This is a genomic window from Helicobacter ganmani (assembly GCF_003364315.1).
Classification (GTDB): Bacteria; Campylobacterota; Campylobacteria; order Campylobacterales; family Helicobacteraceae; genus Helicobacter_D; species Helicobacter_D ganmani.
Genome location: NZ_NXLS01000006.1, coordinates 57672 through 115342 on the forward strand (window position 1 = coordinate 57672; position 57671 = coordinate 115342).

At 36.3% G+C, this 57671-nt stretch carries 60 protein-coding genes, 1 tRNA gene and 2 pseudogenes (2 of these 63 cut by a window edge); 34 read left to right on the plus strand and 29 right to left on the minus strand.

The features are described 5' to 3' along the window. Positions 1-910, minus strand: the 5' end (the start) of a protein-coding gene (locus CQA43_RS06460; protein WP_115551803.1) for an NADP-dependent isocitrate dehydrogenase. 1289 nt of this gene lie to the left of the window's left edge; the window shows 910 of its 2199 coding nt (coding positions 1-910); its start codon is at positions 908-910; its stop codon lies off the left edge, out of view. Between the two features lie 266 nt (positions 911-1176). Between CQA43_RS06460 and CQA43_RS06465 the strand changes: the two genes are divergently transcribed. Continuing rightward, positions 1177-3363, plus strand: a complete 2187-nt coding sequence (locus CQA43_RS06465; protein WP_115551804.1) for a WD40 repeat domain-containing protein — start codon at positions 1177-1179, stop codon at positions 3361-3363. Between the two features lie 6 nt (positions 3364-3369). Next, entirely contained in the window at positions 3370-4461 is a 1092-nt protein-coding gene (gene ispG, locus CQA43_RS06470; protein ID WP_115551805.1) for a flavodoxin-dependent (E)-4-hydroxy-3-methylbut-2-enyl-diphosphate synthase, read from the plus strand. Between the two features lie 33 nt (positions 4462-4494). Here ispG and CQA43_RS06475 read toward each other — a convergent pair whose 3' ends face one another. The 3 genes from CQA43_RS06475 to CQA43_RS06485 are packed head-to-tail and all read right to left on the minus strand — an operon-like array spanning position 4495 to position 7820. Further along, positions 4495-5697 (minus strand): type II secretion system F family protein, encoded by a 1203-nt coding sequence (locus CQA43_RS06475; RefSeq protein WP_115551806.1) that lies wholly within the window; start codon positions 5695-5697, stop codon positions 4495-4497. After that, complete coding sequence (locus tag CQA43_RS06480) at positions 5698-7131, minus strand: GspE/PulE family protein (RefSeq protein ID WP_245944250.1); 1434 nt, start codon at positions 7129-7131, stop codon at positions 5698-5700. Next, complete coding sequence (locus CQA43_RS06485; RefSeq protein WP_115551807.1) at positions 7128-7820, minus strand: hypothetical protein; 693 nt, start codon at positions 7818-7820, stop codon at positions 7128-7130. The genes CQA43_RS06480 and CQA43_RS06485 overlap by 4 nt, the downstream gene beginning before the upstream one ends. An 87-nt stretch (positions 7821-7907) precedes the next feature. Between CQA43_RS06485 and CQA43_RS06490 the strand changes: the two genes are divergently transcribed. From CQA43_RS06490 to CQA43_RS06510, 5 genes are all read left to right on the plus strand, one after another. Continuing rightward, positions 7908-8186, plus strand: coding sequence for a type II secretion system protein (locus CQA43_RS06490; protein WP_115551808.1), 279 nt, complete (start codon positions 7908-7910; stop codon positions 8184-8186). A 9-nt stretch (positions 8187-8195) separates the two neighbouring features. Continuing rightward, a complete protein-coding gene (locus CQA43_RS06495) occupies positions 8196-9038 on the plus strand; it encodes a type II secretion system protein (RefSeq protein ID WP_115551809.1) in 843 nt (280 codons plus the stop codon). After that, positions 9038-9448: a hypothetical protein gene (locus tag CQA43_RS06500; RefSeq protein WP_115551810.1), complete on the plus strand. Its 411-nt coding sequence runs from the start codon at positions 9038-9040 to the stop codon at positions 9446-9448. The genes CQA43_RS06495 and CQA43_RS06500 overlap by 1 nt, the downstream gene beginning before the upstream one ends. Before the next feature lie 125 nt (positions 9449-9573). Next, on the plus strand, positions 9574-10539 hold the full coding sequence (locus CQA43_RS06505) for a CNNM domain-containing protein (RefSeq protein WP_115551811.1): 966 nt from the start codon (positions 9574-9576) through the stop codon (positions 10537-10539). A gap of 8 nt (positions 10540-10547) precedes the next feature. Beyond that, positions 10548-11609: a CNNM domain-containing protein gene (locus CQA43_RS06510; RefSeq protein WP_115551812.1), complete on the plus strand. Its 1062-nt coding sequence runs from the start codon at positions 10548-10550 to the stop codon at positions 11607-11609. 85 nt (positions 11610-11694) lie between these two features. On the opposite strand, the gene CQA43_RS06515 is transcribed toward CQA43_RS06510, so the two are convergent. Continuing rightward, positions 11695-13443 carry a Na/Pi cotransporter family protein gene (locus CQA43_RS06515; RefSeq protein ID WP_115551813.1) on the minus strand — a complete coding sequence of 583 codons (1749 nt, stop codon included), beginning with the start codon at positions 13441-13443 and terminating at the stop codon, positions 11695-11697. Between the two features lie 439 nt (positions 13444-13882). On the opposite strand from CQA43_RS06515, the gene CQA43_RS09515 reads away from it, so the two are divergent. Together CQA43_RS09515 and CQA43_RS06520 are read left to right on the plus strand one after the other, a co-directional pair. After that, a complete protein-coding gene (locus tag CQA43_RS09515; RefSeq protein ID WP_181881651.1) occupies positions 13883-14059 on the plus strand; it encodes a hypothetical protein in 177 nt (58 codons plus the stop codon). After that, positions 14040-14483, plus strand: a complete 444-nt coding sequence (locus CQA43_RS06520; RefSeq protein ID WP_115551814.1) for a hypothetical protein — start codon at positions 14040-14042, stop codon at positions 14481-14483. Before CQA43_RS09515 ends, CQA43_RS06520 begins: the two co-directional genes overlap by 20 nt. Before the next feature lie 150 nt (positions 14484-14633). Here the strand turns inward: CQA43_RS06520 and CQA43_RS06525 are convergent, their stop codons facing one another. The 6 genes from CQA43_RS06525 to CQA43_RS06550 all read right to left on the minus strand — a co-directional run bounded on the left by CQA43_RS06525 (position 14634) and on the right by CQA43_RS06550 (position 19740). Beyond that, a complete protein-coding gene (locus CQA43_RS06525) occupies positions 14634-15137 on the minus strand; it encodes a GDYXXLXY domain-containing protein (RefSeq protein ID WP_115551815.1) in 504 nt (167 codons plus the stop codon). Next, entirely contained in the window at positions 15130-16266 is a 1137-nt protein-coding gene (locus tag CQA43_RS06530) for a DUF2157 domain-containing protein (protein WP_115551816.1), read from the minus strand. The genes CQA43_RS06525 and CQA43_RS06530 overlap by 8 nt, the downstream gene beginning before the upstream one ends. 115 nt (positions 16267-16381) lie before the next feature. After that, a complete protein-coding gene (ilvC, locus tag CQA43_RS06535) occupies positions 16382-17407 on the minus strand; it encodes a ketol-acid reductoisomerase (protein ID WP_115551817.1) in 1026 nt (341 codons plus the stop codon). 416 nt (positions 17408-17823) lie between these two features. Continuing rightward, positions 17824-18912, minus strand: coding sequence for a 23S rRNA (adenine(2503)-C(2))-methyltransferase RlmN (rlmN, locus tag CQA43_RS06540; protein ID WP_245944251.1), 1089 nt, complete (start codon positions 18910-18912; stop codon positions 17824-17826). Then, complete coding sequence (locus CQA43_RS06545; RefSeq protein ID WP_220271601.1) at positions 18909-19484, minus strand: phosphorylase family protein; 576 nt, start codon at positions 19482-19484, stop codon at positions 18909-18911. Before CQA43_RS06545 ends, rlmN begins: the two co-directional genes overlap by 4 nt. A 4-nt stretch (positions 19485-19488) precedes the next feature. Further along, positions 19489-19740: an RNA-binding S4 domain-containing protein gene (locus CQA43_RS06550; protein ID WP_115551819.1), complete on the minus strand. Its 252-nt coding sequence runs from the start codon at positions 19738-19740 to the stop codon at positions 19489-19491. Positions 19741-19824: 84 nt separating this feature from the next. Between CQA43_RS06550 and CQA43_RS06555 the strand changes: the two genes are divergently transcribed. Next, positions 19825-21039, plus strand: a complete 1215-nt coding sequence (locus tag CQA43_RS06555) for an argininosuccinate synthase (RefSeq protein ID WP_115551820.1) — start codon at positions 19825-19827, stop codon at positions 21037-21039. Between the two features lie 118 nt (positions 21040-21157). Here the strand turns inward: CQA43_RS06555 and CQA43_RS06560 are convergent, their stop codons facing one another. The 11 genes and pseudogenes from CQA43_RS06560 to panC form a co-directional block, all read right to left on the minus strand. After that, entirely contained in the window at positions 21158-24274 is a 3117-nt protein-coding gene (locus CQA43_RS06560) for an efflux RND transporter permease subunit (RefSeq protein ID WP_115551821.1), read from the minus strand. 85 nt (positions 24275-24359) lie between these two features. Next, positions 24360-25640 (minus strand): NTP/NDP exchange transporter, encoded by a 1281-nt coding sequence (locus tag CQA43_RS06565; protein ID WP_245944252.1) that lies wholly within the window; start codon positions 25638-25640, stop codon positions 24360-24362. A gap of 85 nt (positions 25641-25725) precedes the next feature. After that, on the minus strand, positions 25726-26349 hold the full coding sequence (locus tag CQA43_RS06570) for an HAD family hydrolase (protein WP_115551822.1): 624 nt from the start codon (positions 26347-26349) through the stop codon (positions 25726-25728). Positions 26350-26381: 32 nt separating this feature from the next. Further along, positions 26382-27362, minus strand: coding sequence for a methyltransferase regulatory domain-containing protein (locus CQA43_RS06575; protein ID WP_181881652.1), 981 nt, complete (start codon positions 27360-27362; stop codon positions 26382-26384). Next, entirely contained in the window at positions 27337-27846 is a 510-nt protein-coding gene (locus tag CQA43_RS06580; protein WP_115551824.1) for a class I SAM-dependent methyltransferase, read from the minus strand. The genes CQA43_RS06575 and CQA43_RS06580 overlap by 26 nt, the downstream gene beginning before the upstream one ends. A 9-nt stretch (positions 27847-27855) precedes the next feature. After that, positions 27856-29010, minus strand: a complete 1155-nt coding sequence (locus CQA43_RS06585) for a glycosyltransferase (protein ID WP_115551825.1) — start codon at positions 29008-29010, stop codon at positions 27856-27858. A 9-nt stretch (positions 29011-29019) separates the two neighbouring features. Beyond that, a complete protein-coding gene (locus CQA43_RS06590; protein ID WP_115551826.1) occupies positions 29020-30228 on the minus strand; it encodes a glycosyltransferase in 1209 nt (402 codons plus the stop codon). Between the two features lie 4 nt (positions 30229-30232). Continuing rightward, complete coding sequence (locus tag CQA43_RS06595) at positions 30233-31228, minus strand: glycosyltransferase family 2 protein (RefSeq protein ID WP_115551827.1); 996 nt, start codon at positions 31226-31228, stop codon at positions 30233-30235. Between the two features lie 278 nt (positions 31229-31506). Further along, a pseudogene (locus tag CQA43_RS09745) lies at positions 31507-31846 on the minus strand (molybdopterin-dependent oxidoreductase); the annotation flags it as partial. A 166-nt stretch (positions 31847-32012) separates the two neighbouring features. Beyond that, the gene (locus CQA43_RS06600; RefSeq protein WP_115551828.1) at positions 32013-33701 is read right to left on the minus strand and encodes an ABC transporter ATP-binding protein/permease; all 1689 of its coding nucleotides are present in this window, start codon (positions 33699-33701) and stop codon (positions 32013-32015) included. Positions 33702-33782: 81 nt separating this feature from the next. Then, positions 33783-34628: a pantoate--beta-alanine ligase gene (panC, locus tag CQA43_RS06605; protein WP_115551829.1), complete on the minus strand. Its 846-nt coding sequence runs from the start codon at positions 34626-34628 to the stop codon at positions 33783-33785. Positions 34629-34753: 125 nt separating this feature from the next. On the opposite strand from panC, the gene CQA43_RS06610 reads away from it, so the two are divergent. The 6 genes from CQA43_RS06610 (at position 34754) to CQA43_RS06640 (ending at position 38913) form a co-directional block, all read left to right on the plus strand. Beyond that, the gene (locus tag CQA43_RS06610) at positions 34754-35686 is read left to right on the plus strand and encodes a hypothetical protein (protein ID WP_115551830.1); all 933 of its coding nucleotides are present in this window, start codon (positions 34754-34756) and stop codon (positions 35684-35686) included. A gap of 99 nt (positions 35687-35785) precedes the next feature. Further along, positions 35786-35861 (plus strand) — tRNA-Phe (locus CQA43_RS06615). A gap of 578 nt (positions 35862-36439) precedes the next feature. Next, positions 36440-36913, plus strand: a complete 474-nt coding sequence (locus CQA43_RS06620; protein WP_115551831.1) for a hypothetical protein — start codon at positions 36440-36442, stop codon at positions 36911-36913. A gap of 315 nt (positions 36914-37228) precedes the next feature. After that, positions 37229-37861 (plus strand): S24 family peptidase, encoded by a 633-nt coding sequence (locus CQA43_RS06630; RefSeq protein ID WP_115551833.1) that lies wholly within the window; start codon positions 37229-37231, stop codon positions 37859-37861. Between the two features lie 80 nt (positions 37862-37941). Further along, positions 37942-38337: a hypothetical protein gene (locus CQA43_RS06635; protein ID WP_115551834.1), complete on the plus strand. Its 396-nt coding sequence runs from the start codon at positions 37942-37944 to the stop codon at positions 38335-38337. A 3-nt stretch (positions 38338-38340) separates the two neighbouring features. Next, complete coding sequence (locus CQA43_RS06640; protein ID WP_115551835.1) at positions 38341-38913, plus strand: ImmA/IrrE family metallo-endopeptidase; 573 nt, start codon at positions 38341-38343, stop codon at positions 38911-38913. 178 nt (positions 38914-39091) lie between these two features. Here CQA43_RS06640 and CQA43_RS06645 read toward each other — a convergent pair whose 3' ends face one another. The 3 genes from CQA43_RS06645 to CQA43_RS06655 form a co-directional block, all read right to left on the minus strand. Then, the gene (locus CQA43_RS06645) at positions 39092-39838 is read right to left on the minus strand and encodes a DNA adenine methylase (protein ID WP_115551836.1); all 747 of its coding nucleotides are present in this window, start codon (positions 39836-39838) and stop codon (positions 39092-39094) included. Positions 39839-39918: 80 nt separating this feature from the next. Beyond that, positions 39919-40422 carry a methylated-DNA--[protein]-cysteine S-methyltransferase gene (locus tag CQA43_RS06650; RefSeq protein WP_115551837.1) on the minus strand — a complete coding sequence of 168 codons (504 nt, stop codon included), beginning with the start codon at positions 40420-40422 and terminating at the stop codon, positions 39919-39921. Between the two features lie 46 nt (positions 40423-40468). Next, positions 40469-40933, minus strand: a complete 465-nt coding sequence (locus CQA43_RS06655) for a hypothetical protein (protein ID WP_115551838.1) — start codon at positions 40931-40933, stop codon at positions 40469-40471. Between the two features lie 329 nt (positions 40934-41262). Between CQA43_RS06655 and CQA43_RS06660 the strand changes: the two genes are divergently transcribed. After that, positions 41263-42579 carry an MATE family efflux transporter gene (locus CQA43_RS06660; protein ID WP_115551839.1) on the plus strand — a complete coding sequence of 439 codons (1317 nt, stop codon included), beginning with the start codon at positions 41263-41265 and terminating at the stop codon, positions 42577-42579. A 13-nt stretch (positions 42580-42592) separates the two neighbouring features. Here CQA43_RS06660 and CQA43_RS06665 read toward each other — a convergent pair whose 3' ends face one another. After that, positions 42593-43171 (minus strand): phosphoglycerate mutase family protein, encoded by a 579-nt coding sequence (locus CQA43_RS06665; RefSeq protein ID WP_115551840.1) that lies wholly within the window; start codon positions 43169-43171, stop codon positions 42593-42595. A gap of 196 nt (positions 43172-43367) precedes the next feature. Here CQA43_RS06665 and CQA43_RS06670 point away from each other — a divergent pair, with 196 nt between their 5' ends. The 12 genes and pseudogenes from CQA43_RS06670 to CQA43_RS06715 all read left to right on the plus strand — a co-directional run bounded on the left by CQA43_RS06670 (position 43368) and on the right by CQA43_RS06715 (position 52572). Continuing rightward, positions 43368-43646 (plus strand): alpha/beta hydrolase family protein, encoded by a 279-nt coding sequence (locus tag CQA43_RS06670; protein ID WP_115551841.1) that lies wholly within the window; start codon positions 43368-43370, stop codon positions 43644-43646. Between the two features lie 181 nt (positions 43647-43827). Continuing rightward, a complete protein-coding gene (locus CQA43_RS06675) occupies positions 43828-45294 on the plus strand; it encodes a hypothetical protein (RefSeq protein ID WP_115551842.1) in 1467 nt (488 codons plus the stop codon). After that, positions 45291-46208: a DNA adenine methylase gene (locus CQA43_RS06680; protein WP_115551843.1), complete on the plus strand. Its 918-nt coding sequence runs from the start codon at positions 45291-45293 to the stop codon at positions 46206-46208. Before CQA43_RS06675 ends, CQA43_RS06680 begins: the two co-directional genes overlap by 4 nt. Beyond that, positions 46208-47308: a DNA adenine methylase gene (locus tag CQA43_RS06685; RefSeq protein ID WP_115551844.1), complete on the plus strand. Its 1101-nt coding sequence runs from the start codon at positions 46208-46210 to the stop codon at positions 47306-47308. Before CQA43_RS06680 ends, CQA43_RS06685 begins: the two co-directional genes overlap by 1 nt. A 117-nt stretch (positions 47309-47425) precedes the next feature. Next, positions 47426-48580 (plus strand): MFS transporter, encoded by a 1155-nt coding sequence (locus tag CQA43_RS06690; RefSeq protein WP_115551845.1) that lies wholly within the window; start codon positions 47426-47428, stop codon positions 48578-48580. A gap of 160 nt (positions 48581-48740) precedes the next feature. Further along, positions 48741-49733: an alpha/beta hydrolase gene (locus CQA43_RS06695; RefSeq protein WP_245944257.1), complete on the plus strand. Its 993-nt coding sequence runs from the start codon at positions 48741-48743 to the stop codon at positions 49731-49733. Positions 49734-49749: 16 nt separating this feature from the next. Then, the gene (locus CQA43_RS06700; RefSeq protein WP_161594510.1) at positions 49750-50211 is read left to right on the plus strand and encodes a cyclophilin-like fold protein; all 462 of its coding nucleotides are present in this window, start codon (positions 49750-49752) and stop codon (positions 50209-50211) included. Between the two features lie 70 nt (positions 50212-50281). Continuing rightward, a complete protein-coding gene (locus CQA43_RS06705) occupies positions 50282-50926 on the plus strand; it encodes an SDR family NAD(P)-dependent oxidoreductase (RefSeq protein ID WP_115551847.1) in 645 nt (214 codons plus the stop codon). A gap of 258 nt (positions 50927-51184) precedes the next feature. Beyond that, positions 51185-51373, plus strand: coding sequence for a DNA adenine methylase (locus CQA43_RS09905; RefSeq protein WP_281270111.1), 189 nt, complete (start codon positions 51185-51187; stop codon positions 51371-51373). Positions 51374-51432: 59 nt separating this feature from the next. Beyond that, a complete protein-coding gene (locus CQA43_RS06710) occupies positions 51433-52059 on the plus strand; it encodes a DNA adenine methylase (RefSeq protein ID WP_281270112.1) in 627 nt (208 codons plus the stop codon). Continuing rightward, a pseudogene (locus tag CQA43_RS10030) lies at positions 52052-52117 on the plus strand (hypothetical protein); the annotation flags it as partial. The gene CQA43_RS06710 and the pseudogene CQA43_RS10030, both read left to right, overlap by 8 nt. Before the next feature lie 41 nt (positions 52118-52158). Then, complete coding sequence (locus tag CQA43_RS06715) at positions 52159-52572, plus strand: type II restriction enzyme (protein WP_115551848.1); 414 nt, start codon at positions 52159-52161, stop codon at positions 52570-52572. Positions 52573-52576: 4 nt separating this feature from the next. On the opposite strand, the gene CQA43_RS06720 is transcribed toward CQA43_RS06715, so the two are convergent. Continuing rightward, positions 52577-53380 (minus strand): TSUP family transporter, encoded by an 804-nt coding sequence (locus CQA43_RS06720; RefSeq protein ID WP_245944254.1) that lies wholly within the window; start codon positions 53378-53380, stop codon positions 52577-52579. Positions 53381-53563: 183 nt separating this feature from the next. On the opposite strand from CQA43_RS06720, the gene CQA43_RS06725 reads away from it, so the two are divergent. Further along, positions 53564-54514, plus strand: a complete 951-nt coding sequence (locus tag CQA43_RS06725; RefSeq protein ID WP_245944255.1) for an aldo/keto reductase — start codon at positions 53564-53566, stop codon at positions 54512-54514. 43 nt (positions 54515-54557) lie between these two features. Here CQA43_RS06725 and CQA43_RS06730 read toward each other — a convergent pair whose 3' ends face one another. Both CQA43_RS06730 and CQA43_RS06735 read right to left on the minus strand, forming a co-directional pair. Next, entirely contained in the window at positions 54558-55772 is a 1215-nt protein-coding gene (locus CQA43_RS06730) for an MFS transporter (protein WP_115551849.1), read from the minus strand. 9 nt (positions 55773-55781) lie between these two features. Beyond that, positions 55782-56207, minus strand: a complete 426-nt coding sequence (locus CQA43_RS06735; RefSeq protein WP_115551850.1) for a hypothetical protein — start codon at positions 56205-56207, stop codon at positions 55782-55784. 97 nt (positions 56208-56304) lie between these two features. On the opposite strand from CQA43_RS06735, the gene CQA43_RS09520 reads away from it, so the two are divergent. From CQA43_RS09520 to CQA43_RS06750, 4 genes are all read left to right on the plus strand, one after another. After that, the gene (locus CQA43_RS09520; protein ID WP_181881653.1) at positions 56305-56445 is read left to right on the plus strand and encodes a hypothetical protein; all 141 of its coding nucleotides are present in this window, start codon (positions 56305-56307) and stop codon (positions 56443-56445) included. A gap of 258 nt (positions 56446-56703) precedes the next feature. After that, positions 56704-57120: a DMT family transporter gene (locus CQA43_RS06740; RefSeq protein ID WP_115551851.1), complete on the plus strand. Its 417-nt coding sequence runs from the start codon at positions 56704-56706 to the stop codon at positions 57118-57120. 1 nt (position 57121) lies between these two features. After that, positions 57122-57505 (plus strand): DMT family transporter, encoded by a 384-nt coding sequence (locus CQA43_RS06745; RefSeq protein WP_115551852.1) that lies wholly within the window; start codon positions 57122-57124, stop codon positions 57503-57505. Between the two features lie 11 nt (positions 57506-57516). After that, positions 57517-57671 carry the 5' end (the start) of an SMR family transporter gene (locus CQA43_RS06750; protein ID WP_115551853.1) on the plus strand. The gene runs 160 nt beyond the window's last position, so 155 of the gene's 315 nt are visible here — the first part of the coding sequence; it begins with the start codon at positions 57517-57519; its stop codon lies off the right edge, out of view.

Genomic DNA, 57671 nt, shown 5'->3' on the forward strand with positions numbered 1-57671 from the left:
GGCTATTTTCTGCTTTGTTTAAAAGCTCACTAACGCCATTGTTGGGATTCACGCCAAGTTGTGTTAGTTCCTCTCCAAAAGAATCAAAAAGTTCTTTAAAATACACTTGCACTGCGTGTCCAAAAATCACGGGGTCGCTGACTTTCATCATTGTCGCTTTGAGGTGAAGAGAAAGCAAAATGTTTTCATTTTTGCACATTTCAATTTGTTTGGCATAAAATTCATCTAACGCCTTCGCACTCATAAAAGTTGCGTCCAAAATCTCATTTTTGTCTAACTTCAGATTGTCTTTTAGGATTTCTATGCCTGCTTTGCCGATAAATTCAATTTTAGCTTTAGTGGCTTCTGGAACTAAAATGGCTTTTTCATTGTCAAAGAAATCTCCCTTTGGCATATAAGAAACGCGTGTTTTAGAATTCTTGTGAAACTCTACGACACGATAGGGATTTTTTTGGGCATATTCTTTGACTGCTTTTGTGCAGCGGCGGTCGGAGTTGCCTTGTCTAAGCACCGGATTTACCGCAGAACCTAAAACCTTTTGGTATTTTTCTTTGATGGCTTTTTGCGCTTCGTTTTGAGGTTCATCAGGAAAATTTGGCACATCGTAACCTTTGGCTTGTAGCTCTTTGATTGTCGCTTTTAGTTGTGGAATAGAAGCGGAAATGTTGGGTGTCTTGATGAGGTTTGCGTCGGGTTGATTAACAAGTTCGCCCAAAATTGTAAGTGCATCTTTGACTCTTTGCGATTCCTTTAGGTTTTCTGGAAATTGCGCTAAAACGCGCGCAGAGAGAGAAATATCTGAAGTCTCTACAACAATGCCGACTTTTCCTAAAAATGCTTGAACAATAGGCAAAAAGGAGTAAGTCGCGAGGGCTGGGGATTCGTCTGTTAGGGTATAGGTGATTTTCATAAAGATTCCTTTAATGTAGAATTTGTCGTTTGAGTATAACAAAGAATTGCGCAAATTTTGCTAATTTTAGTCAAGATTCTTTTTACTTTCTTGATAAAATGTGAATTGTGTTGCACTTTGTAAAGTTTGTGGTAATAATTTCGTATTTACACACTTTGTTGAAATATCAAGAAAGTTATAAATTTAAAACGCAAATTTAAAGAGTTTAAAGTATAATAATAAATTATGATTTAGATTTGACAATTTTGTCAATTAAGGAGCACAGAATGTTTCCTGTAAAAAGCAGTTTAAAATTAGTCGGTAGCGTTCTTGGAGTCGCAACAGATAAGGATTCCATTATTTGTATGGATAATTTTTATAATATCTCTACTTTTTCCAAAGAAAATAAAGTAATTGATAAAGTATTGCAACTTTCCAAAGAAGTTGAACCTTTACATCATTTTAGTAAAGCAGTTGCTATTTCCTATACGACTTCCAAAATTGCTATGGGTTTTGTCAAGGCAACCAAAGGTGTAGTGGTTACTACTACACCAGAGATTGCGCCTATTGCACAGCTTACTTGGCAAAAACTTGCAATCTCTAAAGCTGCTTTTTCTCACGAAGATGATTATTTGGCAACAGGAGGTGAAGATGGGCGCGTGTTGCTGTATTCTGCCGACAATTATCAATTGGTTTTAAGTATGCCTCCTTTGCCTGATTACATTTCTTCTATTGCGTTTAGTCAAGACGAACGGCTAGTTTTTGCGGGTTGTTTTGGCAAAAGTGCAATGATTTTTGATGTGGTAAAAAATGATTTGGTTGCCACGATTAAGACGGAATCACTGATTGAAGACGCATTTTTTTATGCAGACAATACAAGATTGTTTTGCGTAACTAAAGAGGGGCAAACTTTGATTTATGATGTGTTGGAGCAAAAGTTTATCAAAGAAAATCTCTTAAAAGGAGCGTGGCTTACACGATGTCGCCCAATTGCAGGCGAGGAATTTGCTCTTGTGGGGGCAAAGGACAAACAATTGCGCATCATTGATTTAAGCGATAATACTTTAAGTGATTCTATTGCTCTTGAACATAGTGGAATCACAACAATGAGAGTGGAGGATAACTTGCTTTATCTTGGATTTTCTGATGGAACAATAGATATTGCAGACCTCAACGAAGCCAAAGAAGAAATGCTAGAATTACTCAATAATAATGACCTTAAAGGTGCATTGGGCTTGATTCAGTCTAAAAATATCTTTTTGCAAACCTTAAAAGAGTATCGCACAAAACTAGAAACTCTTTGGAAAGAAATGCTTGCAAAAGCTATTGATTTGCTTGCAAAAGACCAACTACAAGAAGCAACTGCGGTTGTAGAGCCATTTATGCTAGACCAACGCAAGAGAGAAGAGTTTGATTATTATTGGCAGCAAAAAGAAGCGGTGGCTAAATTTATGGACGCAATTGAGGCAAAAAACTATATGGAAGCTTATAAGTTAGTTGAACAAAATGCGTATCTAAAAGAAACAGTGGCTTATGCTAAGCTAGAAGAAACTTGGGAAAAATCTTTTGAAGTCTCTAAGAGATTGCTTTTCCAAGATCCTCAAGGCAATTTAGTCAAAGCGCAAGACTTGTTGCGTCCCTTTGTAACGGTTAAATCTAAAAAAGATGTGGCAATGACATTGCTTAGAAATAGCGATAAATTCGTGCAAGCCGATAAAGAATATAAGGCAAAAAATTTTGTAGAATATTTTAAACTATGCGATAGATTGCCTTTTTTGAAAGAAACTTTGATTTATAGAAGTGCAATGCTCATTGGAGACCAGATTGCACAACGTGTAAATGCTTGCGAGAATCAAAACGATTACACAAAAGCATTAGAGATTTGCAAACTGCTTGCTTCTATGTCACCCTTTAAAACGCTTGCAGACGAAAAGGCTAAGACGATTCAGATTAAACTAGATTTTGCACAAGCCTGCAAAGAGCGTAAATTAGCTGACGCATTTAAAATGGCGGAAACTTACTTTGAATTACGTTCTATGCCAGAATACAAAAAGCTTTATGATGACTTTAAAAGATATGAGAAGATTGCCTTTGGGTTTGCTGCAACAGGTAATGGAAAGGCAACTTTGGATAATTTAAAAGATTATCTTTATATTGAATATTGGCGCGATAAAATCGCTGCAATTTTAAAGATTGCTTATCTCTCCGAGTTTATGCTTAATGCGCCCGGCAAAGAGGGCGCACAACCAGACATTTGCTGGAAAGAGACTTTTCAATATTATATTGAAAGATATGGCAAAGATGAGGAGATTAAAAAGTTAGCAAATGAAATCGGATTGCAAGATGTGTTAGATAGCATTCCTTTTGATGGAAATCCCAAAGGCTATTTGACAACAATTGTAGCAGATTCCTTGTTGTGTATTGATAATCAACCTTTGCACCAACACGAAGAAAATGACAAAGAAGAACAATAGCCAAAAATGGAATCTCACACTTTAAAATCGCGCTACAAAACAAAACAAATTGCAGTAGGTGATGTCCTAGTGGGTGGAGATGCACCTATTTCTGTGCAGAGTATGACTTATAGTAAAACAGCCGATTTGCAAGCAACAAAGAAGCAAATTGATTGTTTGCAGCTTGCAGGGTGTGATATTGTGCGTGTGGCAGTGAGCGATGAAGAGGACGCAAAGGCATTAAAAGCACTTAAAAGTATGATTTCTATTCCTTTGGTTGCAGACATTCATTTTCGCTATAAATTCGCCCTTGTTGCGGCAGAATCGGTAGATTGTGTGCGCATTAATCCGGGAAATATTGGCTCAAAAGATAAAATCAAAGCAGTCGTCAATGCGTGTCAAGAGCATAGAATCCCGATTCGGATTGGTGTGAATGCGGGCAGTTTGGAAAAGCCCTTTGAAGTCAAATATGGCGCGACACCCAAAGGAATGGTAGAATCTGCATTATACAATATTAAGCTTTTGGAGGATTTTGGCTTTACAAATCTCAAAATTTCCCTTAAGGCAAGTGATGTAGAGCGCACAATGAGTGCATACCGTATGTTGCGTCCCTTGGTAGAATACCCTTTCCATTTGGGCGTTACAGAAGCAGGGGATTTGGAGTCTTCTATGATTAAAAGCTCCATAGCACTTGGTGGATTGCTTATGGAGGGGATTGGCGATACGATGCGCGTATCCATTACAGGCGAGCTAGAAAAAGAGATTGAAGTTGCGCGCGGAATTCTGCGTTATTGTGGGAGACAAAAAGAGGGAATTACTTATATTTCGTGTCCTACTTGTGGGCGTTTGCAGGCAGATTTAGTGCCGATTTTGAAAGAGTTAAAAGAGCGAATGCCCAAGATTAAAACGCCTATGCAAATTTCTGTTATGGGTTGTGCGGTCAATGCCTTAGGAGAGGCTAAACATGCAGATGTGGCGATTGCCTTTGGCAGTGGCGATGGATTGGTGATTAAGCACGGCGAAATTGTGGGCAAATATAAACAAGAAGAATTGATTGATGTTTTTATTAAAGAAGTAGTAGAGACAGAAAAAGAGATTGCTAGAGGTCTTGAACAATAAGATTCCTCGTCAAGCTTCTTTTGCGCATTGGATTTATAACGTTTGTATTTGCATAGGTAATTCCCAAAGAGGCAGGAAAATTGCAAGAGCTAACCACAAAACCAAAGCACCCAAAGCAAGGACCATAAGAGGCTCAATTAAGGCAAGCAAAGTTTCGCTATGTGTGGCGAGTTCTTCTTGATGTAGCTCAAGGAGAACTTCTAGGGATTCTAAAAACCCTTCTTCGTTTTGCGCTCCACAGAGTAATTGAACGCTTAGATTATCTAAAATACCACTTGCACTAAAGGCTTGTGCGATGGGGATTCCTCGCACAATCGCTTCAAAAATTCTTTCGGTTTTTTGCTTAATTTCTGCATTGCTAAGTGCTTTAGATGAAATGTCTAATGCAGTTTGTAAAGGCACTTTGCTCTTGTAAAGCCAAAAGAAACTAAGTAAAAATTGAGAAAGTTGATAATAATGCAATACCGCTCCTAAATAAGGAATCTTAAGCCATAGTTTATCCATAAAACATCTAAACTTTTGAGAGGTTTTGTAGAATCTGTAAGTAAAAAATGCGATTCCACAGAGGCTAAGGAGGCTAAAGTAGCCATAGTCTAGCACGAGTGTGCGCATAAAAAGCAGACTTTTGCTCACAAGCGGTAAAGGCGCGTTGATATTTGCAAACAAAACTTCAAATTGAGGCAAAACAAATAAGGTAATACCTAGAAATACAATTACCATTATGAAGCTAACCAAAAGCGGATAAAGCAAAATTTTGGTCAAAAGCTTGCGATTCTTGTGCGCATTTTTGAGTTCAATGAGAATAAATTCTATGGCTTGTCCTAACATATCGGCTTTTTGTCCGATTTCTAGCATAGAACAAATAAAATCTGAAAATCCTGCTTCTTTAAAGCTAAGCGAAAGGGATTTACCAGAATTAAGCGCAAAGAGTGCTTTGGCAAATTGCGCACTAAGAAAAGGATTTTTAGTATGCGTTTGGAGATTTTCTAAAAGCAAATTTAAAGGCAAATGCGCTTTAAGCCCGAGTTTAAGCTCGTAAAAAGCACTTAAAATTTCTTTTGTTTTAGGGGTTTGAAAGGCAAACAATTTGTCTTTTAGGCTAGATTGTGGCGTGATTTTGAGAACAAAAAGATGTTGTGATTGGAGTTTATTTTCTAATTCACTTTGCGTTTTGACATTGTAGATTTTTGTTTGAATCTTGCCTTTTTGTTTGTATTGGACTCGGAATTTTGGCATTTATTTAACCACACGATAAACTTCACGCATATCCGTGACTCCATTTGCAATTAATTGATGAGCCTTTTGTTCTAATGTGAAATTTGGTGTTTGTTTCTCAAGTCTTTTTAAAAATTCTAGTTTGCTTATCCGATGATGAATGAAATCTTCTAAATCCTTACTAGCAAGCACAATTTCAGCAATTGCGATTCTGCCTAAATATCCCGTGTGATTGCATAATTCGCAGCCTGATGTATCTTGTGGATTTAGCTTGGCGCACTTGCAGAGTTTGCGTAAAAGTCGCTGTGCGAGGATTCCACTAAGGGATTGTGCAATAAAATGCGGCTCTAATCCCATATCTTTTAGGCGCACAATTGTATCCAATGCGTCGTTTGTGTGTAGTGTAGCAAAAACCAAATGTCCTGTAAAAGCGGCTTGAATTGCGATTTGCAGACTTTCTTTGTCGCGCACTTCTCCTAGTATAATCACATCTGGGTCTTGGCGCAGGACATTGCGTAAGACATTTGCAAAGCTGACATTTTGGCTCATTGCCACTTGATTAATATGTGGCAAGCGATATTCCACAGGGTCTTCAAGTGTGATAATTTTGAGATTCCGCTCTTTTAAGATGTTTAGGATTCCATACATTGTGGTACTTTTGCCGCTACCCGTAGGTCCTGTAATGAGCACAAGCCCATAGGGTAAGTTAAAAAGTGATTGGATTTGTGTTAATTCTATCTCTCCAAAGCCTAAAGATTCTAAAGGCAAAAGAGTTTTGTGCTTATCTAAAATTCTAAGCACGATAGATTCTCCCTCAACTAAAGGCAAAGTAGAGACACGAAAGTCAAAGATACGAGGAAATCTATCAGAATGTAATAACTCTAGCTCAAATCGTCCATCTTGCGGGAGTTTGGATTCTGTCAAATTCAAGTGGGATAGCAGCTTAATGCTTGCGCTTAAAGGAGCAAAAAGCCATAACTCAAATGTGAAACATTCTACCAATACGCCATCAATTCGGAATCGTACGCGCATAGAGTCAAAATCGCGTTCAAAATGCACATCACTTGCGTTTTTGGATACTGCAATTTGTAGCATTAGTTGCACTAGGCTTTGAATGCTTGAATCTTTTTCTTTGGATTCTTGATAAATTTCTTGTTGGATTTTCTTAAGTAGTTTTTGGAGCTGTTCTTCTTGCTCTAGCCACGCAAGTGTTTTCTTGAAATCGTCCAAGCCAATTTCGCCAAACTCTAAAATATAATCTTGAAAAAGACTTTGAATGGTGTCTTTGTGAGGATTATTGGAGGGGTTTAGCAAAGCAATTTCTAATGTATTTGGAGGAATCTCTTGTGCAATAATTGCGTTAAAATGTCGCATTTGTTTCACGCTAAGACGCAGTGCGGAATCCCTATGAATTTCTTGAATGCTCCAATGTTTTTGCGAATTTTGAGTAATCAAATTTTTTGCCCTTGTTGCATTTGTTTTAAAAGATTTGTTAAATTTTCGTTATTGTTTTGCCGCAAAAAGTTTTGTAAAATCAAAATGGCTTCCTCTGGATTCCCCTCCAAATAAGTGCTTTTAGCAAAGATTTCCCAACTTTCAGAGTCTTTTGGATTTGCAAGGTTTGCGCGCAGGGCTAAATTTTTGGCACGTGTGTAGTTTTGACTATCCATTGCCGCTCTTGCCTGCATAATTGGGTTTTGCATAGATTTTTGATTTTGCGCAATGGAAACGGAATCTTTTGTCGTGCTAGTAAGCTTGAATTTCGGTTTGTTGGAGGCTTGATAGTTAGGAATCGCATTAGAATAATTTTGCAAAGCAAGCGTAGAATCTCGTGTATAATTTGGTTTTTTAGGCTCTAAATTCAAATATTTTGTGGCAACCCAACCCTCTTGAGTGTGCAAAAATCCATTATATGTTTCAAAATATTCACATATTTTAGAATTTTGTTGTAACTGATGAATAATTTTTGCTTCCAAACTCGGAGCATTGCGGACATTTAATGTGCTAGATTGCACAAAAAAGCATAATTTATTTTGTTTGCTTGGAGTGGTTCTTGAATCTTGTATGGCTTTAAATTCCCCAAAGCTTCCTACTAAGATAAGCATAATTCCTCCCAATGCGCACAATAAAGCAGTTTTTATCATCTTTGCTCCTTATATTTTAGAATTTATTGGATAAATGCTTGACTTTTGCTTGAATATGCAGTAATTTTTAGATAATTAAACTTAAAAATGTTTAAAAAATGGGGATTTGTTGGAATGTTTGCAATGGAATCACACACAAAAGCTTTTGCCTTGCTAGAGTTTTTAATTTTTATTTTGGTGTTAGGCATATTGGTGTCTGCAATGTTGGGGAGTTTGGCTGTTATTGGGTTAGAAAATTTTAGAATTGTGCAAGATGTGGATATTTATAATGTTCCAATTTGTAACAAGATAGTGGAGCATTGCGTTTTTCGTTCTTCTCTTTTGGATTCCACTCTTGTTTATGAGATGAATGCCACGATTCCTTAAAGGAGAACAATGCGACATGCATGGACTTTAATTGAGATGCTTTTTGCTTTAATTTTGTTAGGAATTTTAGGCGTTTTAGGTGGTTCAACCCTGCTTAGAATTTATCAGAATTATCATCATCAAAACGATAGCTTTATTCAAGAAATTCAAGTGCAAAATGCTTTATTGCAGATTAAACGCTTGCTTGAAAATTCTTATTTAGAAAGCCTTATGCTAAGTAGTGGCGAGGAGATTGGCTCAAACCCCTTGAGTCTTAAAGGTAAGAGTTTAATCTTTTATGAAAAAACGCAAGAATATGTGGTAATTGGAGATTATTCTCTACCTTGTCTGCACGGCTTTTTTGTGCCAGAGAGTGCCAAAATAAATAATGTTTTAACGCTAGAATTTTTGAGTATAGATTTGGGTTCTAATGGAGTCTTAAATAAAAAATGCTCTGTTTATCAAAAAGTAAATTTACCGCAAAAAGCACTTTTTGTTACTTCAGATTTCATTGCACCAAGAGATTTTTATAATTCTAAATTTCAAGGAAAGATTTTAGAGCTTAATGCCAATCAAATCACATTAGAGATTCCACATTTGTTTAAGACTTTTATGCAAGCAAAAGCTGCAATACCGATAATCCCTAAAATGTATTTTCTGTATTCTATTTCTTCCTTGTCCTTTGGGGATTCTATTTTTTTGGAATCCAAAAGCCAATTACAAGGCGTTGTGCGCAATACGCAAGAGATTATCCAAGAGATTGCGGATTTTAAGATTGCTAAAACCGCTTTGGGAATTGCGCTTGAGATTTGTGTTAATGATGCAAGAGGAAATCCACATTGCGCGAATACTCTTGTTGTTGAGGTTGAGTAATGCGTTGCTATAAACATTCAAGAGGAGTAGTTTTGTTGCCTTTGGCTTTACTTGTTTTTTTGGGGGCATTTGTCTTGATTTTAGGATTTAAAAATGAATCTTTTAAGAATGATTTAAAATCAATGAATCAGCAGATTTTATGGCTAGACTTGTACCTATTAAGCTTTAAAGAGCAGCTAAAAGTAGAACTTCAATCCACAAATCCACCCATTCAAGATTTTATGGTTTTTTCTAGGGTGATTGCGGAGGATTTTAATTATAAAGCAGTGGTAAAGAGGTTGGAGGGAGATAAAAAGAACCTGGAAGCATTTTATTTCGTGGATATTTTTGGGATTTATCGGGATAGCAGCAAAGAGTTTTTGCAAGAATTTTCTGTGAGGCGAACTTGGATTTTGAGGTTGCAAATTTGAATTATTTGGTTTGCAATAGCAAACATCATCGTATGACAAATTCGCTTCATTTTATCTTGCTTTTATGGTAATATTTAATTGCAAAATTATTTAAACTAAAAGGTTTTGGGAATTATGGAGATTCAATGTTTTCTCTAATTGGTTATTTTTTATTAGCAATCGTGATTTCTTTTTGTTGTTCCGTGCTAGAAGCAGCTTTGCTCTCTGTTACGCCACCTTTTATGGAAAGTTATGCAAAAACACACCCTAAAAGTGGCAAAATTTTAAAATATCTTAAGGCAAATATTGACAATGCTGTGGGGGCGATTTTGGTTGTCAATACTTTTGCTAACACCGTAGGCGCAGCAGGGGTTGGTGCGCAGGCAGTGGAGATTTTTGGGCAAGATTGGCAGGGATTTGTTGCTTTGTTTATGACATTGTGTATTTTATATCTTTCTGAAATTCTACCAAAAACGATTGGCGCAACTTATTGGAAAATGATTGTTTCCCCGATGTCTTATTGTATTTTTGCGCTTTATTGCATAACCTTTCCTTTTGTTTATATTTCACGTATTATTACGCATCTGTTCAAAAGAAAAGATGCAAACCAAATGAGTCGTGATGAGATTTTGGCGATTATGGATTTAGGGGAAAAAAGTGGCTCTATTAATGAATTAGAGGGAGATATTTTAGAACATTTGATTTTGCAAAAAACCCTGAAAGTCAAAAATATTATGATGCCAAAAGAGAAAATCTTTGCCTTACAAGAGGAAATGAGCATAGAGGAATCTTTGAATATTCCTAATGTTCATCGGTATTCTAGGATTCCTTTGTATGCTGATACGATAGACCAAATTCATTCTATCGTTTTTAAAAAGAGTATTTTACACGCTAGCCTTGAGAAAAGAGGGAAAGAGGCACTTAAGAAGATTGCAAAGAATATTACAAAGGTAGAATCCGAAATGGGGTTGCTAGATTTGCTAGAAAAATTTATTTTGCAGAAAGAGCATTTGTTTTTGGTTGTAGATAGTGAGCAAAATATTGTCGGCGTTGTCGCATTAGAAGATGTGATTAATGCTGCACTTGGTGTTGGTAATTTGCAGCATCGTTAGGAGATTGTATGATTCTTTTAATTATCTATTGTTTAATTGCGATTGTTTTTACTTTTTTGTGCTCTATTATGGAATCTGTTTTTTTATCTATCACTCCCTCTTTTGTTGCAAGTTTTGAAAAACAAAATCCAAAAGTAGGTGGTTATCTGAAATATCTTAAAGAAAATGTAGATGACGCGGAGGGGGCGATTTTGGTATTAAATACCTTTGCAACAACTGCGGCAGCAACAGGAGTTGGAATCCAAGTCGCAAGCCTTTATGGGCTGAACTATCAGGCATTAGGAGCAAGCATTTTAACTATCGTGCTGATTTATTTCTCTGAAATTCTACCAAAAACGATTGGCGCAACTTATTGGAAGATTTTAACACCTTATGTAACTCTAAGCATTCATTACCTTTTGAAAATCGTCTTTCCTTTTGTGATTGTGGCAAAACTGATTACGCGTTTTGTCAAAACGAGTTCAAGTTTATTTATTGGACGCGATGAGATTCTAGCAGCAAGCCAAATTGGGCATCAAAGTGGCTCAATTTCTAGACGTGAGGAATTTATTATAGAGAATCTCTTAAAGTTGAAAAATTATCAAGCCATTGATATTCTCACACCTCGCAGTGTAGTGGTTTCGTTGTGTTATAGCGACACAATACAAAAGGCGTTAAATACGCAAGATATTTATAACTATTCGCAGATTCCTGTCTATGGAGAAAATGTAGATTCTGTGATTGGTATCGTGCATACACAAGATATTTTGGAGGTGGGCTTAAATAAAGCACAAGAGAGTGTCAATCAACAAACGATTGGCGATTTAATGCGTCCGGTATATGTCGTATCTTTTAATGTTTCCGTGTTAAATTTGTTAAATCTTTTTATTGCCCAAAAAGAACAGCTCTTTGTCGTGCAAGATAGATATGGGCAATTTTATGGAGTTGTAACGCGTGAAGATGCGATTGAAACCTTGCTTGGTAAAGAAATTTTAGATGAATTTGACAAAGCGGCAGATATGCAGAAGGTAGCGCAAGAAAATATCAAAAAATATCGCTTGAAATATTCTGATAAAATTAAAAATATTTAAAGTTTTGTAAGTAGCCTTCATAAGTATAGGGTAATGTTTGCTTAAGCTTGCCGCAAAGATGGAATCGTAAGAGATTCCAAGAAGATTAATTTATGGGCGCGTATTGTTCGGTGTAAAGATGCTGTGTCATCACTAGTAAGTCTTTGCTGATTTTGTTTGCGGTGTCAATGTCGTTTAAGATAGAGGAAACATTTGTCGCATTGATTTTATTATCAAGAATCAGTTTTTCTACCTTATTGATTGCATTGTCATCGGTTTGGTCTAATTGCTGAGAAACCTTACGAATGCTCGCAAGAATTAATTGAATATTCTCATCGGAGCTTTTTTCAAGATTCTCAATACTGCGTAAAAGCTCGGCTAAATCAATACGTATTTCATTATAAAGCTCCATTAGCGCACCATTAGAAGTTTGTGTCGTGCTTTTTAGATTGCGATAAAGCATTTTGAGTTGATGCACGGATTCTACCGCACGACGCGCGGCATTTTTGATATGGACAATCTCATTCATCTGTTCTTTGTCGTGGATATGAGTTTGTGCAATCGTTGCAAAGTCAAACATTTTATCAAACAAATATTTGATATTTTTTTGATAAAAATTATCAAAATCTACATCACGCCGATAAAGTTTTTTCTTCGCAATAATTTCACGGAAAGGTGTGTTGGAATGAATCTCTTTGCGTGTAAATCCAAGCGCATAGGTAAGAACTAAGAAGCAGTTATCATAGAGATGTTCCATTTCATTGCGCAAGGCTTCAATCGCGGTGTCTGGGTATTCTACAATAGAATCGTTTAGGTAAATTGGTTCGTATTCTTTCGCTTTTTTATCCACGATAACTTTTTCAAGGAATTGCACCATTTTGCCAATAAATGGCATCATCAGCGCAATGCCGACGAGATTAAACAACGTGTGGAATGCGGTGAGTTGCAAGATGTAATCATTGCTTGCGATTCCAACTTCACTGCAAAAGAATCGCACGACAAAAATCATTTGGTGCAAGAAAATCACTGCCACAAGCGCAGTTACACTATTAAAAAGCAAATGCGCTGCTGCAAGTCGCTTGCCTGCAATCGTCGTGCCAATAGAGCCGATGATTGCCATTACGGTGCTACCTATATTTGAGCCAATCGCAAAACCAAGTGCATTTTCATAGCTCATTTGTCCGGCTGCTAGAATCGTAATGGCTACGAGCAAACTTGCATTGGAGCTTTGCATTACCACGGTTAAAATAATGCCCACAAGCACAAAAAGTGCTACCCCCTTAATGCCCGGTATTTGCCCATATTGCGCAATGTCTATAATGTCTTTTAAATCATTAAAGCCGCTTTTGACAAGCGAAATACCCAAAAAGAAAAAACCAATTCCACATAGGATAGAGCCAAATGCCCTTGCAGTTTTGGAGCTTTGGAAGTTTAGAATCACGCCAAAAACAAGCAAAGGCATAGTAATAGAGGAGATGTCAAATTTTACCCCAGCAATCGCAATCACCCAAGCGACAATTGTCGTGCCAACATTCGCACCAAAGATAATCCCAATTCCCTGCCCCAATGTAATAAATCCTGCAGAGAGAAAGGAAATAGCAAGTACGGAAACAAGTCCGCTACTTTGCATAATCATTGTGGAGATTGCACCAAAAATTAGGCTTTTTGAGGCAGTATTTGCCCATTTTTTTAACACTCTTTCAATAAAAGTGCTAAAGTTACTAAATCCATTTTTGAGACACATTACTCCAAATAAGAAAATTGCGATTCCAGAACTTGCACCCAAAAAAGAACTAGACTCATAGAATAAATACCCTAAAATACCAAAAACAAGAAGCAATATAATATTTCGCATAATCTTTCCTTGAAATTGTTTGCGTTTGAGAAAAAGTAAAAAGTTATTTTACGACGATTATTATTAAATTAATATAAGCTTAAATCTAAATAATAAAAAGAAATATAAAATGATTGTGTTATATGTTTTCTCTTGTAATTGCATTTCTTGTTGTGTCGTCGCAAGGAAACGTAGATGGTCAAAACAATCTATAATTTGTGGAATCCTCGTAATGTCTCATTGGGAGAGTTTGGAACGAAAAAATAATGGCTATCTTACTTTGGCATAAGATTCCTTGAAAAGCATATTTTTCAAGGAATGTATAGAATTTTCTTATGATTTCTAATTAGGAAATTATAGTATATACTTATAAAATAATAATTCCTTAGATTAATTTAATGTAAGTTTTATTCTCAAGTAATACAAAGAAAAAGTTTAGTTTTTCACAAAAGGAGTGAATATGCCTTATGAATTACTTAAAAATGTAAAAATTTGGTTGTTGGATTCATATTGTAAATCCAATAGTTTTCAGAATGAAAGCTTATTTAAGCCCTTTTGTGTAAAGTTTTGCGAGCAAGCGTTTGCGGCGAATCTTGAAGCGCAAAAAGGGCTTGGAATTGTTTCCAATGATGTTTGAGGAGAAAAACGCCTATGCGAGTATAGGTTATGCGTTGTATTCCCTGACGTCTTATGTTTTTAGCGAGAATCCTATCAAATATAAAACAAAAATTAAAGGAGAATCTGAAAAGCAGGATAAAATGGATTTTTGGTGTGCAGAAAAAGATTTTAAATTTGAAGCCTATATAGAATCCAAAAAACTATGGTTAAATATTGGTAATGTTAAATGGGAATTTGGTAAATCTTGTAACATTCTCATAAAAAAAGCATTTGAGCAAATCAAAAGGCTGAAAAGTGCAGGTGTGGATAAAAAGAGTAGCAAATACACAGAGGGTGCAGTTTTTAAAGTTGTTCTTTTTCAGATTCCAATCGTCTATCACCCTAAATTTAAACCAGAGGACGCGGATTTGGAATCTGCACCGAAGTATTTAGAAAATCTTTAATAATAGCGTCAGAAAGCATTTCAGGGGCAATATGGGCTTGCTCTTAAGCGTCTTGGATATGCGTCCTTTTGGTGTTTGAGAGGAAGAAGTAGAGTGCAATCCCTTTAATATTCTTGCTGCTGTGGTAATGCAATAATTATCAAGCGTTAATTATTGTTTGGATTCTACCTTTAAATCCACAATTCTTGCCTTGCCTCTGAAGACTTTCAAGGTTACAATCGCTTGATTGTTGGGTTTGGCAAGGAGATTTTGAATTTCTTGCGCCTTTTCTTTTGTAGTGAAGTATTTTTCTATGTTTCTTCCTAAAGAAAGGCGCGAAAAGTAACTTTTGGGGGCTTTTGTTTTGATATAAAGTTGATTTTTGGGTGGTTTAGTTAGAATCTCTTTAAAGATAAAATTTCCTTTATCTACTCTTTCAAGACATACGAAAACCTCTGCATTCAATGGAATCTCCGCATATATAGATTTTTTAAGCTTTACCCCATAATCTAGCCATACGAAATCTCCTGAAAGTAAATCTCTAGGGTCGTATCCTTTGGCAATGACTTTCACTTCTGTGCCAAAATAGATTGGCAAATAAGCAGAAACAAACATTGCTCCAATCAGAATAAATTGCAATGCACACGCAAGAAAAAGCCATTTTGTCCTAAGCATTTTTTCTCCTTGCAAAAAGAAGTAATCCCAATCCAAAGCACAAGAATACTACACTTGCACCAATATAATCTCCCAATAAATCTAAATAACGAATCACTATCAATAACGAAAAAGTAAGTAATCCCAAAATTTTATGATTTTCTTTGATGAAATGAATGCCTAATAAAAAAGTAAAGAATGAATAAAATCCTTTAAGAATTATTGCGTTTGTTGGATATAAATTGGAATAATTACCAATCAATAAAAGACTTATTGTCAAAATGCCTAAAAAATAGTGTTTGAAATACAGATTGATTGCACCCAATAAAATCAATAAGGCAGATAGAGAGATAGAGGAGATTGATAAGAATAAATGGTTTGCATCATAACTTAGAGCAATGAAGGTCAAAGCTAGGGCAAAAAAGGCGTAAGATTGGTAAGACTTGAGATGAAAACCTAAAATAATTAAAGAAAGCCACGCAAAGGTGGATAAATTTAAATTATTCCCCTGAAAGTTGTATAGATATAAGTTTAAAAACACAAAATTCAAAAAAGCAAGGAATCTTGCAGCATTTAAAGAAAGACAAAAGAGGATTCCGCTTTGCACTATAATCCCAAGCAAAATGAGACAAATAAATAAATGAATGGAGTGATTGTCAAAACTTAAAAAATACCATACGCTTGTCAATAGGTAGCCTGTGATAAAGACAGAAAAAGACTTTAAAATAAGGGCAAGAAACAAGACAACACAGCCAACGCTTAAAAAAGCTAATGCAGTATCCTCACCAAGATGATAGATTTGCGAAAGTAGAGCAATATTTGCAAGTAAAACAAAACCACTTAGGATTCCAAAACCTTGTTGGAATATGGAATTTTTGGAGTAAAATATTCCCAAATGCGTGGCAAAAAGTGTGGCAAGAAGCAAAAATGTCTTAAGAATATTTGGAATCTGTTCCCAATTATAAGCGACAAGCGTCAAAAGAGAAAGCCCTATGAATACAAACGCCAAAGTGATTAAAAGAGGAAAATCCGAATTTTCATCAAAATGATAAAAACCAAAAATTGCTTTTTCTTGCTCTTTGTTGATAAAACCCTCATTGGCAAGTTTAATGATTTCAGATTTTAGAAAAGATTTTTTGTTGAAAAACAATTTAAATCCTTAAGTATAATAATAAATCTTATTAAATGTTAAGAGTGAAATTATTAAAGATTTTCGTGGCATAAATTTTATGTTTGCAAAAAGTTGCAAACATAAAAAATATTGGTTAGTTTTTGGTTTTATCTACAAGTTTGCCAGCAGAAATCCAAGGCATCATTTCGCGAAGTCTTGTGCCGACTTTCTCAATTGGGTGATTTGCTAAATTTTTGCGCTCCGCATTCATTCTTGCATAACCTGCTTTGCGCTCTAGGATAAAGTCTTTTGCAAATTTACCTCCCTGAATATCTTTTAGAATCGCACGCATTGCCTTTTTGGATTCGTCATTGATAACGCGCGGACCGCTTACCATATCGCCATATTCAGCTGTGTTTGAAATAGAATAGCGCATATCCGCTAAACCGCCTTGATAGATTAAATCCACGATGAGTTTAAGTTCATGCAAGCATTCAAAATATGCCATTTCTTCAGGATATCCAGCCTCAACGAGTGTTTCAAATCCAGCTTGCACCAAGCTAGAGACTCCACCGCAAAGCACAGCTTGTTCGCCGAATAAGTCAGTTTCTGTTTCGTCTTTGAAAGTCGTTTCAATGATTCCACTGCGTCCGCCACCGATTGCACTTGCATAACTTAATGCGATTGCTTTTGCATCGCCTTTGCTTGTATCTTGTTCTACTGCAATCAAATCAGGGATTCCCCCACCTTTGACAAACTCACTGCGCACGGTGTGTCCGGGTGCTTTGGGTGCAATCATAATAACACCTACACCTTTTGGTGCTTTGATTTGTCCAAAATGCACATTAAATCCGTGTCCAAACGCAATAATTTGATCTTCATTTAAATTTGGTTCAATATCGCGCGTAAATATATCGGCTTGCAATTCATCGGGGATTAGAATCATTACCAAGTCTGCCCATTTTGTCGCTTCGCTTACTTCCAATACTTTAAAGTTTTTGGCTTCCGCTTTTGCCCAGCTTTTGCCGCCTTTATAAAGTCCGATTGCTACTTCTACGCCAGAATCACGCAAGTTTTCCGCGTGTGCGTGTCCTTGAGAGCCAAAGCCAATAATTGCAACTTTTTTCTTTTTGATAAGTCCTAAATCGCAGTCTTTGTCGTAATAAACTTTTAATGCCATTGTTTCCTCTTTTTAAGTGAAATGTAAGATTTGTGATTATATTGCATTTTTCCTTAGCAGATACTTTGCCGAGTAGAACTCATTGGCTTTGGTATAATATATATTTTAATAAATTTTTTTTATTATAATTATTTTTTGTATTTTATTTCATTTATTATTATGTCTATAATCCGTGGCGGAGAAAATGTTATAATCGCAAAATTATTTATAAAGGATTTAGAAGTGATGCTTTCTTTTTCTTTGTTTTTGGTGTTGCTTTTGATTTTGCTTTTGAAAGTATTTTATTGGTTTCGTTGAGGGTTTAAATCAAAAATTTACCATAATAAGTTATTTTTTGTAAGCATAATATAGAAATGCTCCCATTCCTATAACAAATACAATAACTAAAAATACAATCATTATAATGTCTAGTAGGCTCATATTTCCCCTTTTTGATTAATTTCGCGTTCTCGTAGTTGTCCGCACGCAGCACTAATATCTAAGCCTTTGGATTCCCTAATGGTGCAGAATAAACCCTTTTTGAGTAAAAATTCTCGGAATGCTTCTACTTTTTCTCGTTGTGGTCTTTGATATGGACTGCCTTCATGGGGATTAAAATAAATTAAATTAACTTTTGCTTTGATTTTATTCAAAAGCGCGACAAGTTTTTTTGCGTTTTCTAAACTATCGTTTATTCCATCTATCATTAGATATTCAAACATTATGCGTTTGCGACTATCTATCGGAAAAGCTGCTATTTCGTCAATAATTGCTTGGATATTATAGGCTTTGTTGATGGGTATTAGTTGTGTGCGCAACTCATCACTTACTGCGTGTAGAGAGATTGCAAGTTGCACTCCTAAATTGAGCATGCCTAGTTTTTTGATTTTTGGAGCAATTCCGCTTGTAGAAATTGTTTGCCTGCGCACAGAAATATTTAAGCCGTCTAATTCACTTAAAATATGGATACATTGCGTAACATTTGCCAGATTATCTAGCGGTTCTCCCATACCCATATATACGATATTGATTGCTTTATTGTTTGGCAAATTTTGGTCTTTTTTGATTGCAACAACTTGATAAACAATTTCCCCAGCTGTTAAATTTCGCACAAATCCTCCCTTTGCAGTCAAGCAAAAACTGCAACCAACTTTGCAACCGATTTGTGAAGAAAGGCAAAGAGTGAATTTATCTTCTTTCATTTTTAAAAATACTGCTTCATAAGTTAGATTGTCCTGTGTCGCAAAGAGGTATTTTATGCTTCCGTCTTGGCTCTGCTCTTTTTTATTTATGCTGATGTTTTGACTAGTAAAATATTCATTTAAATAAATTTTTAAGTCTTTTGGCAGATTATTCATTGCGTCAAAGTTGGTTTCATAATGTGTATAAAGCCAATGATAAATCTGTTTTGCGCGAAATTTTTGGAATCCTGCTTGTTCTAAATTTATGCCTAATTCTTCCAAAGTCAAATCAAAGATATTTTGTTTGCTTGTTTGAGCTGAAAGATTCATTGTGTTTTTAATCATTGATGAAAATTCTTTGATTTGGAATAAATGTAGGATTCTAGTCTTTTTATTGCTGCTTTGTGATTGGCAAAAAATTCTTTTTGTGCTTCCGAATGTGTATGATTTGTAACACAAAAGATTCCAATCACAGGGAGCTCAAATGCTTTCGCAACTTGTAAAATACTAAAAAATTCCATATTCTCATAAGTGATTCCAAGCTTTACCAAATGTTTAGCAAGCGTGGAATCCGTTGTAATATAATTGCTAGAATTAACAATTTTTAAATTTTGAGACAAAATATCATTGGAGTTTTTTATCATTGTTTCACATGAAACATTCGTTAAAAAATTATTTAAAGGAGTGTAACACTGTTTTTGCAAAAAAGACAATTCTATATTTGTAGCACTTTGTGTTTCAAAAATTTCAAGCAAAGGAATGGATTCCATATAAGCACCACAAGTGCCAACAAAAGTAATTTCCTCTGGTCTATCATATAAAATAGAACGTGTCAAATTAATTGCAGATTCTACTAGCCCCACACCAATACTTTTAGCAAAAGAAAAAGCTTCCATTTTGCCTGCGCAATAAATCATTGTCTTATTCCTGTATTTCTTTGTAGTATAAATGCGATTCATTCTTTTTAATCGTTTTTTGTTCTGGGATTTGAAGAACTTGATAGAATCGCGGCTTTTCCAAATAGTCTATTTCAATGACATCACCTGTTTTTATATTGCGGCTTGCTTTTATGGGAATTCCATCAATTTTGATAACACCGCTTGTGAGCATATCTTGTGCAATGGAGCGTTTTTTTGTAATATTCACTGCATTCAGAAATTTATCTATACGCATATTTTATCCTTAAAATTTGCAAAATTGTAGCCAAAAGAATATTAAATTGTTGCTATAATACCACAAAATTTTTAAGGAGTGAAAATGAATAAGAAAAATATCAAAAAAGTTGTGCTTGCTTATAGTGGCGGTTTGGATACAAGTGTGATTCTAAAATGGCTCGGGGATAATTATCATTGTGAAGTCATAACTTTTACAGCGGATATCGGGCAAGGTGAGGAGGTAGAGCCTGCACGAGCTAAGGCACAGAAGTTAGGAATCAAGCCCGAAAACATTTTTATCAAAGATTTGCGCGAAGAGTTTATCCGAGATTTTGTTTTCCCGATGTTTCGTGCAAACTCCATTTATGAGGGTGAATATTTGCTAGGGACAAGTATTGCTCGTCCCTTGATTGCAAAACATTTGGTAGAAATTGCAAAACAAGTTGGTGCAGACGCAATCTCACACGGAGCAACAGGCAAAGGTAATGATCAAGTGCGTTTTGAAATCGGTGCGTATGCTCTAAATCCAGACATTAAAGTTATTGCTCCTTGGAGAGAATGGGATTTAAATAGTCGTGAAAAATTATTAGAATACGCAGAATCTGCGGGGATTCAAATTGAAAAAAAGGCAAATAAATCTCCTTATTCTATGGACGCAAATTTGTTGCATATTAGTTATGAGGGACAGATTTTGGAAAATCCAAATGTCGCTCCTGAAGAAGATATGTGGCGTTGGAGCGTTTCCCCTAAAGATGCACCCAATGAATCAGAAGTGATTAGTATTGAGTTTAAAAATGGTGATGGAATCGCAATCAATGGAGAAAAGTTAAGCCCGGCAAATTTTTGGGTTAAATTGAATGAACTAGGTTGTCGTCATGGAATCGGGCGTTTGGATTTAGTAGAAAATCGTTATGTAGGAATGAAATCACGTGGTTGTTATGAAACTCCGGGGGGAACAATTTATCTCAAAGCTCATCGTGCAATGGAATCTCTCTGCCTTGATAGAGAAGAAGCGCACTTAAAAGATGAGATAATGCCAAAATACGCTAGCTTAATCTATAATGGTTATTGGTTTAGTCCAGAGCGCGAAGCATTGCAAGCGTTGATTGATAAAACACAGCAAAAAGTTGAGGGTATTGTGCGATTAGAGCTTTATAAAGGCAATGTGATTGTGCTAGGAAGAGAATCCAAAAATTCCCTCTTCAATGCCGCATATAGCACTTTTGAGGAAGATTCTGTCTATAACCAAAGTGATGCAGAGGGATTTATCAAACTCAATGCTCTACGATTCATTATTTCGGGTAAAACGCGTAAGTAATTACAGCAAAAGTGCTACTTGTGCGGTTTGAGTAAAATCTCACCGCACGCAAGAATCATAAAAAATTCATATAGTTAAAATTAAAATAATAAATAATATTGATTAAAATATTAATTTATCAATTGTTTTTATATTTTTTCTGTATCCATTCGCTAAAAGTTGCAAGATACATATAAAAGAGTGGAATAAAGAAAACTGCTAAAAAAGTCGCAGCAAGCATTCCACCAAGCACGCCAGTGGCGATGGAATGTCGGCTTAATGCCCCCGCTCCGCTACTTACTGCCAATGGTAAAACTCCCATACTAAAGGCGAGTGAGGTCATAACGATTGGGCGGAATCGCAATCTTGCTGCACCAATAGCGGCTTCTATAATGCTTTTCCCCTCGTGTTCTCTAAGCTGCATAGCAAATTCTACAATTAAGATTGCATTTTTTGCTGCAAGCGCGATAAGGACAAGCAATCCAACTTGAAAATAAATATCGTTTTCTAATCCTCTTAAAAAAGTTGCAAGAATTGCTCCAAAGAGCGCGAAAGGCACAGCACTAAGAACACATAGTGGCATAAGCCAACGTTCATACTGCGCAACAAGAATCAAAAAAACAAAGACAAGCCCAAAAATAAAAGCTGTTGCGCCACTAGATTGACTTGCCTTTTCTTGATAGGTTGAACCTGCGTAAGCAATGTCATAGCCTTGCGGAAGAATCTTTGCGGCAATTTCTTCTATCGCTGCTATGGTATCACCACTAGAATAACCTTCATTAGAATAACCAATCAGTTGGGCTGCAGGAAAAAGATTAAAGCGATTGACAATTTCCGCACCTGTGGTGTATTGGAAGCTTAAAAGCGTGCTCAAAGGGACAAAATTACCATCTTGCGATTTGACAAAAACACTACTCAAATCCTCTGGGGATTGCCGATAATCTTGTTCAGATTGTGCAATCACGCGAAATGTGCGATTGAAAAGCTCAAAGTTATTCACATAATAGCTTCCAAAAGTTACCTGCATTGTGCGAAAAATATCATAAATATTGACATTGAGTGCAGCTGCTTTTTCTCTATCTAAATACACAGAGACTTGAGGAGTATTCACAGCAATGCTAGTAAAGGCATTACGAATCTCTTTGCGTTTAAGTGCTTCTTGCACCATTAAATCAGTGTATTTTTTGAGTTCCTCTAGGCTTCCACCCTCCTTGCTTTGCACATAAATATTTACACCACTTGAATCAAGCCCAATAATAGTTGGTGCTTGCGTGGCAATAAAACGCGCATCGGGATATTTTTGTAGTTCTTTAGTGATGTTTGCAATAAATGCCCTATCGCTTTTATCTTTATCTGTGCGCTCACTCCAATCAATAAGTCTATAGAATCCCACGCCATCACTGCTTTTGAATCCTCCTGAAAGAAAACTATATCCAACAATGGTAGTCATTTCAGCTACAAGAGGATTGCTTTCTAAAGTAGCAATCAGGTCTTTTTGCACTTGTGTTGTGCGTGAGAGTGCTGCACCATCTGGTAGAATCGTATGAATATTAACGATTCCCATATCTTCTGCTGGGACAAGCGAATGCGGCGTTCTTTGGAAAAGGTCATAAGTTACAAAGAGCATGGCAATCAATAGACAAAGAAAAAGCAGTCCTCTTTTGAGAACCTTCGCCACTTGTTGGGAAAATTTCAATGTGAGTTTCTCAAAAAACTCATCAAATTTGGCAATAAGATAAAGGGGCTTTGCCTTTGTTGGTTTAAGATACATTGCGCAAAGACTTGGTGTGAGGGTGAGGGCAACACAACCCGAAATCACGACTGAAATCACGATTGTAATCGCAAATTGTCGGTAGATTTCCCCGCTAAATCCTCCCATAAACGCAACAGGAATAAAGACCGCACTTAAAACCAAGACAATCGCAACTACAGGGGCAGTAATCTCTTGCATAGAACGAATCGTAGCTTCTTTGGCGTTTAAATGCTCTTGGTGCATAATGCGCTCTACATTTTCAATCACAATAATTGCGTCATCTACTACGATTCCAATCGCAAGAATTAGTCCAAAAAGCGTAAGGAGATTAATCGTAAAGCCAAAAAGATATAATCCGATAAAAGTGCCAATTAATGAAACAGGTATCGCAATGCAAGGAATAATCGTTGCGCGCCAATTTCCTAAAAAAAGATAAATAATTAAGACAACAAGAACAATTGCTTCAAAAAAGGTTTTTACAACTTCTTTCATAGATTGCACGATAAACTCTGTGGGGCGAAAAGGATTAGAGTATTTAATGCCTTCAGGAAATTTTTGTGATAATCGTTCCATTGTTTTTTGGACATTGTCCGCGACATCAAGAATATTTGCTCCCGGCTGCAATGTAATACGAATCGGAACAGAGGGAGTGGAATTGTAAAAATAGGAGGTGAGATATTCTTGCGCACCAAGTTCCACCCTTGCGACATCTTTTAGTCGTAGCATAGAGCCATCAGGATTTGCTTTAAGAATAATGTTTTCAAACTCTTCTGTGCTAGAAAATAATCCTTTTGTTACGATTGTGTAAGCAAATTCGCTCCTTTCAATAGGCTCAACTCCAAGCTTGCCTGGAGCAAATTGAGAATTTTGCTCTTGAATCTTATCAATCACCTCTAAAGGTGCAAGATTAAAAAAATTGAGCTTATCTGGTAATAACCATATGCGCATTGCATAATCCGAGCGTCCCCACAAATCAACATCTCCGATTCCGCTAATACGCTTGAGCTCATCTACAACATTTAAAAGTGCGTAGTTTGCTATATCAAGTTGTGAATGATTGGGATTATCTGAATAAATATGATACATTCCAATTACAGCAGTGGAGCGTTTGCGCACGGTTACGCCAAGTCTTTGCACTTCACTAGGAAGTTGGCTAAGAACAGCCTGCACGCGGTTATTGACATTGACAACAGCCATATCTGGGTCGGCATTATTATTAAAAAAAACGCTCAAATTCATTGTGCCACTACTCGTAGTAGAGGTTTGGATATAAATCATTCCCTCCACGCCATTAATGCTATTTTCTAAAATGCTCGCAACATTTGTAGAAATCGTTTCTGCACTTGCTCCGGGATAGTTTGCACTCACAACAATTTGTGTTGGAACAAGTTTGGGATATTGTTCTATGGGGAGATTAAAAAGGCATAAAAGCCCAGCAATAACGATGATAATAGAAATTACTGCGGAGAATGCGGGGCGGTTGATAAAAAACTTTGAAAACATCAATTTTCCTTAGGATTCTATAATAATTCTTTGCATTTTTAACCGCAACATTCTAGCATAAAAGCGTGAGGCAAATGTGAATTTATTATAAAGAATCATAATTGGTTTTTTTATAACTTTTTCCCAAAAATACGCCCAATATGCCCCAAACAAAAGAAATTGCAGCACCGCACAAAAGTACGCATAGAATCCCTACGTTTGCAAGCAAGCTTTCTGCTTGGGCTGAGAGCGCGTCTCCTCCGCGATATACAACCGTGTCAAAGAAGTTTTTGACTTTGTATTTAGAATCTGCGTCCAGCGGCACAAACAGCATTTCGCGTCCGGGCTTAACGAGTGCGTATTCGCCTACACGGCGGATACTCATCACGACAGCCAAAGGCAAAAACGCAGGGTGCGTGAAGCTAAGGACAATGAATCCTAGTGTGATGACGAAACCAAGCGTGCTTAAAAGATAAGTAATGCCCAAAAACTTCACTATTTTTGCGGTTAAAAAGATTTGGATAAATAAAGCTGAAATCTGCACGATAAGGTCAATGTTTGCAAATGCCGCAATTCTTGCCTCGCGTGTAGGAAAAACTTCACGAATGATTCTTGCTTGCTCCATATACAAAAAGGTAGAAACGCTCGTGAGTAAAAGGATAAAGGCGCAGAGTGCGAGCAGGTATTTGGAAGCGATGATGAGTTTAAAGCCAATAAAAGGGTTCTTTGAGCCAATCACTTGATTGAATCTCTCCAACGATTCTACATTTTCAAAGTATTTTAACTCGCGCAAAATGAGATTCTTTAGTATAATACCGATAAAAAGCAAAGCAATGGAGAGAAAGAAGAGATTTGCCACACCAAAATTTGCGACTAAAATACTCACACTGCTTGCCCCTGCAATGCTTCCAAGACTTGCCCCTGCGGAGATGATACCAAAAAGCCTTGTGCTTTCCTCTTTGTTAAAGACATCGGTGAGCAAGCTCCAAGCAGAAGAGAAAGCAAAGAGATTAAAAACGCTAATCCACACATAAAACACGCGAGAAAGCCAGATAAATTCTGCGGTGTGTGGCTTGAAAATCTGCATTAATGCATAAAAAATAAGCAGATTGAGCGCAAAAAAGATAAAGACGCAATCGGCGTAGAATCTCCTTTTGATTTTGGTGCTTAGCCACATCAGGAGCAAAGATGCAAGGATACAAGCAATAAAAGTCGCCAAAAAGAGCCATTTTAGCTCCTCTTGTCCTCCCTCTAGTCCCAAAGCATCGCGCATAGGACGCAAAATCGCATAGGAGCTAAAGAGCATAAAAATAAACCCGCAAGAGAGGACTAGAAGCTTAAATTCTCCGTCTTTGAGACTAAAGAGTTTGTAGATAAATGCGCGCATTTTTATCCTTTATTGATAAACCTAGTATTATAAACCATTACACTTGGTGTTTGTCAAGAGGAAAAAGCATAAAAAATAAAAAGTTTTAATCCTCGTATTTTTTCAATTTCTCTAGCAATTCTTCTGCGCTAGCAAATTCATTGTCTTTTAGTGCATTTTCTCCCCATTTAGCTTGGAGATAAGGAATCTTTGCATTTCTTGCCGCTCCCTCGTCTTTGAGACAATTCCCAACAAATATGGACTTGGCAAAGGGAGCATTTTGTAAGATAAGATAAATCATCATCGGATTGGGTTTGGATTCTATTGTATCGTTTGTGCCAATAATAGAATCAAAATATTGGTCTATTTTATGCCTTTGCAAAATCGGCTTTAACCCTTGTTGTGGAGCATTGGAAGCAAGGGCTAGAAAGTAATTTCTTTTTTTGCAGGTTTGAAGCATTTCGCGTATCCCCGCAAACAAAACTGCACTTTGCTCATAGTGTTTGCCAAAATAAGATTCAAAACCAACCTTGTAGCTTTTATGCGGAAAATTCTCAATACCATAAAAGATTTTTGCACAATTAAGATTTGGCGTATGAATTGCGTGCTGCATTGTTTCTTGTGGAAGTGCAGGAAGATTTTTGTCTGCTCTAATTGCATTAATGGCTTCATAAATCGCATTTTCACTATCTATCAATGTCCCGTCCATATCAAAAATAACATTTATCATTCATTCCTCCATAAACTCATATCCATTCCTCTTTAATCCAAAATCCCCAACACTTGATAAAGTGGAATATCTCTTAAGAATCGTTCTACTAAATTTTCCAAAGATTCTTTGGGCAAATTTGGAATCTCGCACTTTACAAATTCTGCTAGTGATTCTTTTTTGTAGTTTCCTTGAATATAGCCTTTTAGGCAATTCCAAGTTATCGTGTCTAAAAAAATTCCTCTACCAATGCTTGCAGAGGCGAGAAAAAGTCCCGTGTTTTTAGGCTTTTGCGAGAAAAGCACTTGATTATGGGCTTTTGCTTGTATTGAGATTCTGTGTGAGTATGCTTGCGCGGGGTGTAAGAATCCTTGTGTCATCATTGCACAAACGATAGGCAACAAAAACTCCATTTCAAGTCCGAAGTTTTGCACGAGACTTTGCAGAGTTTTTGGTTGGTAAGAATCTTTGGCAAAAAAATCTAAAATTTTCTGACAGAGGGTTTGAAATTCTAGCGGTGTTTCAGGGAGATTTTGGAATCCAAAAGGAGATTTTAACAGCACAAAATGGGTTTGCAAAAGTCGCTTTGTGCGCTCCTGTTGCGTCAGATTCCTTTTGCCTCGCACAAAGCAATCCATTCTAAAGGATTCGTTAATCCAATAATCTTTGAGCTGTTCTTGCAAGATAGAATCCCTAGCCTCTGCCAATAATACTTTTTGCTGTGCGCTAAAAGTTTGTGGGTCAAAATGCCACATTAACTTTGCACTTGTGCTAAATTCACACGATATTTGGCGCATAGATTCTGCCATTTGGCTAAAAAACAAGCAATGCCAATCTTTGTTAAAAAATTCGTGGCATAAATAATTAATTTCTCTTGTCTGCAATTCTTGATAAATCTCTTGTGTGCGGGGATTTTGCTGTGCATAAAGCGAAGAGGAAGCAAAAAAATCTTTCGCCCAAGAAATCGTTTGTTGAATTCTTTTTTCTTGGTTACCGCTCGCATTGCTTTCATAGGTTTTTAGCAAGTGTCGCAAGGAATATTTCCCCTCCCAGCCCGGAAAAACATTGTAGCTTACATAAACGACCCCCCCCCAAATCTAAACAATGGTTAATAATTTCGAAAATAACCTCTTGATTTTCTCGCGACACCCAGCTCCAAACGCCGTGTAAAATAATATAGTCAAACTTGCGATTCTCTTGCAATAATCGCTTGTAAAACCCCAAAAAGTCCTCTTCATACACTTGCGTGCAACTTTGTGAAGCAGCAATAAATTTTTGTGCGTGTTGGCAATGTGCGGGAATAAAATCATTCCCCATAAACTCTCCCTCACTGCAACTTGCGTGAAGCGTAAGGCTATTTCCCAACCCAAACCCTAGCTCAAGATAGCGGAATTTTCCTTGTGGTTTTGGACATTCTACCCCTGCTAAAGTCAAAGAAAAATCTATCCATAGAGGATTAAGTGCAGGAATAAAGTCATCTACATATTCTAGTTCCGTAGCGTATCCATAGGATTCCATTGTGTTTCCTTATTCAAAAATCCATTGCTTATAGTGCGGTAGTTGCGATTCTATGGCAAATTTACGCGCTTGAGATTGGAGATTGCTTGGAGAGAAAAAATGGGGTTGCGCATAAATAAAGCGCATAGCTTCGCTAAAAGCCTCTTTGTCATTAAGGGGGACAAGAATGCCTCCCTTGCAAATTTCACAATGCTTTTGATTGTCTATAAATTCGCCAAGTGGCTCTAAAATCTCTTTGGGCGCACAATCAGTTGTCAAAAGTGGAATCCCAAGTGCGAGGGATTCTACAAGCACATTAGGAAAACCCTCGTGATTGGAAGCAAACACGAAACAATCTGCAACGCTCAAAGGCGCGTAAGGGTTTGGAGTGCGTCCGAGCAAATGCACACAAGATTCTAAACCCAAGCTCAAAATCTGTGCTTCTAGCTCGTTTCTTTTCTCTCCCTCGCCAAAGATAAACAAATCCGCCTTGTCCTTAAAGTATTGCATACAATCCACAAGCAAGCGATGATTTTTACCGCTATCTAGTCGCCCAATACTGACAAAAGCAAATCTCCCACGCACTTTGCTTGACAAGATTTGCTCCTTTAATGTGGAATCCTCACGACTTTGTGCATTGATTTTGTTTAAATCAAAAAAGTTTAAAAGCAAGGTGATTTTCTTTTGTGCGATTCCAAAATTTTCTACCAAGTCCGCGAGATTTTGTGGAGAATTTGCACTGATTTTATCTGCTTTGTTGTAAAGCAATGTAATCAACTTGCGATTTATCGTAGAGGAAAGATTGGAATAACCATATTGCTTGCTTGGATAGCTTCGCTCACAAATTAAGATTTTAGGGCTTTTGCGTGTTAATTTGCAAAGCATACCTGCTAGAATATTAATATAGTTTGGACGTGTCATCAAAGAAAGTGAAATCTCGCAATCTCGAATAATTTTGCGATATTTGAATGCAAGCAAAGGAAGTTTGAGGAGTTTTTTAATCCCGCTTTCTGTGGTGCGGTTCCGCCCCAAAATGATTTTTTGCACATTTAGAGGATAATGCTGAATATCCTCCAGCAAAACAAGCGTGATTGTATATTCCTTTGCCAGATTCTCCAACAAAAGTGAGGTAATGCGTTCCGCTCCTCCAGCCCCCAAAGAATAAAGCAAAATCACAAGTTTCATCGTAACAACTTAATCCTTTGGAGATTTTGTCTCATTGTTGTTGTGCAATTCTACTTTTAAAATTTCTATACTAACAGATTGCGCAAGAGAAGTCAGAATCTTTAAAGTTGTGCAAACCATAGAATCTACGCTAAATTTTTCTACAATCTGCGCACGCGATTGTGCTTTGAGGGATTCTAGCTTGTCTGAATGCTGCAAGGTGTAGAGAGATTTTAGGCATTCTAACGCGCTTTTATCGTCTTTTGGAGGGAAAAGAAACGCATAGGCATTTTGTCCAAAATCCGCAATAACTTTACTCTCACCCACATCACTTACGATTGGCACACAACCACACGCCATTCCCTCCGCAATAGAGTTTGAAAAACTTTCCGTATAAGAAGTAGAAAGGATACAATCAAAAAGTGGATAATAGGCTTCCACATCATTTTTTGCTCCTAAAAATAGGACATTGCGTTGTGTATCCCCTAGAATCTTTAGGCAGTCTTTTAGGATTCTTTCTTCGCATTTTCCAAGAGAGATGAAAGTAACCTCTACACCTTGTTGTGTTCTAGAATATTCTATCATTTCCTTTGCAGTGCGTGCAAAAAGCGGATAATCTTTGACTTTATCCATTCGTGCGACGATTCCAAAAACAAATGCGTCCTCTTGAATTCCAAGTTCTTTTTTGAATCTTGTAATCTCTCTAGGGTGGAATCGCGTCGTATCAATCCCATTATAAACCACTAATGCTTTTTTCATATAATAGCCCTTTTTTTGATAAAAGCTAAGTGCATCATAGGAATTACAAAGAATTGCATCAGCAAAACGACTTAAGAGTTTCTGTGTATAAAAATATAGCTTAGAAGCAAGGGAGAGATTGTTTAAATTAATCGCACTTGAACGGAATCCAAAAACTACTTTTGCGCCCAAAAATGCACCACAAAAAAGGCTAAAAATATTCATTTCAGGCATAAAGGCATAAATACAATCCGGTCGGAAATCTTTAATCACTTTACGATAGCGCAACAAAAATCCAATATCTTTGCGCCCTTTCTTATGCAAACAAATATGTGGAATCCCTGTAATTTCATATTCTAGGCGTCCGCCACTATAAAGCGTGCAAAGACGCAAATCTACCTCCGAACGCTTGGCGAGCTCTTGCGCAAGAAGCACCCATTGCCTCTCCGCTCCACCAAAATTTAAAGACCGAATTGCTAATAAGATTTTAATTTTTTTCATTGAATTATTTCTCTACCCTCTGACGAATTTTTAGTTTTGGCAAGAAAGAAATAGGTAAAAAAAGACAAGCAAAAACCTGCAATGCAAGCCAATTTGGATAGATTGCTAGACTTTGTAGAATCTTTTTAAATGCCTTTTTGCGGTTCCCTCCTTGCCGGTAAAGTAATGCTGCTGTGGCACAGAGCTTAGCTAAATGTGCGGGACAATATTTCAAACGTTCTTTATAAAAAAGCAAAATATCTTGCTCATAATTTTTTACCATTTCCAAAGGCTTATATTTCAAGCTCTGCGTGAGAGATTCTGCGTGGATTCTATAAAATTTCAAAGGCTTATGAATATAATAGCACGGACGCTGTTTGTGGAGTTTTAGCCATAAAAGCCCCATATTGCCTCTTTGTAAATTTTCATTAAATCTCCTCTGTCCAAGTAGTTTGCGCTCAAACAAAGTTACAAACTCTCCGTCTAAACACCCCGCAAGCACTTCTTGGAAACCAATTTCACGCGATTCGTCTAGTCCTTGTCCTGAGAGGAATCCGTCATCACTTCTTGTGCAATTTGCGATGATAATACCATATTGTTTATCAAAGCGCAAATAGACTTCTACCATTTGCGAAATAGCTTCTTTAAATAATAAATCATCATCATCTAAAAGCAATAAAAGTTCGCCACTTGCATAATCTAAACCATTGTTGCGATTCCCTGCACTTCCATGCGTTCTTGCGTTGCGCACAACTTTGATATGGGGATTATCTTTTGCATATTCGCTTGCAATGCTAAAGGTGTTGTCCTCTGAACCATCATCACTTACGATAATTTCTAAGTTAGGATAATCTTGGTCTAAAATGCTTTCAATGGATTCTGTAAAAAAATATTCACGATTGTAAGTTGTCAAAATCACGCTAACTTTTGGGAAATTTGGGTTATCTGGAATCTCACTAAGGAGTTTTTCGCTAAATTCTTGTGGTAGGTCTTTGATGTTAAATTCTTTGAAATTTTCCATTACCCAATCTCCTTTTTGTTTGCAATATCGGCTAAAAACACCAAAACACAACATTTACCTTTGTTATTTTACACTTTTTATTCAAATTTTAATTTTACCAAAAGCACATTTTAATTTTATTAAGAAATAATGAGAGTTAAAAACAAGGAATCAAAAACAATAAGATGAATCCTAAACTACAAGGATAAGCAAAATATTGGCTTATCCTTGTGGGATTCTAAATTAATCTTTGATTTTTGGCTCACCAAATGCGCTAATTTCAGGTAATTCTCTTGTGTATTTTTCTTCAAAAATTCATCAAAGCTTGGCATTGGCGTAGCAAACTCACTACCATAGGAGTGTGTTTGGCGCAAGGAACTTTGTAATATTTTTTGATAAAATCTTTCGCACTTTTGCCATTCTTGGTATAGGCATTATACACTTTCTCGCCATACTCTCTACACAAGTCAGAGAAAATCGCATAATCATCACGACTCCCTTCAAAAGGCTCTACTGCCTATTTCATCAACACAATTTGCATATTAGAATAATCTCCCGCCATCGTCAAGTCATCTCTCTCATAAGAGCTTGTTGTAAGGATTACGATGTCCGCCATTTTTCTGTTGGCGTCCAAAAGATTCTTAGTGTGTTAAGAGGGTCTGCACCCCAAATAAATAATTAAGTTGTGGATTATATAACTTTTAGTTATATGGATTCAAATATATATAAATTTAAGATTAAGATTTATTTGAAGTTTGGTAGAATCTTAGAGCAATCAACTTGTTGCATTAAGTGCAGTCAAAGCCTAAACTAGCTTCAAAGTGCCATTTTGTAGGCGATAGATAGAATCACAATGTTCAATCGTGCTTAAGCGGTGTGCGATGATAAGCAAGGTTTTGTCCTTTGCAATCTTATAAATTTCTTCCATAATTCTTGCTTCCACTTCTGTATCTAGCGCGCTTGTAGCTTCATCTAACACAAGAATCTCTGGTTCTCCATAGAGTGCGCGCGCAATCGCAATGCGTTGTTTTTGCCCCCCGCTTAGTGCGATTCCGCCATCCCCTACTTGTGTTTCTAAGCCCTCTTTGGTTTGCAAAAACTCATAAATTTTGGCACTTTTTAGACAAGAGATAATTTTTTCTTTATCCAATTCTCTTCCAAAGGCGACATTGTCCTCTACATTCCCACTAAATAAATAAACATTTTGTGGAATATAGCCTATCTTTTTGCGCCAACTTTTTAGATTTGTTTTCTCTAGTTTAACATCATCTATCCAAATACCACCATTTTGAGGACAAAGCAAGCCAATGATGCAATCTACTAAAGTGCTTTTTCCACTTCCTGATTCTCCGATAAACGCGACTTTTTCTCCCTTGCAAATGGTAAGATTGATTTCTTGTAACACGCATTTTTGTTGATAGCCAAAAGAGAGCTTTTCTAGTCTAATTTCTCGTTCAAATTTGACTTCTTCTTCCCCTAAATCTTGGGTTTGCATTTTTAAGTCTTGATAAATGATTTCTAAGGAGCGAAAATTAAAAAGAATCTTATTGTAAGAATCCAAAATGCGGTTGATAGAGGGCAAAAGGCGATAGAGTGCTAACACATACATAGACAATAAGGGCAAATAACCTGTTACATTGTTGGGGTTTTGAATTAACAAATATAACACAACAAGAATCATCATACAAAAGCCAAGTGCTTCCAAGCTCAAGCGCGGAATATGAAAAAAAGTTTGATTTTTGATATTCGCCAAAGAATATCCCTCTAAAGAGTTTGAAAAATTCCGCCAAATGGAGTCGGAATCACTTTGAAGTTTGATGATTTTGTAATTCCCAAAACTTGAGCTAAGTGTTTCAAAAAAAGTTTTTTGATGCGATTCCTTTTCTCGTCCTTGCTTTTTGATTTTTAATGCAATTCCTCGCGCTAGAAGGAATCCCAAAATCGCTAAGACGAAGGTCAAGCCAAGCGTAATTTTGAAATCCACAAATAATAAAGTGCCATAAATTAAAAGCACAACGAAAACTTCGGAAGTCATAAACAAAAAAGCAGCAAGTAAGATAGTAAAATTATGTGCTTCTGTTGTAATGGTTTTGGTTAAATGGCTTGTATTTTTTGTAATGAAATCCTCATAATTAATGTCCAAATAATTCCTAAACAATCTCTCCACAATCAAATGATAGCGTCCAAAGGTAAAACGCGCTAAAAGATGTTGATAGAGGAGATTAATCAAACTACGGAAGACATAAAACACCAATAAAACAATGCCAAAACACAAAACAAATTCATAAGGAGAATCAAAATGTAAAAAATGATAAACAAAGGCAAAATAAGTTTTACTTTCAATTAAGCTAAAATCACTTGCCACAGCGATAAAAGGAGCGATTGCAGAGATTCCAATGAGTTCAATTAAGGACACTAACAAGGAGAGTAGTAGCATTCCATAAATGTAATGTTGGTCTTGGTGCGATAGGATAAATCTAAGTTTTGAAAACATAACCTATGAGACTTTAAAGAATAAATGGCATTATTTTACCAATTTGTGCCTTAAAGAGCAGAATCCTAATAAGAGGCAAAATTAAAACCATAAATTATCTAATAAGCGAACCCCTTCAATTCGCACTACAACGAGAATCAAGGTAGAATTTTTTTGAATTTGCTCTATATTTTGTAATTCGTGATTGACAATGACAAGATATTCTACCTCTAATCCCTCTAGCACCTCTAAAGCAATTCTTTTTAACTCATAAGAATCTTTAATGCCGCGCATAATTGCTTTAGTTACGGCATTTAAAGAAGCTGAAATTCGTAAAGCCTGTGTGATTCCGCTTGGACTTAAATACGCATTGCGTGAGCTTAATGCTAGCCCTTCTTCGTTACGGACAATAGGACAAGGCACAATCTCTAAAGGTAAAAATAAATCCTGCACCATTTTTTGAATAATGAGTAATTGTTGCGCGTCCTTACGCCCAAAAAATGCCTTGTCCGGACGCACAAGATTGAAAAGCTTTAAAACAACTTGAAGCACGCCATTAAAGTGTCCTTGTCGCGTTTTGCCCTCTAGCACATTTGCCATTGCTGCAGGAGCGTTGAAAGTTGTTTGCAAGGTGGAATCTAACGGATACATTTGGGAAACTTCGGGCATAAAGACAATCTCTACACCCGCTTTAGCACAAATGTGCAAATCAGCTTCTTTTTTGCGAGGATATTGATTAAAATCCTCGTTTTCTCCAAATTGTGTTGGATTGACAAAAATAGAAACAATAGTGCAATCACAGACTGTAAGACTTGCTTCTATCAGGGATAAATGCCCTTTATGTAAAGCTCCCATTGTCGGAACTAAGCCGATTGTTTTTTGAGGATTTTGAGATTTAAATTGACAGATAAAGGTGCGCAAATCTTGCGTAGTGGTGAATATTTGCATACGATTCCTTTAAATTCTTAGGAAATGAAGCGCGAATTATGCGATGAGAGAGTTAAAAAATAAATAAAAAAACATAGAAATATGCTAAAATCTTAATAAAAATTTATTCTTAAGAAGGTTTTGATGTGCCATCACAAAAACTAAAAGAATTGGTCAAGATTTCTGATTGGGATTTTTTAGGTTTAAGCGAAAAAATCATTTCAACTTATACCAAGCCCGGAGACAAAGTGATTCTGCCTTATATGAGTGCGGATAACTTTGTATTTGAACTAGCAATTAATGAGCGTCAATGTTTAATCTATGATAACAACCCGTTAGTAAGAATTAATTTTGAAGCTGACTTTTTTTATCCAAGTTTAGCCGGAATCAAAACTCGCTTGAGTGAAATTAAGGTAGTAGGAGATTTTCCAGATTGTGGAGTGAAAAAATTTCTTCACCCTAGAACCTATAATGAAGCAATGGCAATTCGTTTATTTTTAGATAGTGAGCCAAAAGATGCGATTAATCTATGGATTAAATACTTAAGCGCGGAAGCGCTTAGAATGCCAAAAACAAGCAAGGGAGAACTAGAAGAGCTTGAATACATTGACATAAAAGATTTTATTTTAAAAAAATATAAAATTAGTTTTAGTGAAGTGGATCCTATGAGGCTTTTGCTTTTGCACAAATCCGCCCCAGAATTTTTGCACGATGAAAAAGAGCTAGATGAGATTTTAAAAGGAACAAAAGTAAAATTGGCACATTATGCTCCCTATCGCTTCAATGTGCGCGAATATTTCAGTAAAAACCTATTAAAAATGTGGTTTCACAACATCAGCAAAGAACAACTAATGAGCGCTTTTGTAGAAGATGAAACAGCTTGGAATCTCCGCTGTAAAAAAGATTTTTTATCTTTACACAAAAGATTGGGAAGTGGAGGAATGATTCTAGTAGAAAAGGCAAATGAATATGCAATTGAGGAATTTTTTAAGCTCGCATTTTTTTATGGTTATGAAAATGTGCGTGCATTTTGTAGCGCGAAAGGTATGCAAGCCTATTTGATGAAAAAATTAGGATAACTTTATTTGTGATAAATTGTATCAACAGATTTTATGTTGGAGTTAGGATTTAAGTTGTTATTAAAAATTTTAAGATAGAATTACAACTCCGCTTTAAGTGGCTCGATAGCTCAGTCGGTAGAGCAGGAGACTGAAAATCTCCGTGTCGGTGGTTCGATTCCGCCTCGAGCCACCACTTATTACTTTTAGGCTTTCCACATTATATTTTAGTTTTATTTCTTTCCCTAAACTTATCAAACGATAATGAATAAAAATTATTTTATTTTTTATCAAAATTTGCAAAATTTTATTTTAATTTTATAATTTATGAGTAAAATGCCGATTGCACTTTTTGGTGTAATGTTTCTTCATTGCGGATATCCCCCCCGTCCGCGAAGAACATTCAATAAGATAAAATGTTTAAACCCAACTAGCCAATCCTCTTTTGGGTTGGTTTTTATATCTTCTTCCATTTAGATTCCTCATCTTCTCACTTTCTACAATGCAAAATCTGCGCTAGTAAAAGTTTAAAGGGCAAGATTGATATTGTGGATTTTAGGTAGAGGGCATTTCTAATCACAATATATAAGAATTCTTATTTTTCTAAAGACTATAAAACGCCATTTTAAATCAAGGTTTTTCCATTTAAAAACGAAGTGGTTTGATTTAAAATGGAAAAATTAAGCTATTGTTAAAATTTATATTTTATTTATCTATTTGAATCTGGAGTTAAATTTGGATAAAATTTCAAACTAAAAATGAAAAAGAGAAATAATGGATTCTAATGTTTGGACTAGTTTGATTGGTGTTTGTGGAACTTTAGGTGGAGTTTTCTTGGGGGCTTTGTTAAATCCTAAAATGCAAGAATGGCAAGAAACTCGGAGGCTAAAAAGAATGCTCAAAGAAGCAATGCCTTTGGATAAGTTTATTATTTTTAACGCATACAGGAATATGTTTTTACCCCTCAATGGAATGCTTATTATCCAAAATCCGCAACTTGACTTTGAAAGCATACAGATTATTAATCGTTTTGATGATTTGATAATGCAATTAGCATCCAATGTAAAGAGGCTGAATGATGAAAGAATTTTATTTGCCTATGAAGAATATTATGGAGTTAGATATAGATTAGCACTTAGTAGCAGATTCCATTCTTTAATTTGTAAAAATAATAAAATAAAAGAAGAGTTAATAAAGGAAAATAAGCAGTTTATCAAAGATGAAGTTTATCCTCTGTGTAAAAAATAATAGAGTCCGAAACTATCTTCAATTTTTTGCAACAAAGCCAACAATCAAACGCAAGTGCTACACTGCCACTAAGTAGCTTAAGTATTTTTATGCACAATATTGGCATCTTTAATATACCTGTTGATTTAAAACATTTAAATCCTGCTTCGCCAAAAGATTTTTTAAATTTTCCAAAAGGAGAATTTCACCCTGAATATGAGGGGTGATTTACTTCTATATTTTAGCAACCCCCCCTTTCGTTTCAAAATCTATTTCCTCTTTTTCTAATTTTTATGCTAAATTCCTTTTAATATAAAATAATTATTGGGGATTATTATGGAAATGGAAGAGATTATAGAAAAGCTAAAGGATATTTTGGCAAGTGAGGGGCAAACAAGAATTAAATCTATTGATATAGCCAAAGCCTTAAACATACACCCTGATACTTTTAATAGTATGAAGTTTGGAAACTCTATTCCTTATAAACAAATCCTAAACTTCCTAGAGCAAAGAAAGATTAATATCAATTACTTCTTTTTTGGAAGCTCTCCTAAAGAAAGCTTAGGAAGCGAAGAGAAATATAAGATTCTAAAACTCTATAAAACAAATGCTTCTTTAGGAGGTGGAGGGATTAATGAGTTTGTAAGTATAGAGGAGATTCCTTTTCCTATCACATTACTAGAAAAACTCAAGATTAATCCCAAATGGGAAATCATAGAATGCAAGGGAGATTCTATGGAATCTCTCATTAAAGACAATGCACTCTGCTTCATTGATAGACAAGCAACTCTCAAAGACAAAGGAATCTTTGTAATTAATACCAATGAGGGATTGTTTGTCAAACAAGTGATTCTAAAAGATAATGGAGTGATTCTGCACTCTTTAAATCCAACCTATCAAGACTTATTCTTTCAAAATGGGGAATATTTGATTGTGGGGAGAGTGGTAGGGGTATGGCAAGAGATTTAAGGAATATTAAATATGCCTCTTAAATATTTTATTGATATATTGCTATAATTTGTTATATACTTTTTAATAGGGGTATTTATATGGCAAGTATTCTTGGACTAACAAATAGTGAAGTTGCAAGCCTAATGGGTGTTACCATTACAGGCATTGGTGTAGTAGCAACAATAATAACTCTTGTAATTGGTGGATATGCGATTTATTTACAGCGAACTTTATCAAAACAAAACAGTGAAGAGTTTAAGGAAAAATTTAATAAAATACTAGATAATGCGTCAGAAAATCCTTTGGTTTTGGAAAAGTTTATACAATGTATAGTTGAAAGAGAAGAGTTTAAAAATCGTTTTTTAAATTTAATACAAAACGAGATTGAAAATGTTTTAGATTCGAGACAAGTTATAAATACTGATATTTCTCAAAATGACGATATAATAGAGGAGAATAATAATATTAAAAGTCAATTTAAAGAAAAGGAGTAAGCTATGACCATACAAGATTTAAAAAATGTTCTTTTGGGTAAAAATCCTAGAGAAATCTTAGAAACTTTGGAGATTCATAGTGTTCCTGTAGATATAAAGTCTATTTTATGCGATAAACTGCATATAAAAATTGATGAAAAATTGGAATGGGACAGATTAGCTTTTGATGGTTCTGTATATTTAAATAGTAAAGGTTATCCTGAAATTTGGCTAAATAATTCTGTGTCGGAAAATAGACAGAATTTTACATTGGCACACGAATTGGGGCACATTGTTAATGATATACTACCGAATATAGAAAAGTATAAAGATCCCATTAATGATAATTATGAAACGCTCTATCGTAGTAATAAATATAATCCAATAGAGGCAAAGGCAAATGCCTTTGCAGCGCAATTTTTAATGCCTGCAAATTTTATCGCACAAGAGGCAAAAAAGCTAACTCAGGTAGATGATTTTAAGGATTTAAGTTTAAAACAAGTCATACAAAGAATGGCGAATAGATTTAGAGTATCCTTTGAAGCAATGAAATGGAGACTTGTAAATTTGGGTTATATTGATAAGGACAAAATCTAAGAAGTTCTTTTGTGAAAATAGACTTCATTCAAGATATAAATGAAATTGTTGCAAAACAATAGCTTGAGCGAAACGACATGCCTATATTTCTCTTTATGTTTCTAGTTTGAAATTCTATCTAATTTTTTTATGTTTCGTAATGAGCTAGATTGAACGAAATAAAAATATACAAGGCAATCTAGCTCATAAGCTTAAAGATTAAAATCCCCCTATAATTCCTCACTAACAACTCCTTTCTTTTGACATTCTGTGTCTGCATATTGATTCTATAATGTGTTTCTAGGGCTTCTATGGTAAAGTTCTTATAGAGATTCCTAACAAGCTCACAATCATTATAACTTAATAGGAATTTACCTTTGATACTCTTTAGAATCTTGCATAAATCCTTATGGTCTTTCAAATTAAAGGTTTTCTTATTCTTATAATAATTCTCTGTTCCTACATAGGGCGGGTCAAGATAGAAGAATGTAGTATCACTATCGTATTGCTTAATAAAATCTCTAAAGTCAAGATTCTCAATACTTACAGGCTTTAGCCTCTGTGCATAAACTTGAAAGCTCTTATAAATATTCTTTGGGCTTCTTGCCTTTTTGCACATTGCATAATTATCTCTCTTGCCCCCAAAGCTATGCACGATAGAGTAAAAATAGAGTGCAGCTTTTTCTATATTGTTTCTTGGCGTCTTGACTTTAGAATCTAAGAAAAAATCTCTACCACTTAGCATTCTATTTAATTCTATTTGGAGACTCTGCGGTCGTGTTTGAATGATTCTATGTAGATTGATTAAATCTGCATTCCAATCATTTACTACCTCATTATATTTTGCAAAAGGACGTTCTTTAGCATAAAGCACAGAAAGACTACCTGCAAACACTTCACAATAGCAAGAGTGTTCAGGCATTCTCTCTACAATCTCCTTTGCCATTTTTGCGTAAGGGCAGAGTGTGCAAATCTTTGAAATGCAATTTAATGAAATTTGCGACTGAACTAGCCCAATGGATATATTTAAGCCCTGTCGCCACTCTCAAACTTCAACAACCACTCTTTGCGTTTCAAACCTCCCGCATAACCTGTGAGGCTTTTATCACTCCCAATCACTCGGTGGCAAGGGATAAGTAGCGCGATAGGATTTGCTCCTACTGCACCGCCCACAGCTTGAGCGGACATTTTGGCTATGCCTCTTTGGCAAGCGAGAGTTTGTGCAATCTCCTTGTAAGTTATCGTGCGTCCATAGGGGATTGTGCGTAAGATTGTCCATACAGATTCTCTAAAAGGTGTGCTTTGCGTATGAAGTGGAGCTAGAGGCGGAGTGAAATGTGGAATCTCTCCGCTGAAGTAAATCTCTAGCCATTGTTGCGTTTGGGCTAAAATCGGCGTTTGCTCCTGCACACAATCTTTTGGCAATGTAAAATACTTTTGCCCCTCAAACCACAAGCCAAGTAGTGTGCTTTCATCACTTGCAAGTGCGATTGTGCCAAGCGGTGAGTGGAATTGCTGCGTATAAATCATTAAAACTCCACATATAATCAAAGGTAATGATGAAACGATTTTGCTCCTAAGCTCCGTTATCCCCGTCTTCTATAATTTCTACTTTTTGTCCATTTTGTTGATATGTATTCTTAAAATCTGATTCATCAGAGCAGTCATTATACCTTATTTCCAAAGTATTTTGATTTGGACGCTTTATATCCATAAAACAAGTTTGACCATACTTGTTTTTTATTTCTACTCTTTTTGTAGTTTGGATATTTGGTAAATCTTGCAACAAAGCTTTTTGATAAAGTTGTGTTTGTGGTTCATTAGCCCTTTCTCTTCTTTGTGCGCTTTCTATCCAAAACCTTAAATCATTTCTAAACGCAGTGAGAATATCTGTGTTGTTTATCCAACACTTTGAAGCTTCGCAAGAATAATCATCACCACATATTTTCTCTCTATATCCTACTTCACATTGTATATCAAGCCTCTGTGCAGCATCTATAAAGCCGAAGCTAACAAAACATAATATCATTAACCTTTTCATTGCGCCTCTCCTTAAACTTAAGAAAATTTTACCAAAATATATTTAATAGCTTGGAATTTATAGCTTTTTATAAAGATTGCAAGTGCGATTTTGCATTATTTGCCCTAAAAAGATTCTTTAAGTGAGATTAAGATTGCTTTGTTAGAATGGCTCTCTTGAATTTTACATTAGTTATGAAGGTTGAGTTATGCTATTTTTGTCTTTATTTTTTGCATTATTCTTTTCTTTGTATCTTTGTAAATTTTCTTCCTATCTTTTTGCTTCTCAAAGTCCCCATTAGCTTTTTGATTTTTCTTATTTAAATTTTAGAAATCTCAAAAAGGAATCCTATGTCCAATATTTTTACAAAACACCCTTTGTATTTGCTCGTGCGTTGTGCATTGCCTCATTGCATAAGTGGCGTGTTTCTTTCTTTATGTTACATTATTGATGGTATCTTTGTAGGCAAGTTTTTAGGCAGCGAAGATTTAGCAGTTATGGGGCTTATTATGCCCTTTGTCATCATTAGCTTTGCACTTACAGATATGATTGCCATTGGCTCCTCTGTGCTCATTAGCCTTTCTTTGGGCAAAGGGAAGTCAAAAGAGGCTTCCATTCTGTTTAGCACTTCTTTAGTTGTTACCTTTGTTTTCTCTTGTTTTATGGCAATGTGTGCCTTTTTCCTTGCACCTTTTTTAATAGATTTGCTAGATATTAGCAACCTATCAAAAGTAAAGGCAAAAGATTTTGTGAGTATTTTTATCTATTTTACACCGCTTATTGCGTTTCATTTCGCCTTGGATAATTATTTGCGAATTTGCGCCAAAAATATGTATAGTATGTTTATCAACATTCTTATGGCGCTTTGCAATATCTTTTTGGATTATTTGTTTATCGTAGTGCTTGGCTGGGGGTTGTTTTCATCAGCACTTGCTCTTTGTATAAGTTTGGCTTTGACTACAATTTTGGGATTTTTGCCTTTTATTTTTGGTAATGTGGAGCTAAAATTTAGCAGGATTCTTTTTAAGCTAAAAACCTTTTTAAACATTTTTTACAATGGAAGTTCTGTATTTTTGGGCAATATTTCAGGCTCAATCCTAACGATTGTCGCAAATTTTTTATTGCTTAAACTCGCTGGAGAAAGTGGTGTAGCGACATTTTCTATTATACTTTATATTGATACTTTCATTATCGCTTTTATTATGAGCCTATGCGAGGGTATGCAACCCGCACTAAGCTACAATTACGCTAAAAAGGACAAAGCAAGATTAAAATCTCTTATCCTCTCTATCCTTAGCACCGCTTTTTTGCTTTGTTTTGGTGTTTTTATAGCTATTATGCTATGGAGTGAAAGCCTCATTGAGCTTTTCACAGAAAAAACCAATCAAGATTTTATCATCTTTAGTGCTTTTGCGTTGAACCTATATGCGCTCAATTATTGTATCACTTGGTTTAATGTATGCGTAAGCTCTTTTCTCACCGCTTTTAACAAAGCCTCTTATTCTCTCTTAATTACTTTGGTGCAAGGTTGTTTTGCACCACTTTGTAGCCTTTTTGTCTTAACTTACTTTTTTGGGCTTAATGGCATTTGGTGCGCTGCATTTGTAGGCGATTTGCTTTGTATTGTCTTAAGCTTTGTGCTACTCAAAAGAATTTTAAAATTTTGATTCTACTTGCCTATTAAGGAATCCACTCTACAATAGCGTTTTGCGGGTGAGATTTGTGCCATTGCATAAACTCTGTAAAGTCCGTAATGCCTTCTTGTAGCACGGCTTGATAGTATTCTATCCCTGCAATTTTAAGGTTATCTGGCGTTTCAAACTTAAGCTTTAGAATCTGCTCTTTTTGTGCTTCGCTCATTATTTGTAAAATACGCTCCGCCACTCTCTCAAAATATCCCGCATACTTGCTGCCTTGCACAATGTGAATCATATCTATTTGCCAAAGTTGCTCGTCTTGATAGAATGCGTGCCATTCCAAACACTTATCCTCTTGCTCCAAAAGATTGCGATACTCTATGTGGATAATTTTAGGATTGTTTGCGAGTTTTGCCATTGCGTCAAAGCTTCGGGTAACTTCAAGTGTGGGCGTGTAGATATGGAAATCAATATCAAGATGTTTGCAAAGTAAGCCCATTTTGAGTGAGCCAATGCAGTTAATCTCCGCACCTATGCTTTGCCAACACTCCAAAACTTTGGTTTGCTCTATCACTTCAAAGGCTTTTTGTTGGTTTTCTTTGGCAAGTTCTAAAAAATCCAAATCTCACTCCTATTATGCAATGAAATCACGCAAGATTCTATAATGCTTTTTTACACATTTTAGCAGATAGGTAAATCACATTATAACATATTTTGCAATTTCCCCTTGACAACACTAAGTGTGAGGCTTTATAATCTCAAAGTTGGTTTTATTTTACCTCTAAGGAGAAGCTACGGATTTGTATAGGGAGGGAGCAATGTATTATGGCGATACCCCACGCACACCCAAAATTTATTTTACCTACACGACAAGCTCACTGCTTGATTTAATGCGCTTTGATGTGATTGACAAAATAGAGCTTATAAATCAGCCTTTATTAATGCTTGTGGGTGATAAGGCGGATACTGCGTATATGAGTGAGGCAGCGTATAAAGAGGCGGCGAGCAAGGATAAAAGACTTCATAAGCTTAAACACAACACATATCCAAACTTACTACAAAAAAGAAGCGGTGGAAGAGGCACTAGGAGAGCTTAAGAGGTTTTATGGGGAGAGGTTGTAGGGCTTAAAATGAGAGAATATTAAGTGCATTCTTTATTGAAAAATGCAAGGGTAAGGGGACTAAGCACTTTTTAGAGAGGTGAATTTAAAATAAAATGTCTAAGCTTAAGTTAAGCTAGGTTATAATCCACAGATAAATCTAGGGCAAGGAGCAGGATTGAATCTGTGGATATTGACAGAGGAGCGACCAAAGTTAAAAGTTTTGGAGGTTATTGTTCAACAATTTTTAGCAGATTCTAAGTGGTGTGCTTTTGTGGATAATTTAAGAATCTTGCCTGTAGTAGAGGATTCTAAATTTACCTTTACCTATGAAATCATAGGGGTAAAATGCAATCAAATACAAAAAATATTTTTAGAAATTGTAAGTGGCACAAGTAGTTTTGTGGATTACTTGGTCTTTTTTCAAGAGCATAAACCTACACAGAATGATACACCTCTTTATCTCATAGAAGAAACAAAAACTGATGATAGTGAAAGCCGAAATACAGGAGTTTATCAGAGGATAACAAAGTTTGTGTATGCTAACTTTTTCTATCCTAACTCTCAAAAAATTATGCTTTATAACTTAAGAGTCAAACAAAAAGAAAAACCTACGCAAACTTCTATTTTTGGCACGAGGATTTTAAAGACTTTAGGAGTTGAAATACTTGGAAAAAGTTTTAAAGATGATGAGATCTTAAAACCTTTTGTAAGTATTAAAGAATTGATTGATTTTAAATCAAAAATGCAAAAAGCACCTAAAGGAAATGTGCCGATTACCATAAAAATTTGTGATAGCAAATTAAGCGATATTTTGCTTCCAAGTGATGATATATCCATTTATACGCCTCCAAGTAAAATACAAATTTCAGCAAGGCTTGTAAAAAATGGCAGACTTGCACACGACCCAAATATTGGAGCAATTAGTGGGATTGCTGGGGCATTAAGGGAACTTGGGTTTAAGGGGGGAATAGAAATTATTTCGCACGGATTAAATCAAGCACAAGTAGGGACAAAAAATAAATTTATACAAATTGCTAATTTATTAAATCTTTCTTTGACTGGACTCACAATTCCTAAAATAGAAATACAAAATATTAGTTTCTGTAAAAAAGCATATTGGCATTATGAACGAGAGGGTGAAAAGCTTGCAACTATTTTTATTCATTTGCTTGTAGAAAATTTTTCAAGTGGTAAGGCAATTTTTGAAAACCACGCAGGTTGTGAAAAAGGTTATTTTATTACAAGCGACAATGAATATATTGCTTTGCAAAAATATGAAAATCGACAACTTTATAAAGCTGGAGATAAAAATGCCATAGTTTTTATCCCTGATTTAATTTTGCTTGACCCAAAGAATTTAGAAATTATTAATATTGAGGGCAAGACTTATGAAAATAGACATAAAGGTATAGAGGAGTTAAAAAACTATGATTTTATAGAAAATGAATATATAAAAAAATATTATCCAACTTATAAGATTGTTCGCTCTGTTGTTTTATATGGGGGTTATGAGCATAAAATCCTAGAAATTGAAATCGGCTTTTTACTTAATAGTGAGGGCAAAATGGTTTTAGGAATAAAAGCTCCCAAAATTTTTATTTTTTCGCTTAAAAACTTACTTGATTTTTGGAAAAAGCAATGACTAAAGCACTTGATTCTTATACATCACAACCTATTAAATCCCCGCTCAACTACATCGGAGGAAAATATAGAATCCTCTCTCAAATCTTGCCACTTTTTCCAAGAAAAATTGATACTTTTGTAGATTTATTTTGCGGGGGTTGCAGTGTGGGGATTAACATCAATCAAGCACAAAAAATCATTTGCAATGACAATCTTAAGTTTTTGATTGATTTCTATCAATTTTTACAAGAAAATGATGCAGAATTGATTTTGCAAGAAATTCATAATGTCATTGCAAAATATCATTTAACCTTGCAAAATGTGCAAGGCTACAACGCTTTAAGAAAAGATTATAATGCAAACAAATCCCCGCTTTTACTCTTTGTGTTGATTGCTTTTTCATTCAATCATCAAATCCGCTTTAATAATGCACATGAGTTTAATAATCCCTTTGGTAAAAATCGCTCCCATTTTAATCCTGCAATGCAGGAAAACCTCTTGTATTTTATTCGCACTTTACAACACAAGCCGATTGAGTTTTTAAGCCTTGATTTTAAAGAGACTTTAGATTCTCTTGCTTTAACACAACAAGGTTTTGTGTATGCTGACCCACCTTATCTCATTACACAAGGCACTTATAACGATGGTAAAAGAGGCTTTAGCGGTTGGAATGAAAACTTAGAGCAGAGCCTTTTAGAATCTTTGCAAAAACTAGATTCCAAAGGCGTTAAATTTGCTCTTTCTAATGTGCTTATTCACAAGGGCAAAGAAAATCACATTTTAAAGCAATGGCTAGATAAGCATTGTTTTAAAGTTCATTTTATTTGCACGCATTATACCAATGCAAACTATCAAACAAAACATAAAGACAAAACGCAAACGCAAGAGGTTTTAATCACGAATTACAATCCTTTGAGAGAAAGCAAGAATTAATGCGTTTTATCGGTAACAAAGAATCTTTAAGCGCAAAAATTTATGCCCTTTTGTTGAAGCACCATAGTATAGAATCTCACCCCAAATTCCCGCAAAGCTTTTTTGATATGTTTGCGGGAAGTGCGAGTATGGGGAAGTTTTTTAAGGCAAAGGGATTTCAAGTTTATAGCTGCGATTTGCTTTATTTTTCATTTTGTCTGCAAAAGGCTTATATACAAAACAATCAAATCCCTACATTTCAGGGTTTGCAAAGCATTATTCAATCTAGCCAAAATTTAGCAGATTCTCTTTTTGCAAACGATATTTCACCTTACCAAAAGGTGCTTAGCTTTTTAGATTCTATTCCAGCGCAAAAAGGCTTTATTTATCATCATTACGCACCAAGTGGAAGTAAGCATTTAGCACAGCCTAGAATGTATTTTAGCGATGAAAATGCGGCAAAAATTGACACTATAAGAATGCAAATTGAAACTTGGAAGCAAAAACAATCCATCAATGAAAATGAATATTTTATCCTTTTAACCACGCTTATAGAATCTCTATCGTTTTATGCCAATGTAGCGGGTGTGTATGCGGCATTTTGTAAAAAATGGGACAAAAGAGCCTTGAAGCCCCTTACACTCAAAGAAATTGAGATTTTTCCAAGTGATATAAAGCATTTTTGCGCTTGTGGGGATAGTATAGAGGTTTTGCAAAAGATAGAATCTAAGCAAGTTTTGGACATACTCTATCTTGACCCGCCTTATAATCATCGCCAATATGCGCCCAATTATCACTTAATAGAGACTATTGCTAAGTATGACAATCCTAAAATCAAAGGTGTAGCAGGATTGCGAGATTGGCAACATCAAAAAAGTGCATTTTGCAACGCTAAAACTGCACTGATAGAACTTGAAAAAATCACAAAATTAAACAATTACAAGCATTTGGTGTTAAGCTATAATAGTGAGGGGATAATGCAAAAAGCCCAAATTGATGAGCTTTTAAATCCTTTAGGCAAAGTCATATTTGAGAGCTTCGCTTATCCTCGCTTTAAAAGCAATGCAAAGGATGGCGACAAATACATAAAAGAATATGTATGGATTGTGCAAAAGGCTTAAGAGCCTTACAAATATAAGATTCCAAAAACGTATTCAAAATTCACTTTTTCCCCTTGACAAACACCAAGTGTCAGGCTTTATAATGTCAATTTTATTATTTCAAACAAAGGAATCTAAATGATAAAAACAAATCCTCTTTTGCTTCCTACGCTAATGCTTGGTGTATTTGCGCTTTTGAGTATGGAGCTTGGAATGATGGGTGTGCTGCCTATCGTGGCGGAAGTCTATAATGTGAGTGTCGCAGACGCGGGGTGGGTTGTGAGTATTTTTGCACTCATTGTTGCGCTTGTCGCGCCGATTTTACCCCCGCTTTTGACGAAGTATGACGCAAAGCAAGTCCTTCTTACTTGTCTACTTGTCTTTAGCGTTAGCTCGTTTTTGGCAGCCTTTTGCACAAATTTTATTGTGTTGCTTATCTTGCGTGCAATTCCAGCGTTTTTTCACCCTATCTTTTGCGCCTTTGCCTTTAGTATGGCAGCGGATTCTGTCCCACACAACGAGTCCCCAAAGGCAATCGCAAAGATTTTTATCGCTGTCTCTGCGGGTATGACGCTTGGGGTGCCGCTTACTAGCTTTATCGCAAGCAATACAAGCCTTGAAGTGTCTTTTATCTTTTTTGGTGCGCTTAATGCCCTAAGTCTCCTTGCCACACTTGCATTTATTCCAAGTCAAAAGCAAGAGCAAAAAGCCGCGCAAAAAGAGCAATTTAAGGTATTAGCAAAGCCCATAGTGTGGGTTTCTGTCATTGTTGTAATGCTCCTAAATGGAGCAATGTTTGGCTTTTATAGCTATATGAGTGAGTTTTTGCTCAATTTCACACAGGTTTCTTTTAACCTCATCAGCGCACTTTTGCTTATCTATGGGCTAAGCAATGTCATCGGCAATTTCATCGCGGGCAAAAGCCTTGTGAGTGCGCCCAATGCGACTTTAAGAATCGTGCCTTTAAGCCTCATTGCATTATATGTCGCGCTCTTTTTTGGCGGGGGCAATGCTTGGGGCGCGAGTGTGATTCTCATCATTCTTGGAATCTTTGCGGGAGTTGGCAACAATATGGCGCAATTTGTTGTAACCTCACCTATCCCAGAGGCAAAGGAACTCGCAAATGGACTTTTCATCAGTGCTGCAAATATCGGAATCACACTTGGCACTTCGCTGTGCGGGTTGTTTATCTCGCTTAATGGCTCACGTTTTGTAGTTTTAGCGGCAGTGTGCTTGGTGGTTTTAAGTATTATATTTTTAATGCTTAGAGGGCAGATTCTAAAGGACAAATAGAAGCAAAATGCGATTAAGAAAAATTTAAATAATAAATTCTAACAATCCCTCTTGACAAATACTAGGTGTCAGGCTTTATAATTTCAAATGTATTTTAAAATCACAAGGAGAAACAATGACACACACAACATTCACACAAACTTTCACACGCATTTTTATAATGCTAATATTTTTTATAGGAGGTGGAGCAATGGCTCAAGAGAAATGGGACAAGGTGTTTGCAAAAAGCAATGAAGTCAAAGTCCAAAAGGTAAAATTCACCAATCGTTATGGAATCACACTCGCGGGGGATTTGTATCTACCTAAGAATCTAGGCAAGGCACAAAAGCTCCCAGCAATCGCAATCAGTGGTCCTTTTGGCGCAGTCAAAGAGCAAGTGAGTGGATTCTATGCGCAAACTTTAGCGCAAAAGGGCTTTATCACTCTTGCCTTTGACCCTTCCTATACAGGAGAGAGCGGAGGCAAACCTAGAAATGTCGCCTCACCCGATATTAATACAGAGGATTTTAGTGCAGCGGTAGATTTTCTAAGCAATTATGCAAATGTGGATTCTAATAAAATCGGCATTTTGGGCATTTGCGGATTTGGCGGATTTGCACTCAATGCTGCCGCAATGGATACGCGCATTAAGGCAGTCGTGGCTTCTACAATGTATGATATGAGTCGCGTCAATGCCAATGGCTATAATGATTCAATGGACGCAAAGGCACGCTATAAGCTTAAAGAAAGTCTCAATGCACAGCGCACAAAGGATTTCAAAAGTGGCACTTACGCCAAAGCCGATGGGTTGCCTCAAAAGCTTAGAGGCGATGAGCCACAATTTATCAAAGATTATTTTGATTATTACAAAACGCCAAGAGGACACCACGCGCGTTCTCTTAACTCCAATGGGCATTGGAATCTCACTTCATCTTTAGGCTTTATCAATGCACCTATTTTGGCATATAGCAATGAGATACAAAGTGCGGTTTTAATCATTCACGGGGATAAGGCACATAGCAAATATTTTAGCACTGACGCGTATAAAAAGCTTAAGGGCAAAAATAAAGAATTATTGCTTATCAAAGATGCCAATCACACGGATTTGTATGACAATGAGCAAAAGATTCCCTTTGATAAAATTGCTACATTTTTTAGTGCGAATTTGAAGTAGGACGCAAAGGAACAATATGCGCAAATATACATTTCTTTGTTTGTTGTTTGCGCTGCTAACGCAATGCGCTTTAGGCAAAGACTTAAGGGGGGAATTGGAGGAGCAAATGCAAATACAAATGCAATTTCAAGGGAAAAGCTTTGTTTTGACTTTAGAAAATAATGCGGCTGCAAGGGATTTCTACGCACTCTTGCCTTTACGCCTAAGCTTTAGTGATTATGTAGGCAAGGAAAAGATTGCTAAGCTTGATAAAAGCCTAAGCCCACAAGAGCGCGGAGAATATGACCCACAAAGCGGCGATTTTTTCTATTTCGCCCCTTGGGGTAATGTCGGAATCTTTTATGCCAAGCAGCCCCCATACAAGGGCTTGGTTAAGCTAGGCGTAGTAAAGGCAGAAAAAGAATCTTTTATCGCGCACCTCAAAGCCCAAAAGCAAGATTTTATCCTCACGATAGAAAAATATCCTAGCAGGGAGTAAAGATAGCTTAGTGGCTTTTTTAGGCTTAAGAATAGAATTTTGTGAGAGCTAAAATTACAAAAGGGAAAAAATGAAAAAGAATATCGTTGTTGTAGGCGCAGGGAAAGGCTTAGGCAATGCTGTTGCAAAACGTTTTGGCAAGAGTGGTTTTAGGGTCATTCTCATTGCAAGGAATGTTGGGAATCTAAACGCATATAAAGAAGAGTTTGAAAAAGAGGGCATTGAGACTTTTATCTATTCTGCAGATTGTGAAAAACCGCAAACTTTGGAATCCGCTTTTAAAGAGATTCAAGATGCCTTTGGTGTTGTAGATGTCCTTGTGTATAATGCGAGAGTGCGTAAGGACGGGTTTGCAACGGCATTTAGCAATGATGACTTCATCAAGCATTATCAAACCGATGTCGCAAGTGCCTTATGTTGTGTTAAGCTTGTAATACAAAAACAAGCACAGCAAAGAAGCGGCGCGATTTTATTATCCGGCGGTATTTTTGGGGATAATCCTAGCAAAGAGCACGCGGGAATCTCAATAGGTAAAGCCGCACTCAAGGCACTTGGCAAGACATTGCACGATGAATTAAAGGAAAAAGGCATTTTTGTGGGGCTTATCACCATAGCGGGACACATTCAGCCAAACACACAACACGCCCCTGAATTGATTGCAGAGAAATATTGGGAAGCTTACCAAAAGCAAGATAAATACGAAGTCGTGTATTAAACTGCAAATTTTAAGGGGGGATAATACAGGAAATAAACAGCAGAAAAATATCCTAGCAAGGAGTAAAGATAACTTGCGTGGGTTTAAAGCCGTGCAAGTGGCACGAAAATCAAAATATATAGCCCAAATATTGTATAATGCATTAAAATTTAGTTCAAGGTTTTTTTATGTTCTCTCTTGCAAACCGCAGAAGCACAAGATTAAGAGTTTGTAAGGGCTGGAATGGTAGAATCTAGCATTATCAAAAAATGAGGCACGATGACAATACAAATAAATCTTTCAAAGTTTCAAAATACAGAATCTAAGCCTTTTATCAAATGGGCTGGAGGTAAAAGAGCATTAGTAGATTCTATCATTGCTTCTATGCCAAGAAATTTTAATGCGTATTTTGAGCCTTTTGTAGGTGGTGGTGCATTATTTTTTGCTCTTAAAATCAAGGGTTTTTAGAATCTAAAGCAATTTATTTAAGCGATAAAAATACTGAGTTAATTAACACTTATCAAGTCATTCAAAAGAATCCCAAACCCCTTTTAAAAGAACTAGAATCTTTGCAAAAAAATCACAATAAAGAGCTTTTTTATAGTATTCGTAACCTCGATAGAAATAAGGATTTTATGCATTTAGATTCTATTTTCAAAGCTGCAAGATTTATTTACCTGAATAAAACTTGTTTCAATGGACTATGTCGCTACAATGCAAAGGGCGAATTTAACACTCCAATGGGAAGCTACAAGAATCCCAAAATTTATGATAAAAATTTGATTTTCAATGCTTCAAATGCTTTGCAAGGAGCGCAGATTCTATGCTTGGATTTTGTAGATATGATAAAACTAGCAAAAAGCGGAGATTTTGTTTATTTTGACCCACCCTATTATCCGCTTAGTAAAACTTCAAGCTTTGTGAGCTATACAGATGTATTTTTAGAAAAAGAACAAGAGCGTTTGAGAGAGATTTTTAAGGAACTAGATTCTAAAAATGTAAAAGTTTTACAAAGCAATTCAAACACTACCTTTATTAAAGAGCAATACAAGGGCTTTAAAATACTAGAGATTCAAGCAAAACGAGCAATAAATTGTAAGGGCAAGAAAAGAGGCGAGATTACAGAATTACTAATTAGGGGAAAGTATGAGTAAAAATAGTGCAAGTTGGGAAAAGATTTTTGCGGATTTAGATATTTTAAAGCACGATTTTAACAATGCTCCTTTTGTTATTAGTGCCGAGCAGATTAAACAATGTATAAAGGATTTCAGCAAGAAGTTCGCATTCTATGCAAACAAGATTCTAAGGAAGAGAGACCACAGATTTTTATTGATAATGAGCTTTTTATTTTACCTATAAAAAATGGTGGATATATCCTTTGTAAGGGCGATGGATACATTGACATTCCAAACATAAATACAGAATCCATTATCTATAAAAGTAAGCTTAATTTTGAATTAAAGAGTGCTAATGTGGGAGATTCTGAAATGCAACATTTGGATTTTGCTTATGCCTCGTCCCTTATGCGCACATTTTTAAATGATGAAAGCCTTGTTTTAAGCATACGAGGTAGAAAATACACGCTAGAGTTTTGCTTTGATACCAATCTTTATAAAAAGATCGCACAAAAGGAAGTTATCGCGCTCGTTTTTGAAATAGGATTTTAGAATCCTAGAAAAACTCCCTAATAAGTAATTGAGTGGAGAGGGCAAAGCATACGCATATTACAATCGGGCGGATAATCCTTGCTCCGTGCTTTATTGCAAGGCGTGCCCCAAAGCTTGCACCGATGATTTGTCCCACACACATAATAATGCCTAGAATCCAAAGCACATTGCCTCCGAGTATGAAAAACAAAGTAGAGGCGATGTTGATACTAAAAACAATCCAACGCGAATGTGCTAAGGCTTTGCTAAGTCCATAACCACCAATACTTACAAGCAAAGCTAAGATAAAAGAGCCAATCCCAATGCCTAAGAATCCTCCATATAATCCTGCTATTGCGATGCTTATAAACAAAAAGATTTTATGAGGATTTTTGGCTCTGTCCTCCTCGCTAATGTTTGGAGAGAGTAAGAAATATGCGCCCACTGCTATCATCACAAAAGGCAAGATTTTTGAGAGCAAAGCAATCTCTATAAACTGCACTAAAATCGCACCCGCTGCTCCAAAGAGCAGTGCAATTATCATTGCCGCAAGACTTTCTTTCATATCCACCAAACCTTGATGATAATAATGTGCTGCGCTGACGAATGAGCCTACACAGGCTTGAAGCTTATTTGTCGCTAAGGCTTGGAGAGGATTTAGTCCGCTTACAAGCAATAAAGGCATAGTTATCATTCCTGCTCCGCCAGAGAGTGAGCCTACAACCCCGCCTACAATAGAAGCAATAAAGAAGAGAGGATAAAAATACAGAGCTATGCCTTCAAATGTAGGGGTTGTAAATGTAGCCATTGTGAATAAATCCAAGCTCATATTTCTCCTTATTAAAGTATCGCTTTCTTATGTTGGCAAAAATCAAAATCTTTGCATTATATACTAAATTTTATTTGAAAAAAGGCATTTGCAAATCTCGTATTATTTTCTTTCACCCCTTGACAAATACTTAGTATCAGGCTGTATAATTACACAATCTATTTTACAAACAAGGAGGATTCTATGAAATCGTATAACGCAAATCGTAGAGACTTTTTAAAGAATCTAGTACAATTCGCAGGAGTAGCGACACTCGGGGCTTATATGCCTTATCCACTTTTCGCACAAGATTTGAAGCAAATTTCCAAAAAAGGAGCAAAAATGCAAACTCTCACCCTCAATAATGGCGTTAAAATGCCCATTCTTGGGCTTGGCACTTATTCGCTTACGGGTAAAGCAGGGCAAAAGGCGATGAGCGAAGCCATAGAGGTAGGTTATCGGCTCTTTGATAGCGCACAGATGTATAATAATGAAGCCGAGCTTGGAGCAGCTATAAATGCGGCAGTAAAAGGCGGAATCAAACGTGAGGAGTTTTTTATCCAAACTAAGCTTTTAGAATCAAGTAGCGAGGATTTAGCAAAAAAATCCATTGAAAAATCCTTAAAAACTTTAGGGCTTGATTATATTGATTCTTTGCTTATCCATATGCCATACTCGCAATCTAAGGCGATGTATAGAGCAATGGAGAGCTTTTATAAGCAAGGTATTTTAAAGAGCATTGGCATTTCAAACTTTGGTGCGAAGGCGTATAGCGAGTTTGTGAAATCTTGTGAGGTGATTCCTGCGATTAATCAGTGCGAGACACATTTACTCCTCCAACAAAAGCCCTTAAGAGAGGCGATGAAGAGCAAAAAAACTTTGTTGCAAAGCTGGAGTCCTTTTATCGCGGGGAAAGGCTCAATTTTAGAAAATCCCACACTTAAAAGCATTGCACAAAAATACAACAAAACACCCGCACAAGTGGTTTTGCGATTTTTGATTGAACAAGGAATCTCTGTCATACCAAAAACTTCTAAAAGAGCAAGAATGCAAGAAAATCTTAATGTCTTTGATTTTTCTTTAAGTGCGCAGGATATGCAGATTCTTAAAGGGTTTGATACAAATAAAAGTGCATTTTCTTGGACGAATTATTAGGGGAAGTTTGGTATAATCTTGCGTTTTAGTTTGCTTTATCCACCTAACCCCACCACCTTTGTGTCTCTAAGATTTTAAAAGAGACAATCCAAAGCAGCAATCCCGCAAAGGCAACACAAGAGAGGGCGATATACGCATAAAAATATCCATAATATTGCGCTATAAATCCTCCCAAACTCCCGCTTAGTGCTGCGCCTATGCTGCCAAGAGTCATCACACAGGCAAGGGCAGCATTGATATGTCCGCTTCCGCGCAACATTATCGCTACTAAAACAGGTAAAATCACGCCTGTAATCCCGGCTCCAATGCCATCAAGAATCTGTGTGGCGACCATTCCGATAAGATTTTCAAAATGCGCTGCTATGCCCCCGCGCACAATAAGAGCGACAAAGCAAAGAGCCATTAGAATAAAATAAACTTGAGAAAAGCAAGGAGCAACTGCAAGAGAATGAGGACGCGTGAGAATCTTCATACACACGAGTGAAATCACAATCATTGTGCTTTGAGCGATAAGGATTGTCGCAGCTGCATATGCCCCGCTAGAATCAATGCCAAGCGGGTGTGCCCTTTGGCTAAGCAAGGGGAGCATATACGCATTACTCAAATGAAAGCAAAACATCGCCGCGCCCAAGATAAGCACGGATTTATCGCTTAAGGCTTCCCATAGAGATATACTCGTGTCGCCCTCTTGCCCCCTTGCGACTTTATGATTAATGCTACTACTACGTATAAGGCTAAGAAACAAAAGTGAGAATACACCCATAAGCGCGGTAATCACAAAAATCGCACCGATTCCATAATAAAATGCGAATCCAAGACTAAGCAATGCGCTAAAGGCTGTTCCTGCGTGTTTATAGGCTTCATTGAGGCTCACTTGTCTGCTATAATCAGATAGTCCCACGATTCCAAGTGTGAGGGCTGCAAATGCGGGGGCAAGGCACACTCCGCACAGAGCTACACTCATTTGGGCTAAAAGCGTAAAGCCAAAATGTGGGTAGAAGTAATTTGCCAAAGTCGCAAAGACTATGGCGAGGATACAAAAGGCTATCAGGGCTTTTTTGTGCGATGTCTTGTCTATGAAAATCCCTAAGGGGATTGCAAAAAGTAATGCACAAAGGGAGGTAATTGTGGAGATAAGCCCGATTTGGGATTCCATAAAGTCGTGTTGTTTCAAAAACACACCCAAATAGGGACCTAAACCATCTCGCACATCGGCGATAAAGAAATTCAGCCAAGCAAGTGCATTGTGCGGATTGATAGAATCTCCTTAATATCCTAAAATCTTGTTAATCTTACTAATTGCGCTTTGTTCCATTTCGGCGATAATTTGCTTTTCTTTAGCCTTTTCTTGTGAAATCTTTGCTTCTTGTTGCACGATTTGAGCTAAAGTCGCGTTAATTTTAGTATCATCTCTTGTTGCCTTTGCCTCTTGCAAGTTGATTTCTAGGATTTTTTTCTCTAGCTCTAGTGCTTTGATTTTGCCTCTTAATTCCTCTCTTTTCTTATCAATGGCTTCCCTTTCCTTGAAATCTGCTTTTAAAGCCTCTCTTTTTTTATCAAAACTCGCATTGTTAAAAACCTCTGGTAAAACGCCCTTGATGTGTGGCCGTGGCTTTGTAGGGACCGGCGGTGTAGCAAAGAGCGTGCTAGATAAGGCTAACATCAGTGCTAAACTCATAACTTTTGCTTTCATTGCTCCTCCTTTATTTCATCTTTATACAAGCTAAAGATTCTAACAAAAATTGTTTTAAAATCGCTGAATGCAAGAGGAGCTATCCACGAAATTTGCAATGTCTTACGCAATCCCGAGCCTCCTTATGGGAGAGGTGAAGTTTAAGAGTGCGGAGAATAAAATCGCGTGGGTAAGCGAAGATATTAAGGCCTCACAAGACTATGCAGGAGCTGCTGCTGACTTTAGCGATTCTATGTAAAGTGCGCTTGATAAGAGACAAGCAAATTTTTCCCAATATCAATCGTCTAGACCCTTTTTGAGATTCAGAATCTTTGAAGCTCAAAAAGGGTAAAATAGACTGCAAAAAGCACAAGATAAAGATAAAGGAAAGTTTATGTTTTTTGACCAAGGTTTTTGGAGCATTTTTCTTCTTGTTTATCATCATTCATTTTCTACTCACTAGCCCTCCTCATTCTTTTATCAATATTTTTTTATCTTTTAATTTTTAAGGGTTTTTATGAAAAAAAAATTATATGTAGGCGCCAATATGGCTTGGTTTTTGGTGATTATAGCGGGAATTATTGAGTGTTTTTGGGCAAGTGGGCTAAAATATGCACAAAGTATGTGGGCGTATAACATAGTTGCACTAGGAATCATTCTTTCGTTTGTGTTAAATCTTGTTGCCTGTCGCGTGCTTGAAGCAAGCACAGTCTATGCAGTATTTGTCGGTATTGGCACAGCAGGAATTGTATCAAGTGAAATCCTCATCTTTGACGAACCATTTTCATTTACCAAAGTCATTTTAATTTTTTTATTGCTTTGTGCAGTCATTGGGTTAAAATTAAGCTCTAAAAGCATCAGAGCGCAGGATTCACGTATCTCCCAATCATTAGGCAGTGAAATTGGCTTGGACGATGTGGTGAAAGAGAAATAGAATGAGTCTAAAAACCGCTTATATTCTGCTTGTGTTTGCAATTCTTACTGAAGTGCTTGCAGTCAATCTTATGAAAGCTAGCGAGGGAGAGATATTTGGCTATGTATGTATGTTTGCATTGCTTGTAGTCTCTTACTACTTTATGGCACTTTCGCTCAAGAGACTTTCTATTAGCGTGGCTTATGCAATTTGGGAAGTTCTTGGAGCGGTTTGTGTAGTGGCAATTAGTATTTTTTATTTCGGTGAAGAGTTGCTATGGACACAAAAGGCAGGCATTGTCTTAAGCTTTTGCGGAATCGCACTGATTAACTATGCCGAGTTAAAGGCACAAAAACGAGGCAAACCTCTAGTGCAATTACCCAACAATGTGGATTCTAAGCTATAAAAGAGTATATAATGGGTTTTGCTCTAGTTATTCTTGCCGCAATTTTAGATATTGTGGCAAATTTATTTCTCAAAAAATCTAATGCTTTTAGGCACAAAGGCTATGCGATTGGTTGCATTTTAATGGTGTGGGCAGCTTTCACGGCACTTTCGTTTGCATTACGGGA

Excerpts from the sequence above, each read along its gene's own strand:
- CQA43_RS06465 (WP_115551804.1), top strand. The coding sequence starts at position 1,177 with ATGTTTCCTGTAAAAAGCAGTTTAAAATTAGTCGGTAGCGTTCTTGGA.
- ispG (WP_115551805.1), top strand. The coding sequence starts at position 3,370 with ATGGAATCTCACACTTTAAAATCGCGCTACAAAACAAAACAAATTGCA.
- CQA43_RS06475 (WP_115551806.1), bottom strand. The coding sequence starts at position 5,697 with ATGCCAAAATTCCGAGTCCAATACAAACAAAAAGGCAAGATTCAAACA.
- CQA43_RS06485 (WP_115551807.1), bottom strand. The coding sequence starts at position 7,820 with ATGATAAAAACTGCTTTATTGTGCGCATTGGGAGGAATTATGCTTATC.
- CQA43_RS06490 (WP_115551808.1), top strand. The coding sequence starts at position 7,908 with ATGTTTAAAAAATGGGGATTTGTTGGAATGTTTGCAATGGAATCACAC.
- CQA43_RS06495 (WP_115551809.1), top strand. The coding sequence starts at position 8,196 with ATGCGACATGCATGGACTTTAATTGAGATGCTTTTTGCTTTAATTTTG.
- CQA43_RS06500 (WP_115551810.1), top strand. The coding sequence starts at position 9,038 with ATGCGTTGCTATAAACATTCAAGAGGAGTAGTTTTGTTGCCTTTGGCT.
- CQA43_RS06505 (WP_115551811.1), top strand. The coding sequence starts at position 9,574 with ATGTTTTCTCTAATTGGTTATTTTTTATTAGCAATCGTGATTTCTTTT.
- CQA43_RS06510 (WP_115551812.1), top strand. The coding sequence starts at position 10,548 with ATGATTCTTTTAATTATCTATTGTTTAATTGCGATTGTTTTTACTTTT.
- CQA43_RS06515 (WP_115551813.1), bottom strand. The coding sequence starts at position 13,443 with ATGCGAAATATTATATTGCTTCTTGTTTTTGGTATTTTAGGGTATTTA.
- CQA43_RS09515 (WP_181881651.1), top strand. The coding sequence starts at position 13,883 with ATGCCTTATGAATTACTTAAAAATGTAAAAATTTGGTTGTTGGATTCA.
- CQA43_RS06525 (WP_115551815.1), bottom strand. The coding sequence starts at position 15,137 with ATGCTTAGGACAAAATGGCTTTTTCTTGCGTGTGCATTGCAATTTATT.
- ilvC (WP_115551817.1), bottom strand. The coding sequence starts at position 17,407 with ATGGCATTAAAAGTTTATTACGACAAAGACTGCGATTTAGGACTTATC.
- rlmN (WP_245944251.1), bottom strand. The coding sequence starts at position 18,912 with ATGATTAAAAACACAATGAATCTTTCAGCTCAAACAAGCAAACAAAAT.
- CQA43_RS06545 (WP_220271601.1), bottom strand. The coding sequence starts at position 19,484 with ATGATTTATTGCGCAGGCAAAATGGAAGCTTTTTCTTTTGCTAAAAGT.
- CQA43_RS06550 (WP_115551819.1), bottom strand. The coding sequence starts at position 19,740 with ATGCGTATAGATAAATTTCTGAATGCAGTGAATATTACAAAAAAACGC.
- CQA43_RS06555 (WP_115551820.1), top strand. The coding sequence starts at position 19,825 with ATGAATAAGAAAAATATCAAAAAAGTTGTGCTTGCTTATAGTGGCGGT.
- CQA43_RS06560 (WP_115551821.1), bottom strand. The coding sequence starts at position 24,274 with ATGTTTTCAAAGTTTTTTATCAACCGCCCCGCATTCTCCGCAGTAATT.
- CQA43_RS06565 (WP_245944252.1), bottom strand. The coding sequence starts at position 25,640 with ATGCGCGCATTTATCTACAAACTCTTTAGTCTCAAAGACGGAGAATTT.
- CQA43_RS06570 (WP_115551822.1), bottom strand. The coding sequence starts at position 26,349 with ATGATAAATGTTATTTTTGATATGGACGGGACATTGATAGATAGTGAA.
- CQA43_RS06580 (WP_115551824.1), bottom strand. The coding sequence starts at position 27,846 with ATGGAATCCTATGGATACGCTACGGAACTAGAATATGTAGATGACTTT.
- CQA43_RS06585 (WP_115551825.1), bottom strand. The coding sequence starts at position 29,010 with ATGAAACTTGTGATTTTGCTTTATTCTTTGGGGGCTGGAGGAGCGGAA.
- CQA43_RS06590 (WP_115551826.1), bottom strand. The coding sequence starts at position 30,228 with ATGAAAAAAATTAAAATCTTATTAGCAATTCGGTCTTTAAATTTTGGT.
- CQA43_RS06595 (WP_115551827.1), bottom strand. The coding sequence starts at position 31,228 with ATGGAAAATTTCAAAGAATTTAACATCAAAGACCTACCACAAGAATTT.
- CQA43_RS06600 (WP_115551828.1), bottom strand. The coding sequence starts at position 33,701 with ATGTTTTCAAAACTTAGATTTATCCTATCGCACCAAGACCAACATTAC.
- panC (WP_115551829.1), bottom strand. The coding sequence starts at position 34,628 with ATGCAAATATTCACCACTACGCAAGATTTGCGCACCTTTATCTGTCAA.
- CQA43_RS06620 (WP_115551831.1), top strand. The coding sequence starts at position 36,440 with ATGGATTCTAATGTTTGGACTAGTTTGATTGGTGTTTGTGGAACTTTA.
- CQA43_RS06630 (WP_115551833.1), top strand. The coding sequence starts at position 37,229 with ATGGAAATGGAAGAGATTATAGAAAAGCTAAAGGATATTTTGGCAAGT.
- CQA43_RS06635 (WP_115551834.1), top strand. The coding sequence starts at position 37,942 with ATGGCAAGTATTCTTGGACTAACAAATAGTGAAGTTGCAAGCCTAATG.
- CQA43_RS06640 (WP_115551835.1), top strand. The coding sequence starts at position 38,341 with ATGACCATACAAGATTTAAAAAATGTTCTTTTGGGTAAAAATCCTAGA.
- CQA43_RS06645 (WP_115551836.1), bottom strand. The coding sequence starts at position 39,838 with ATGGCAAAGGAGATTGTAGAGAGAATGCCTGAACACTCTTGCTATTGT.
- CQA43_RS06650 (WP_115551837.1), bottom strand. The coding sequence starts at position 40,422 with ATGATTTATACGCAGCAATTCCACTCACCGCTTGGCACAATCGCACTT.
- CQA43_RS06655 (WP_115551838.1), bottom strand. The coding sequence starts at position 40,933 with ATGAAAAGGTTAATGATATTATGTTTTGTTAGCTTCGGCTTTATAGAT.
- CQA43_RS06660 (WP_115551839.1), top strand. The coding sequence starts at position 41,263 with ATGTCCAATATTTTTACAAAACACCCTTTGTATTTGCTCGTGCGTTGT.
- CQA43_RS06670 (WP_115551841.1), top strand. The coding sequence starts at position 43,368 with ATGTATTATGGCGATACCCCACGCACACCCAAAATTTATTTTACCTAC.
- CQA43_RS06680 (WP_115551843.1), top strand. The coding sequence starts at position 45,291 with ATGACTAAAGCACTTGATTCTTATACATCACAACCTATTAAATCCCCG.
- CQA43_RS06685 (WP_115551844.1), top strand. The coding sequence starts at position 46,208 with ATGCGTTTTATCGGTAACAAAGAATCTTTAAGCGCAAAAATTTATGCC.
- CQA43_RS06690 (WP_115551845.1), top strand. The coding sequence starts at position 47,426 with ATGATAAAAACAAATCCTCTTTTGCTTCCTACGCTAATGCTTGGTGTA.
- CQA43_RS06695 (WP_245944257.1), top strand. The coding sequence starts at position 48,741 with ATGCTAATATTTTTTATAGGAGGTGGAGCAATGGCTCAAGAGAAATGG.
- CQA43_RS06700 (WP_161594510.1), top strand. The coding sequence starts at position 49,750 with ATGCGCAAATATACATTTCTTTGTTTGTTGTTTGCGCTGCTAACGCAA.
- CQA43_RS06705 (WP_115551847.1), top strand. The coding sequence starts at position 50,282 with ATGAAAAAGAATATCGTTGTTGTAGGCGCAGGGAAAGGCTTAGGCAAT.
- CQA43_RS09905 (WP_281270111.1), top strand. The coding sequence starts at position 51,185 with ATGACAATACAAATAAATCTTTCAAAGTTTCAAAATACAGAATCTAAG.
- CQA43_RS06715 (WP_115551848.1), top strand. The coding sequence starts at position 52,159 with ATGTATAAAGGATTTCAGCAAGAAGTTCGCATTCTATGCAAACAAGAT.
- CQA43_RS06720 (WP_245944254.1), bottom strand. The coding sequence starts at position 53,380 with ATGAGCTTGGATTTATTCACAATGGCTACATTTACAACCCCTACATTT.
- CQA43_RS06725 (WP_245944255.1), top strand. The coding sequence starts at position 53,564 with ATGAAATCGTATAACGCAAATCGTAGAGACTTTTTAAAGAATCTAGTA.
- CQA43_RS06735 (WP_115551850.1), bottom strand. The coding sequence starts at position 56,207 with ATGAAAGCAAAAGTTATGAGTTTAGCACTGATGTTAGCCTTATCTAGC.
- CQA43_RS09520 (WP_181881653.1), top strand. The coding sequence starts at position 56,305 with ATGTCTTACGCAATCCCGAGCCTCCTTATGGGAGAGGTGAAGTTTAAG.
- CQA43_RS06740 (WP_115551851.1), top strand. The coding sequence starts at position 56,704 with ATGAAAAAAAAATTATATGTAGGCGCCAATATGGCTTGGTTTTTGGTG.
- CQA43_RS06745 (WP_115551852.1), top strand. The coding sequence starts at position 57,122 with ATGAGTCTAAAAACCGCTTATATTCTGCTTGTGTTTGCAATTCTTACT.